The 49,082-nt window shown below is 43.4% G+C and carries 44 protein-coding genes (1 of these 44 cut by a window edge); 40 read left to right on the top strand and 4 right to left on the bottom strand.

All coding sequences use genetic code 11. The features are described 5' to 3' along the window. Positions 1–325: 325 nt before the first annotated feature. From V7L95_RS03865 to abc-f, 7 genes are all read left to right on the top strand, one after another. Entirely contained in the window at positions 326–1,495 is a 1,170-nt protein-coding gene (locus tag V7L95_RS03865) for a macrolide family glycosyltransferase (protein ID WP_017359181.1), read from the top strand. A 289-nt stretch (positions 1,496–1,784) separates the two neighbouring features. Continuing rightward, positions 1,785–3,428: a nickel ABC transporter substrate-binding protein gene (gene nikA, locus V7L95_RS03860; RefSeq protein ID WP_340968067.1), complete on the top strand. Its 1,644-nt coding sequence runs from the start codon at positions 1,785–1,787 to the stop codon at positions 3,426–3,428. Between the two features lie 15 nt (positions 3,429–3,443). After that, a complete protein-coding gene (gene opp1B / locus V7L95_RS03855; RefSeq protein ID WP_017368098.1) occupies positions 3,444–4,373 on the top strand; it encodes a nickel/cobalt ABC transporter permease in 930 nt (309 codons plus the stop codon). Between the two features lie 5 nt (positions 4,374–4,378). Next, positions 4,379–5,266 carry a nickel/cobalt ABC transporter permease gene (opp1C, locus tag V7L95_RS03850; RefSeq protein ID WP_079919156.1) on the top strand — a complete coding sequence of 296 codons (888 nt, stop codon included), beginning with the start codon at positions 4,379–4,381 and terminating at the stop codon, positions 5,264–5,266. Then, positions 5,229–6,047 (top strand): ABC transporter ATP-binding protein, encoded by an 819-nt coding sequence (locus V7L95_RS03845; RefSeq protein ID WP_340968066.1) that lies wholly within the window; start codon positions 5,229–5,231, stop codon positions 6,045–6,047. The genes opp1C and V7L95_RS03845 overlap by 38 nt, the downstream gene beginning before the upstream one ends. Continuing rightward, positions 6,041–6,811, top strand: coding sequence for a dipeptide/oligopeptide/nickel ABC transporter ATP-binding protein (locus tag V7L95_RS03840; RefSeq protein ID WP_046527391.1), 771 nt, complete (start codon positions 6,041–6,043; stop codon positions 6,809–6,811). Before V7L95_RS03845 ends, V7L95_RS03840 begins: the two co-directional genes overlap by 7 nt. A gap of 336 nt (positions 6,812–7,147) precedes the next feature. Continuing rightward, positions 7,148–8,707: an ABC-F type ribosomal protection protein gene (abc-f, locus tag V7L95_RS03835; RefSeq protein ID WP_340968063.1), complete on the top strand. Its 1,560-nt coding sequence runs from the start codon at positions 7,148–7,150 to the stop codon at positions 8,705–8,707. A gap of 16 nt (positions 8,708–8,723) precedes the next feature. On the opposite strand, the gene V7L95_RS03830 is transcribed toward abc-f, so the two are convergent. After that, positions 8,724–10,133 carry a polysaccharide deacetylase family protein gene (locus tag V7L95_RS03830; protein ID WP_017359186.1) on the bottom strand — a complete coding sequence of 470 codons (1,410 nt, stop codon included), beginning with the start codon at positions 10,131–10,133 and terminating at the stop codon, positions 8,724–8,726. 334 nt (positions 10,134–10,467) lie between these two features. Here V7L95_RS03830 and V7L95_RS03825 point away from each other — a divergent pair, with 334 nt between their 5' ends. From V7L95_RS03825 to V7L95_RS03810, 4 genes are all read left to right on the top strand, one after another. After that, a complete protein-coding gene (locus V7L95_RS03825) occupies positions 10,468–11,496 on the top strand; it encodes an iron ABC transporter permease (RefSeq protein WP_025208011.1) in 1,029 nt (342 codons plus the stop codon). Further along, positions 11,493–12,494: an iron ABC transporter permease gene (locus V7L95_RS03820; protein ID WP_025208010.1), complete on the top strand. Its 1,002-nt coding sequence runs from the start codon at positions 11,493–11,495 to the stop codon at positions 12,492–12,494. Before V7L95_RS03825 ends, V7L95_RS03820 begins: the two co-directional genes overlap by 4 nt. Positions 12,495–12,510: 16 nt before the next feature. Beyond that, complete coding sequence (locus V7L95_RS03815; RefSeq protein ID WP_007500130.1) at positions 12,511–13,407, top strand: iron-hydroxamate ABC transporter substrate-binding protein; 897 nt, start codon at positions 12,511–12,513, stop codon at positions 13,405–13,407. A gap of 144 nt (positions 13,408–13,551) precedes the next feature. Next, positions 13,552–13,776, top strand: a complete 225-nt coding sequence (locus V7L95_RS03810; protein ID WP_008347764.1) for a phage holin — start codon at positions 13,552–13,554, stop codon at positions 13,774–13,776. A 292-nt stretch (positions 13,777–14,068) separates the two neighbouring features. Here the strand turns inward: V7L95_RS03810 and V7L95_RS03805 are convergent, their stop codons facing one another. Beyond that, the gene (locus V7L95_RS03805) at positions 14,069–14,539 is read right to left on the bottom strand and encodes a helix-turn-helix domain-containing protein (protein WP_017368091.1); all 471 of its coding nucleotides are present in this window, start codon (positions 14,537–14,539) and stop codon (positions 14,069–14,071) included. Positions 14,540–14,796: 257 nt separating this feature from the next. Here V7L95_RS03805 and V7L95_RS03800 point away from each other — a divergent pair, with 257 nt between their 5' ends. From V7L95_RS03800 to V7L95_RS03710, 19 genes are all read left to right on the top strand, one after another. Continuing rightward, on the top strand, positions 14,797–15,528 hold the full coding sequence (locus V7L95_RS03800; protein ID WP_007500132.1) for a Wzz/FepE/Etk N-terminal domain-containing protein: 732 nt from the start codon (positions 14,797–14,799) through the stop codon (positions 15,526–15,528). Next, entirely contained in the window at positions 15,518–16,201 is a 684-nt protein-coding gene (locus V7L95_RS03795) for a CpsD/CapB family tyrosine-protein kinase (protein ID WP_008347761.1), read from the top strand. Before V7L95_RS03800 ends, V7L95_RS03795 begins: the two co-directional genes overlap by 11 nt. 165 nt (positions 16,202–16,366) lie before the next feature. Continuing rightward, the gene (locus V7L95_RS03790; protein WP_024719856.1) at positions 16,367–18,241 is read left to right on the top strand and encodes a nucleoside-diphosphate sugar epimerase/dehydratase; all 1,875 of its coding nucleotides are present in this window, start codon (positions 16,367–16,369) and stop codon (positions 18,239–18,241) included. Continuing rightward, entirely contained in the window at positions 18,207–19,346 is a 1,140-nt protein-coding gene (locus V7L95_RS03785) for a glycosyltransferase family 4 protein (RefSeq protein WP_017368089.1), read from the top strand. The genes V7L95_RS03790 and V7L95_RS03785 overlap by 35 nt, the downstream gene beginning before the upstream one ends. A 2-nt stretch (positions 19,347–19,348) precedes the next feature. Then, positions 19,349–20,188: a glycosyltransferase gene (locus tag V7L95_RS03780; RefSeq protein WP_017368088.1), complete on the top strand. Its 840-nt coding sequence runs from the start codon at positions 19,349–19,351 to the stop codon at positions 20,186–20,188. Next, entirely contained in the window at positions 20,181–21,311 is a 1,131-nt protein-coding gene (locus V7L95_RS03775; protein ID WP_035389450.1) for a glycosyltransferase family 1 protein, read from the top strand. The genes V7L95_RS03780 and V7L95_RS03775 overlap by 8 nt, the downstream gene beginning before the upstream one ends. A gap of 14 nt (positions 21,312–21,325) precedes the next feature. Next, positions 21,326–22,429, top strand: coding sequence for an EpsG family protein (locus V7L95_RS03770; RefSeq protein WP_311754318.1), 1,104 nt, complete (start codon positions 21,326–21,328; stop codon positions 22,427–22,429). A gap of 27 nt (positions 22,430–22,456) precedes the next feature. Further along, on the top strand, positions 22,457–23,485 hold the full coding sequence (locus tag V7L95_RS03765) for a glycosyltransferase (RefSeq protein ID WP_017359195.1): 1,029 nt from the start codon (positions 22,457–22,459) through the stop codon (positions 23,483–23,485). Further along, complete coding sequence (locus V7L95_RS03760; protein ID WP_017359196.1) at positions 23,485–24,513, top strand: polysaccharide pyruvyl transferase family protein; 1,029 nt, start codon at positions 23,485–23,487, stop codon at positions 24,511–24,513. The genes V7L95_RS03765 and V7L95_RS03760 overlap by 1 nt, the downstream gene beginning before the upstream one ends. Before the next feature lie 28 nt (positions 24,514–24,541). Next, the gene (locus tag V7L95_RS03755) at positions 24,542–26,071 is read left to right on the top strand and encodes an MATE family efflux transporter (protein ID WP_035389448.1); all 1,530 of its coding nucleotides are present in this window, start codon (positions 24,542–24,544) and stop codon (positions 26,069–26,071) included. A 20-nt stretch (positions 26,072–26,091) separates the two neighbouring features. After that, positions 26,092–26,685 (top strand): sugar transferase, encoded by a 594-nt coding sequence (locus V7L95_RS03750; protein ID WP_017359198.1) that lies wholly within the window; start codon positions 26,092–26,094, stop codon positions 26,683–26,685. Beyond that, positions 26,648–27,337, top strand: a complete 690-nt coding sequence (locus tag V7L95_RS03745) for an acetyltransferase (RefSeq protein ID WP_046344511.1) — start codon at positions 26,648–26,650, stop codon at positions 27,335–27,337. The genes V7L95_RS03750 and V7L95_RS03745 overlap by 38 nt, the downstream gene beginning before the upstream one ends. Continuing rightward, positions 27,334–28,497: a DegT/DnrJ/EryC1/StrS family aminotransferase gene (locus tag V7L95_RS03740; RefSeq protein WP_340968047.1), complete on the top strand. Its 1,164-nt coding sequence runs from the start codon at positions 27,334–27,336 to the stop codon at positions 28,495–28,497. The genes V7L95_RS03745 and V7L95_RS03740 overlap by 4 nt, the downstream gene beginning before the upstream one ends. 168 nt (positions 28,498–28,665) lie before the next feature. Next, entirely contained in the window at positions 28,666–30,285 is a 1,620-nt protein-coding gene (nikA, locus tag V7L95_RS03735) for a nickel ABC transporter substrate-binding protein (protein ID WP_048002931.1), read from the top strand. 18 nt (positions 30,286–30,303) lie between these two features. Further along, positions 30,304–31,248 carry a nickel ABC transporter permease subunit NikB gene (gene nikB, locus V7L95_RS03730; RefSeq protein ID WP_035389444.1) on the top strand — a complete coding sequence of 315 codons (945 nt, stop codon included), beginning with the start codon at positions 30,304–30,306 and terminating at the stop codon, positions 31,246–31,248. Further along, positions 31,245–32,078, top strand: coding sequence for a nickel ABC transporter permease subunit NikC (gene nikC / locus V7L95_RS03725; protein WP_340968043.1), 834 nt, complete (start codon positions 31,245–31,247; stop codon positions 32,076–32,078). The genes nikB and nikC overlap by 4 nt, the downstream gene beginning before the upstream one ends. Positions 32,079–32,091: 13 nt before the next feature. Beyond that, positions 32,092–32,898 carry a nickel import ATP-binding protein NikD gene (gene nikD / locus V7L95_RS03720; protein WP_008347731.1) on the top strand — a complete coding sequence of 269 codons (807 nt, stop codon included), beginning with the start codon at positions 32,092–32,094 and terminating at the stop codon, positions 32,896–32,898. 13 nt (positions 32,899–32,911) lie between these two features. Continuing rightward, complete coding sequence (locus V7L95_RS03715; protein WP_008347729.1) at positions 32,912–33,727, top strand: dipeptide/oligopeptide/nickel ABC transporter ATP-binding protein; 816 nt, start codon at positions 32,912–32,914, stop codon at positions 33,725–33,727. Positions 33,728–33,790: 63 nt separating this feature from the next. Next, positions 33,791–35,116, top strand: coding sequence for an MATE family efflux transporter (locus V7L95_RS03710; protein WP_171465782.1), 1,326 nt, complete (start codon positions 33,791–33,793; stop codon positions 35,114–35,116). A 24-nt stretch (positions 35,117–35,140) separates the two neighbouring features. Here V7L95_RS03710 and yvfG read toward each other — a convergent pair whose 3' ends face one another. After that, entirely contained in the window at positions 35,141–35,356 is a 216-nt protein-coding gene (gene yvfG / locus V7L95_RS03705) for a protein YvfG (RefSeq protein ID WP_008347725.1), read from the bottom strand. A 70-nt stretch (positions 35,357–35,426) separates the two neighbouring features. On the opposite strand from yvfG, the gene rpoN reads away from it, so the two are divergent. Next, positions 35,427–36,725 (top strand): RNA polymerase factor sigma-54, encoded by a 1,299-nt coding sequence (gene rpoN, locus V7L95_RS03700; protein WP_048002935.1) that lies wholly within the window; start codon positions 35,427–35,429, stop codon positions 36,723–36,725. A 173-nt stretch (positions 36,726–36,898) separates the two neighbouring features. Further along, positions 36,899–37,636: a FadR/GntR family transcriptional regulator gene (locus V7L95_RS03695; RefSeq protein WP_181891327.1), complete on the top strand. Its 738-nt coding sequence runs from the start codon at positions 36,899–36,901 to the stop codon at positions 37,634–37,636. Positions 37,637–37,863: 227 nt separating this feature from the next. On the opposite strand, the gene V7L95_RS03690 is transcribed toward V7L95_RS03695, so the two are convergent. Further along, complete coding sequence (locus tag V7L95_RS03690) at positions 37,864–39,306, bottom strand: sigma 54-interacting transcriptional regulator (RefSeq protein ID WP_035389431.1); 1,443 nt, start codon at positions 39,304–39,306, stop codon at positions 37,864–37,866. A 209-nt stretch (positions 39,307–39,515) separates the two neighbouring features. Between V7L95_RS03690 and V7L95_RS03685 the strand changes: the two genes are divergently transcribed. From V7L95_RS03685 to eno, 8 genes are all read left to right on the top strand, one after another. Further along, a complete protein-coding gene (locus V7L95_RS03685) occupies positions 39,516–40,709 on the top strand; it encodes an ornithine--oxo-acid transaminase (protein ID WP_138826454.1) in 1,194 nt (397 codons plus the stop codon). A 101-nt stretch (positions 40,710–40,810) separates the two neighbouring features. Then, positions 40,811–42,232 (top strand): amino acid permease, encoded by a 1,422-nt coding sequence (locus tag V7L95_RS03680; protein ID WP_035389427.1) that lies wholly within the window; start codon positions 40,811–40,813, stop codon positions 42,230–42,232. Positions 42,233–42,520: 288 nt separating this feature from the next. Beyond that, complete coding sequence (locus V7L95_RS03675) at positions 42,521–43,558, top strand: sugar-binding transcriptional regulator (protein WP_008347711.1); 1,038 nt, start codon at positions 42,521–42,523, stop codon at positions 43,556–43,558. 31 nt (positions 43,559–43,589) lie between these two features. Continuing rightward, the gene (gene gap / locus V7L95_RS03670; RefSeq protein ID WP_012011304.1) at positions 43,590–44,597 is read left to right on the top strand and encodes a type I glyceraldehyde-3-phosphate dehydrogenase; all 1,008 of its coding nucleotides are present in this window, start codon (positions 43,590–43,592) and stop codon (positions 44,595–44,597) included. Between the two features lie 213 nt (positions 44,598–44,810). Next, positions 44,811–45,995: a phosphoglycerate kinase gene (locus V7L95_RS03665; protein WP_017359212.1), complete on the top strand. Its 1,185-nt coding sequence runs from the start codon at positions 44,811–44,813 to the stop codon at positions 45,993–45,995. 30 nt (positions 45,996–46,025) lie between these two features. Next, positions 46,026–46,787, top strand: coding sequence for a triose-phosphate isomerase (gene tpiA / locus V7L95_RS03660; RefSeq protein WP_035389424.1), 762 nt, complete (start codon positions 46,026–46,028; stop codon positions 46,785–46,787). Next, positions 46,780–48,315: a 2,3-bisphosphoglycerate-independent phosphoglycerate mutase gene (gpmI, locus tag V7L95_RS03655; protein ID WP_017359214.1), complete on the top strand. Its 1,536-nt coding sequence runs from the start codon at positions 46,780–46,782 to the stop codon at positions 48,313–48,315. The genes tpiA and gpmI overlap by 8 nt, the downstream gene beginning before the upstream one ends. A 29-nt stretch (positions 48,316–48,344) precedes the next feature. Next, positions 48,345–49,082, top strand: partial view of a phosphopyruvate hydratase gene (eno, locus tag V7L95_RS03650; RefSeq protein WP_003212752.1) — the 5' portion only. It continues 555 nt past the right edge of the window; only the first 738 of its 1,293 coding nucleotides appear in the window; the start codon lies at positions 48,345–48,347; its stop codon lies off the right edge, out of view.

Genomic DNA, 49,082 nt, shown 5'->3' with positions numbered 1-49,082 from the left:
TAGAGAGGCAGGAAAAAGTAAGGCGAATGCTGTAAAAACAGCTGTAAATAAAGCAGCGAAAAATGCTAGTCCTGAAGCAAAAAGAGCACTACTTGAATTTTTCAATATAGGAAATGTGTATTCAGCCTGCTTTGAATAAATATCAAAATATCAGATCCGATCTAAAAGACAAAGCACTTAAACAGGAGGCTTTGTCTTTTTTTCTGCTATCCTCTTAAAATACTAGCCATAAGACTCATTTCTGCTCTTTTCAGGCGTATTTGTTGAGCCCGATCACTGTATAAGATTAACATGGAAGGGAATTGACAATAAGGAGAGGATTCTTGTGGCGAAGGTTTTAATGATTACGTTCCCAGCTGAAGGACATGTGAACCCAATGTTAGGAATGATAAGAGCATTTGTTGATCGAGGTGATGAAGTGCATGTGGTCACAACTGAACATTATCAAAAGCGGATCAAACGCTTAGGCGCTCACATACATATACATCCAGATTATATTCGCACATTAAGTGTCGAAGAAAGCGATTTAGAGTCCATGCAGCCATTTTTCCATGCCATGCTACAAACGTCATTAGACATTTTAGAAGTGGTGGAAACTCTTTCTCAACAGCATTCATTTGATTTGGTCTATTTTGATATGTTTGGAGCAGGTGAGCTTGTGCGGGATTACTTACAGATTCCAGGCATCGGTTCGAATCCTTCTTTTGTGCTGCAAGAGGCACATTTTGATACACCTCTATACAGAAAAGATGAGAAGGCGGCTCATCTGTTAGAAGAAATACATGAACGTTTTGGCGTTCAGCCAACCCATTTGATGCAATTCATGAAAAACCGCGGAGAACTGAATATGGTGTATACAAGTGAATATTTTCAGCCGTCTGTTGATGCATTGGATGATTCATTTGTCTTCATTGGACCGAGCTTTCTAAAACGTGCTGACCAGCATGATTTCCCGTTAGAAACGCTTGAGCGAGAGAAGGTCGTCTTTATTTCAATGGGAACGGTTCTTGGAGATACTGAAGCATTCTTTAATATGTGTATTGATGCCTTTGCCGACTTTGATGGAAAAGTGATTCTCGCAACTGGTGAAAAAATCGACATGTCTCTCCTAAAAGAAGCGCCATCTCATTTTCTCATCGAGCCTTATGTGCCGCAGCTTGAAGTCCTTGAACTGACAGATGTGTTTGTGACTCACGGCGGGATGAACAGTGTCAATGAAGGTATTCATTATCATGTTCCAATGGTTGTCATCCCGGTTGACAAAGATCAGCCGATGGTGGCAAAAAGACTGACGGATCTCTCTGCTGCTCGTGCACTCGATAAAGACCAGCTGACAGCAAAGCAGCTGAGAGATACTGTAGAGAGTGTACTGGGAAGTGACACGTACCGTGCTGGGATTGAAAAGATTGAAGAAAGTTTCCAAACAGCAGGTGGAACAGAAAAAGCATTACGTGTCATTGATCAATTTATGCAAGCGAAACAGACTCAATCATGAGTCTCTCAGCGTGTAGACAAACCCTGGCATTCGCCCGCAGGTCTGTGCACTGGTGCTCGCCCTTCCTAGACTGCAAAGGTTTTCTTTCACGCTGAAAAGAAGACAAAGAGCTAAAATAAAGATCATTTTAGCTATTTGTCAACAACCTGACAGACTCAATCATGAGTCTGTTTTTTCGGTGAAAAAAGACATTGTATTTCCCAGATCTGTATGCTAATATTCAATTCGTAATCATTTCGATTAATAATCGTAATGATTACGATAAAATGAACATTTGGGGGAAGTACATATGAATCATCAACCTGTTTACATAAAGAAAAAGGACGAGAAAAAGCAGTCCTTTGTGACATATACCTTGATGCTGTTTTCAGTCATGGCTTGTTTTCTATTGGCATCTTGTTCTGAAAATAAGACCTCTTCCAGTTTAAGTGGAAGAGAAGATGATGAACTGGTGTATGCAAGTACAAAAGATATAAGAGACATTAATCCCCATCTATATGGCGGGGAGATGGCCGCTCAAAATATGGTGTTTGAATCGCTTGTTGTGAATACGGAAAAAGGCATTCAACCTGCCCTGGCCCAAAGCTGGGATATTTCTAAAGATGGAAAAACCTACACATTTCATCTTCGAGAAAACGTGACTTTTTCAGATGGTGAGCCATTTAATGCGAAGGCTGTCAAAATGAATATTGATGCAGTTGTCAAAAATATTGAAAAAAATGCTTGGCTCAATCTCGTGTCAGAAATTAAATCCACAAAGGCTGTAGATGAACATACATTTGTTCTCACATTGAAGGAGCCCTATTATCCAACATTAGAAGAACTTGGTTTAACACGTCCATTCCGTTTTATTTCTCCCAAAAGCTTTATTGATGGCACCACATCAAAAGGCGTCAAAGGTTATGCAGGTACAGGTCCTTATGTGTTAAAGGAACATAAGAAAAATCAATATGCCATTTTTGAAGTGAATCATCACTATTGGGGAAAGAAGCCAAAGATTTCAACAGTGAAATGGAAGGTCATGCCGGATCACCAAACGATTTTACTCGCTCTGCAAAAAGGGGAGATCGACCTCTTATTTGGAGCTGATGGTGACATGATCGACGGAGATTCATTTCAGGCTTTAAAAGAAGCTGGTCAATATGGGGTAACCGTGAGTCCTCCTGTTGGATCAAGATCTATTGTGATCAACTCCAATCAACCAATAACACAAGATCCAAAAGTAAGAGAAGCATTTCAATATGCCATTCAAAAAGAGATGATTACAGAAGGGATTTTAAATGGAACTGAACAGGTGGCACATACACTGCTCGCCCCATCAGTCCCTTACGCAGATATTTCGCTTAAAAAGAAAACCTATCAAAAAAAGAAAGCAGAGGCATTATTAGATGAGGCAGGCTGGAAGCTAAAAGAAGACGGCTATCGCTATCAAGAAGACAAGCCGCTCAGCGTGACCATTTATTATAATTCGGATAATGCAGGTGAAAGAACGATTAGTGAATCGATTCAGCAGGACTTCAAGCAGGTTGGAATCAAGCTGGATATTAGAGGTGAAGAAAAACAGGCATTTTTAGATCGTCAAAAAACAGGAAAATTTGATCTTATGTACTCTCTATCTTGGGGACTTCCTTATGACCCTCAAACATACGTCTCTTCATTCCGTGTTGCATCCCATGCTGATTATCAAGCTCAGTTAGGGTTGAAAAAGAAAAAGTGGCTGGATGAGACCATTACGAAAGTATTGGTGGAGCCGGATGAGAAAAAGAGGGCACAAATGTACCGAGATATTTTGACGTATATTCATGATGAAAATGTGTATATCCCTATTTCCTATTCTGTGACAAAGGCCGTTTATAATAAGCGCCTCAAAGGTGTAGATTTTCATGTATCTCAGTATGAAATTCCCTTTGATCGAATGTATTTTTCGTCATAAATGGGAGGCTGAGACATGACACGCTATATCATAAAACGATTATTGCTTCTTTTGCCGCTCATTGTATTCATTACGTTTTTTGCGTTTGTGCTACTTGCGATGCGTGCGAGTGATCCAGCTGAGGTCGCTTTACGTGTGAACCAAGTAACCCCAACGGAAGAGATGGTTGAATCTATGCGTCAAGAGTTAGGCTTAGATCAACCTTTTTTCATACGCTATGTCACATGGCTTAAAGACGGATTAACAGGTGATTTTGGCAGTAGTTATGTCACACATGAGCCTGTACTTGACCTGATGATGGAGGCACTTCCTGCGACTTTACAGCTTGCAGGGATGTCCCTTTTGTTTATTATTGTGCTGAGTTTGTTATTCGGAATGGTGTGTGCATATGCGGCACATACATGGTTGGATCGAATCGTGAGAGCATTTGTGTTTATTGCAGCTTCCATGCCTAGTTTTTGGTTGGGCATTTTATTTATCTGGCTTTTTTCAGTCAAATTTAACTGGGTCAACACGAGTGGAATGGAAGGGTTTAAATCGCTTCTTTTGCCAGCGATGACTCTATCGTTTGGCTACTTATCGACCTATGTGAGACTCATTCGAAATCAAATCCTAAAGTTTCAGCACGAGCCCTTTGTTTTTTATGCAAGAGCTCGTGGTTTAAAGGAACGAACCATTCAATTGAAGGTGATGAGACATGCCCTTCAACTAGCGGTAACAGCACTCGGTATGTCAATACCAAAGCTCATTGCAGGAACCGTCATTATTGAAAATCTCTTTGCTTGGCCAGGGGTTGGCCGTTTGTGTGTAACAGCTATTTTTCATGCCGATTTCCCTATGATTCAAGCCTATTTGTTTGTGATGGGAATTCTATTCGTTGTGTGCAACCTTATCGCGGACGTCATACAAATGATCATGAATCCGCAGTTAAGAAAGGAGGTCTAAAAAATTTGATCGTATGGAATCAATTAAGAAAAGATCGAATGGCTATTCTGTCTATCTGGCTTTTGGTACTTGTCACATTAGCTGGGCTGTTTGCACCGTTTCTAGCGCCGCATGACCCAACTGACACGAACATTCTTCAAAAATATGCTGGTGTGAGTCTAACATATCCCCTCGGAACCGATCAGCTGGGGAGATGCGTATTGTCCCGGCTCTTATATGGTATTCGGACAACGATGCTTGCTGCCGTGCTGACAATGTGTATCACGATGCTCATTGGCACGATACTTGGACTCGTAGCTGGCTTTTTTAGAGGGAAAGTTGATGAAGTGTTGATGAGAATATGTGATGTCATGCTGTCATTTCCAGCAGAGGTGATGATTTTGGCTGTTGTGGGCATTATGGGACCTGGGCTTTTCAATATTATTTTGGCCAATGTCCTTGCAAAATGGGCTTGGTATACAAGGATGATTCGTTCGTCAGTCCTGCAATATACGAATGAACCATCTGTTCAGTTTGCGAAAGTATCTGGAGGTTCACCTTTTTATATCCTTCGAAAACATCTATTTCCTCGCATCTCAGGAGAGATAGCTGTCTTTGCTACACTTGACGCAGGCTGGGTCATTTTAAATATTTCTGCTCTGTCTTTTCTTGGATTAGGTGTGAGTGCACCTACACCGGAATGGGGCATGATGCTCAACGAGGCGAAGAATGTCATGGTGACGCACCCGGCTCATATGCTCCCGCCTGGACTTGCGATCTTATTTGTGGTCATGGCACTGAATTTTTTAGGAGACAGTCTTCAGCAGGTCATGAACCCTGCCATGCATCTTAGCAACAAAAAAAGGGGGAGACGATTTGCCTTTCATCGAGATAAAAAACCTGTCCGTACATGATCCGATTCAACAAAAGGATTTGGCGGCAAATATCACGTTTACATTACATAGACAACGTTGTTTAGGCGTTATTGGAGAAAGTGGAAGCGGAAAATCAACCGTTGCAAAAGCATTAATTGGCCTTATCCCTCCTTCGCTAGAGATGATTGGGACCATTTTGTTTGACGGTGAAAAATTGACAAGTCAGACTGCACAGCAGTGGAGAGGAAAGCGAATTGGCTACATTCCACAAGATGCTATGAATGCGTTCAATCCAATTGAAACAATTGGTCATCAAATACTTGAAACGTTCCAGCGGCATTTGGGTTTACGTGGAAAAGAAGGGACAGCACATGCGATCACTGGGCTAGAACGTGTCCATTTAAACAATCCGCATATGTTAATGAAAAAATATTCTCATGAGCTGTCGGGAGGAATGCTTCAACGTGTCATGATTGCCATTACGATCATGCTTTCTCCTGACGTGATCATTGCCGATGAGCCTACAGCATCATTAGATGCATATAACCGGCGCGAAGTCATCACACAATTACAGAGGCTGAAAGAAGAAACAGGAGCTGCCTTGATCATCATTTCTCATGATTTAGGCGTCGTTCAGGCAATCGCTGATGAATTGTTGGTGATGCACCAAGGGAAGATGCTTGAGCATCGTCATGCAAAAGAGATATTTACATCACCTGAGCATCCTCAAACGAGGCATTTACTAGAAACGAGGCTTCGCTTATCGGCACCCCTTGAAGCACTGAGGCAGCAGAAGAGAGTGAGGGCATTCCCATGCTGATCACAGCAAATCAACTACTTAAACATGGAGAAGATAAAGGGCGCTTTTTTCATAAAGAGGAATCCATAGCACGCATAGCTCAGGTTTCATTTCAGGTTGGAGAAGGTGAATGTGTCGGGTTAGTCGGTGAGAGCGGTAGTGGTAAAAGTACAATAGCACGTACGCTGCTTGGTTTAGAAACATTAGACGGCGGAGAGATAAAGATAGATGGATGGCCAGCTCATACATGGCGTAAGATGAACCGGGGGGAAATGAGTGTTGTTTTTCAGGATTATCTATCTTCTGTCCATCCTTCCTTTACAGTGAAAGAGATCATAGCAGAACCCATGCAAATAATAAAGCGAAACATGAATATGAACCAAAAAGTGTTGTCCCTGCTCAAGCAAGTAAGACTTCCATCGTCTTTGCTAAATCAATATGCTCATCAGCTAAGCGGCGGTCAGCTCCAGCGTGTATGCATAGCAAGAGCCATATCGACGAATCCAGCCATTCTCATCTTAGATGAAGTCCTTAGCTCACTTGACGTTTCTGTCCAAGTTCAAATATTGGAGCTTCTTGAGACATTAAAGCAAGAGTTAGATATGACCATTCTCATGATTACCCATGATCTAGAGGCAGCCGTTTATTTATGTGATCGACTTCTTTTTTTACATGAGGGAAAACTTGTGGAAGAATGTAAAAGTGACCAGCTGTTTGAAGCGACTCATCCATTTACGCTCAAGCTAATAGACTCACTCATGCCTTTTCAGCTTGACAAAAAATAACCAATCTTTTATCGTATACGTAACAAACGACGGAAGGGTGACCCAATGCAATGAAGTACTAATCCTATGACCTGTAAGCAAAATGAAAGAACGAAGGCAGTGAGCAAACGATATGTGTTGCTATGTTTGCTGCGTTTTCATTTTTTAGCTTCGGAATAGGATGGTACAGCTTGGGAATCAAAGATTGAAGTGATGGATACGGGGGATATGTGTGCTTATTTGATGAACCGCATGTCATTCTGTATCGATACGCTCTTATTTTTGTACACCATTTTGCCTCCTATTCTGAGAATGGGAGGCTTTTTCATGTCTCCTGATACGAAAGGAGAGGGTTGGATGTTACTGAGAGCCCACCAATTAAAAGTATTTAGAAAGGATCGCTTGTTATTTGATATAGAGGAGCTGGCCATTCATCAAGGGGACCGAATCGGCCTTGTGGGAACGAATGGCAGTGGGAAAACGACATTGCTCCATGTACTGGCGGGTAGGGAAAAACCAGACAGCGGCACATTTGCACACACTACAACTTGTACGCTGCTTCCTCAACTAAAGACAGGAGATGGCAGACAAAGTGGCGGAGAGATGACTCAAGCTTATATTGAGAGAGCTTTAAGTCGGCCTTCTGCCCTTTTATTAGCCGATGAACCCACGACTCACTTAGATACGGAGCATATTGAGTGGCTAGAAGAAAAGCTTCGTTATCATCAAGGTGCTCTGATTGTCGTCTCGCATGACCGTGCTTTTTTAGATGCGTTATGTACAGACATTTGGGAATTGGAGGATGGGAAACTCAAACCATACAAAGGCAACTACAGCGATTTTGCCCGGGAAAAAGAACTCGAACATCGTCAGCAAGTGGAGGCGTACGAGGCGTATACCCAAAAGAAAAAACAGTTAGAACATGCCATGCAAAAGAAAATGAAAAAGGCCGACAAAGCGACAAAGCCATCTCCAAAGCTGAAATCCTCGGGGCCTAAAATTGCAAAGCCTTACTATGCAAACAAGCAAAAAAAGCTTCAAAAAACAGCCAAATCCATCGAAACAAGAATGGAGAAATTAGAAAAGGTGGAGAAGGTAAAGGAAGCCCAGCCTCTTCAAATGACGCAGCACACCATGAAGGAAGTGGCAAGCCGCACCATTTTTCGTGTCGAACATGTAGATGGCAAGGCAGGAGATAAAGTCCTTTGGAAAAAGGCGAATGTAGAAGTAAGAGGCGGAGACAAAGTCGCGATCATTGGGAAGAATGGGAGCGGTAAAACGACATTTCTCCGAATGCTTGTAAACGGTCATCCCGGGATTTTTCGTTCAGAAGCCGTGAAGATTGGTTATTTCAGCCAAGATCTTTCAGAACTGAATCTAGATGAATCGATCTTACAAAATGCACTGGAACAGGCGATTCAAGATGAGACTGTCGTTCGCACCGTTTTAGCGAGACTTGGGTTTCGGGGAGACGATGTGTATAAGCTGACGAACGTATTAAGCGGCGGGGAACGGGTGAAGACGATGCTTGCCAAGCTGCTCGTCAGTGATGCCAATGTTCTGATGCTTGATGAACCGACGAACTTTTTAGACCTTGCGGCAGTTGAAGCGCTTGAAGGACTTTTAAAAGATTACCCGGGCACAGTTGTGTTTGTCTCCCACGACAGGAGGCTCATTGAGCAGGTGGCTACTCGTATTCTTCATGTGCACGAGGGGACCATTGAACGCTTTGATGGCACCTATGAAGAATATAAACAAAAGGAAGAAAAGCCAGTTGCTACAAAGAAAGAAGAAGAGCTCCTGCTGATTGATATGCAGCTGTCTGAAGTGCTCAGTCGTTTAAGCATCGAGCCTTCTCGTGAGCTTGAAGAGACGTTTCAAGCATTGTTAAAAAGAAAGAAGTTGTTAGAGTCATAAAAAAAAGCCCCTGTGTTTACTGTACAGGGGTCTGTTCGTTTCGTTCTTTTTTCAATTGTTCAAGTTCGCTGACTGTGACAAGCTGGTAGCCTTGTTTGGTGAGTTCATGTATGATCTTCACTGCTGCTCGAGCAGAGCTGTCATAAATATCGTGCATGAGTACGGTTTTGCCATCTGCTGCATGTGAGAGAACATGGTTTGTGATCTGCTGGCTGTTGCGAATTTTCCAGTCTTCAGGATCGACATCCCACAATGAAACGTTCATGCCAACCGCTTGATTGATGTCGGGATTTGTTCCTCCATATGGCGGTCTAAAGTGCGTAGGAGTATAACCGCTGGCCTTTTCAATCAGTTTCTGCGTGTCTTTTACTTGTTTGACCGCTTCTTTTAGAGGGAGTCTCGTTAATAAAGGATGATTATATGAATGGTTTCCGATCTCATTTCCGCCCTTTAAAATGTCGGCAAGCATTCCAGGATAATACTGAACCCTGCTTCCTAATACGAAAAAGGTGGCGTGTCCTTTATTTTCCTTCAGCGCTGCTAAAATGGTTGATGTTGTGGCTGGGTTTGGACCATCATCAAATGTGAGTGCGATGGCTTTTTTATTCGGATCAAGCTTTGGCTTTTGCGGCAGTTTGACGGCTTTTCTTTTTGGATTCGGTTCTTTGATTTCATTCTGATTTTTGGTCTTATTCATATATTCCGGCTTCAAGATATCTTTTAGCAACGTCTTTTTGATCGCCAGCGTTTGCGGACCTAAGTCTTTTGCGGCTACTTGAGAAGCTGGGAAATAGAACTCTATATATTTCTCTTTTAAGGCGAATTGACTGAAGTTTTGATCAGTAGGGGCTGTTCCTTTTTGAAGGAGTGATAGATCCTTAGACAAGGTTTTATCTTTTTTAAGCTCCGTGTATGTAATATAGGATAATTTTTTCAAATAGTCCTTTTTTGGTTGAAATAAATCTTTTGTGTCAAGAAAGTCTTTTTTCTGAAAATCGAAATTGATTGTGACGTGATGAGTGGTCCCATTTTGCTGACCTGTATATGTGTAGGTCGTAAAATAAATGGCCGCAGATTGTTTTGCATAGTGCACCATGTCATAGTCAATATTCAGTTCAAACCGTTTGTTTTCATCAATGTCCTTTGCTTCACTAAATGTCTTTTTGAAATGCTCTAATGCTGAATTCGCATAGCTTTGAATCTTGTCATCTAGCTTTTTTTGATGAAAAAGTGGATAGTTCACCGCATATCTCATAAACTTCCCGTCATTTACAAGAGTGACAATTTCAACATTTTTATAATTCGTATCCTGCTTCACATTTTTCTTCTCTGTACCGCTTGCTTGCTGATTTTGAAAGAATGCAACTGCTCCAATGACGATGGCAAGCGCAAATAGGATGATACTCCATTTTCCCTTTACTGACACAACTTTCAATTCTCCTCTCATGACGGGTCATTCTTTATTCCTTTGACATCTGTTTGTAATATTTTTATAACATTTGACTTACTTTTGTAATTTTAGGGGATTTTCATGCGGAATGTCAACTATTTTCCTATTAAAATACTGTAAAAATTGATAGGTCTTTTAGAACGAGAAAAAGCAGAAGGAAAGAATTCTCATATTTGCCGTCTACCAATACCTTCAATAATTAAAAAAATGAGCCGTACATTGATTTTTCAGAGGCTGACGGCTATAATTTTGATGATTATGATTCTCATTTTCAAACTGACTTTTAATGAAGAAAAGGATGACACCGATTTTGCCGGATAAGCGAACATCTCAACAAAAACGATCATCACCTATTTTGTTCTTTTTATTGTTTTTTCTCGCTGTCATTGGTTTATTGGCGGCTATGTTTTTGGCTGTTTCCTACGGTGCAAAGTCATTGTCTTTGCAAACGGTCTGGACAGCTGTGTTTGACTATCAGTCTCATGTAACAGAGCAGCAGATCATTCATGAATTAAGGCTTCCTCGTGTGCTAGGAGCGGCGCTTGTTGGAGCGGCGTTTGCTGTGGCAGGTGCGCTGATGCAAGGCATTACAAGAAATCCGCTGGCAGATGCGGGGATATTAGGCATTAACGGCGGTGCGATGTTTGTAGTCGCTCTCTGTTTTGCTTTTTTTCCAGGAATGCCTTATTCGGCATTGATGTTATTTTCTTTTTTTGGTGCCGTTCTCAGTACACTGCTGATCTTTGCCATTGGGGCGGCTGGCGGCGTGCTGACCCCACTTCGGCTCACTGTAGCTGGAGCAGTTGTTGCCGCATTGCTACATGCGCTAAGCTCAGGTATCGCCATTTACTTTGATCTCAGTCAGGATCTGGCTTTTTGGTATGCAGGGGGTGTGGCAGGTGTCAAATGGCCGCAGCTGATGATCCTTGCTCCAGTCATTCTCATTGTCATCGTTTGGGCGATGTTATTAGGACGATCCCTCTCGTTATTATCACTTGGTGAAGATGTAGCTGCGAATTTAGGGGTGAAAACCCGGCAAGTGCGAATACTAGGTATGGCAGCTGCGGTTCTGCTGGCAGGCGTTTCTGTATCGGCGGTTGGGTCTATTGGGTTTGTCGGACTTGTCATTCCGCATATTGCACGAAAGCTGGTTGGGGTCAATTATCGTTTCGTCATTCCGATGTCAGCGATTTTAGGCGCAATGCTTCTCGTCTTCGCTGATCTTGCCAGCCGGACAGTAAATCCGCCAAGAGAGCTTGCCATTGGCGTCATGGTGGCACTTGTTGGTGTTCCTTTCTTCTTATATATTGCCAGAAAAGAAGGGAGGAACCTGTCATGAAAGAGAAACGACGTGCTCTTGTCGTGACAGCCGTTTTGCTTTGTCTGAGTGCGGCTGTCGTGCTGTATAGTTTAAATACCGGCACGCTGAAACTCAGTCCTCTCGTTGTCGTCAAAACGTTATTTGGCTTTGGAGATTTCCAAAGTGAGACGGTGCTGTTTGATTATCGTCTGCCTCGAATCGTCGTGACGATACTAGCTGGAATAGGTCTAGGTATCGCAGGTGGCATTTTGCAGAGTTTATCCCGCAATCCACTGGCTGACCCTGGGATTATTGGTCTGAATGCAGGAGCCGCATTCGGCTTAATCATCTTTGTGACGTATTTTCACGTACTAGAAGGAAATCCATCTTTACTCATTCCGCTCTTTACGTTTGGTGGAGGTCTGCTTGCGGCGGCAGTCATCGTTCTTCTTGCGTACGACAGGCATGAAGGGCTTGTGCCTATCCGGCTGATCCTTGTTGGAATTGCCGTAGCTGCGGGGTTTAGTGCATTGACGTTATATTTGTCATTGAAACTGGATGAAGATACATACACCTTCGCTTCAAGGTGGCTTGTGGGAAATGTATGGGGAAGAGACTGGATTCATGTGCTTGCGCTCCTACCTTGGATCGTATGTCTTGTCCCGCTTACGCTCATGCAGTCCAGCACACTCAATGCGTTAACATTAGGTGATGCCGTCGCCTCAAGTGTCGGAGTACGTGTAGAGCGCAAACGACTTTTTCTTCTCACCTTAGCTGTTGGTCTAGCGAGTGCAAGTGTATCGATGACAGGCGGAATTGGTTTTATTGGCCTTGTTGCACCTCATTTGGCAAGGCGTCTTGTCGGCTCACTGCACCAATATTTTTTACCAGTGAGCGCCTTGCTCGGATTGTTGATTTTGGTCAGTGCTGATACACTCGGACGTTCCATATTTGCCCCAAATGCCATCCCAGCGGGTGTGGTTGTGGCTTTTATCGGAGCACCTTATTTTCTCTATTTACTAACAAAAACAAAATAAGAAAGAGGAACTCATCATGAAAAAAGTACTTGTGTTTGGTTTAACGCTCTGTTTCTTGATTCTGGCCGCTTGTGGTCAACAGGAAACAAAGAAGACAACAAATCAAGATGAAAACGGAACACCTAAGATTGCGTCCTTGTCGATTCATTTAACAAATGACTTATTAGCACTCGGGATAAAACCTGCTGGCTCTGTTGTAGGGGGAGACTTAAAAGATTTCCTTCCACATGCGAAAAAGCAGCTTAGCCAAACGAAAAAGCTGGGCATCGCAGCAGATCCTGATATGGAGTCATTGCTTGCTTTAAAACCAGATGTCATTTACGTCGATGAAGAACTAGCTGGACAAGACTTATCAAAATACAAAAAAATTGCCAAAACCGAAGTGTTTAATTTAAATGATGGCACATGGCGTGATCATTTGAAAAAAATCGGCAAGCTCGTCAATAAAGAAAAAGAAGCCGATCAATATATTAAGGACTACAATCAAGAAGCAAAAGAAGTCAAATCACTCATCCAGAAAAAGATTGGAAATGGAAAAGTGATGGCAATTCGTGTAACAGCAAAAGAGCTTCGAGTATTTAGTATGAAACGTCCGATGGGGCCAATTTTATACGATGATTTAGGACTGACACCTGTAGATGGTGTGAAAAAACTGGACAGCAAACGTCCATTTGAAGTCATTTCTCAAGAAGTGCTTCCTGACTTTGATGCAGATGCTATTTTTGTCGTCGTGAACCGTGATGATAAGGCGCAGCAGGCATTCAAACAGTTAGAGCAGACGCCAATTTGGAAAGGCCTAAAAGCCGTGAAGAAAAACCAAGTGTATCCGATTGCCGATCAGCCATGGCTAGATTATTCAGCTCTAGGCAACAAAATGGCAATGGATGAAGCAAAAAAGATGTTCTCTAAATAATCAGCACATAAATCAAGGCATCATTCCGCATATAGGAATGATGTCTCTTTTTTTGATTCATTCTTCTATTCATGCGCTTTTTGCATACATATGAGAGGGAACGAGCAGTATCGCCCGTATGAAAGGATAAGGGGAGGGGTTACATTGAAGGTTCAAAAAATTAGTGCAGGCACTATAGCGAGGCTTGTGCTGCTTTTATTGGCACTTGTGAACAGCGCTCTCACCGCTGCAGGGAAAAGCCCAATTCCAATTGATGAAGAAGGTGTGCAGCAATTCATTACGTTAGCCTTTCTTGGCATCACATCACTATGGGCCTATTGGAAGAACAATGATATTACGAAAAAAGCACGAACCAAAAAAGAAGAATAATAGAAAACAGAGCCTTTTCATGCAAAAAGGCTCTCAGCGTGTAGAGAAACCCTCGCATTCGGTGTCAGTCCTGCGCTTCGGTGCTCACGAATGTCAAATTCGCTCCGCTCCGGTGCTCGTCCTTCCTAGACTGCAAAGGTTTTCTATCACGCTGAAAAGAAGACAAAGGGCTAAAATCAAGTTCATTTTAGCCCTTTGTCCATAAACTGAATAGAGCCTTTTCATATAAAAAGGCTCTATTTCATCGAAGCGACAAGCGCTTCTCCCCGCAAATTGGTTTTATCTCAGTGGCTTACGCCCGGTGTTCTCCCATATTGGTAAGAAACGCTTTCACTTCCTCGATGGTTAAGCCAATGGCCTTTGCTTCACTCATGAGACGTTTCCATTCTGACATATTTGAGTCGGTCAGCTTTCTCTGATTGACATGCAACGTCTTTCCTTCCTGCTCCTTTCTGTAGGTTTGGAGCAGCTGATACAGTTCTTCTTTAGGCATGCCGGATTGGACGGCATGAACGATATGATCCCGCCACTCCTGTTCACCGCCCTCAGCGTAATGAAACATCATCGTTTCTGCATCAAACAGCTCTTGTAAATCAATGTCTAGTGATGAGGATACCTTTTTTAAAAACTGGACAGATGGATTACGATGGACACCACGCTCAATCTTACTCAAATACGATTTAGAGACATGGGCATCTTCAGCCAACTGCTGAATTGAGTATCCTTTCCTCTTTCGGTAAATACGTATCACCTTTCCAATCATTCGATATATGATCTCCCTTCTCCCCGGCGAATCGTTCTGCGACCTTTTCGTTCATTATAAGAAATAAATTGTTCTTTATAAAATTCAAAAACGTAAGAAACAGGAAGTAAACAAAAGAAAACGAACGATTTCGTTCTTTAAAAAGAACTATAAGACCTATTATGACATTTTTCTTTGCGGGTATTATCTTTTATAATCCAATCATTAACAAAAAGAAACCATATATAACCTTTTTATGATGAAATCGGGAGGTATCTATGAATGAGAATATAGGTTTTAAGCAGCTGTTTTCTGTCATAAAAGAGAAAATGGCCCTTCTGATCCTGATTGTCCTGATCGTAACGGGCATTTCAGCCTACTATCAGTTCTATGTCTCGACTCCTGTATATCAGGCAACCACTCAAATTCTTGTTCATAAACGAAGCAGTGATGCACAAGCGAATTTAAACGATATTCAGATGAACCTTCAATATACACGTACCTTTCAAGTCCTATTAAAAAGTCCAATCGTTATTGAAAAAGTAAAAGAAACACTCAATCTTACAGAATCGGCTGAAGGATTAAAACACAAAATTGCCACAAGTACAGAAAATGAGTCAGAGGTCATAAATATTTCTGTACAAGATGAGGACCGAGCGAAGGCAGTAGCCATTGCGAATACAGCCACAGAGGTGCTGCAAGAAGAAATCAAAAAAACCATGAATATGGATCGCATTAATGTTTTGTCTGAAGCCAAGCTGTCCAACACGATACTGATGAACTCACGTAAATTCGTTCACATCGTTCTGGCACTAGGCGCCTCTGTATTAGGGGGAATGACACTCATTTTCTTAATGAATTTACTCGATGATACGGTGAAACGAACACATCAAATAAGAGAAGAGATCGGATTGCCGTCGCTCGGCAGTGTCTATCAGATGCATGCAGACAGGAGGGCAAAAAAAGACAAGCAGTCCGTCATAACGGGAGGACAGAACATTGATTTTTAAGAGGAAAAAAAGAGAAAAAAGAGATTTATCCTGTATTTCTGTATTAAATCCTCACTCTGTCATTGCGGAACAATTCCGAACGATCCGAACGAACATCGAATTCACGTCGATTCAAACGAGGCTGAAGTCGATATTGGTCACATCCTCCTTGCCGAAGGAAGGAAAATCATTTACGGCTGCAAACTTGGCAGCTGTTTTTGCACAGCAGAAAAAACGGGTTTTGCTCATGGATGCTGATTTACGTAAACCAGCCATTCATGAATATTTTGATCTGAGTCCGCACACCGGTTTGACCAATGTGCTATTAAATAATTGCAGTTTGGAGGAAGCCATTTTGCCTACACCGATTGAGCATTTAGAGCTGCTTCCAAGTGGGACCATTCCGCCAAATCCCGCTGAGCTGCTTTCCTCCTCTGTGATGAAGCAGCTATTTTACGAGATTGAACAGCAGTATGACATGGTGATTGTTGATTCCACACCACTTCTGCCTGTAGCCGATGCAAAAATATTAGCGAACCGGACGGATGGAAGCATTCTTGTTGTTTTAAGCGGTAAAACGAAGATTGCCGCTGTGAAGAAATCAAAAGAAGTATTAGAGGGTACGACAGGGAAACTGCTTGGAGCGATGCTAAATGGCAAGAAAGTGAAAAAGGGAAGGCACTATATGTATTAAAGAGATTGATAGGTGATGTCTCCTAATCTTTAACAACGGAGGCACTCGATCCTGCTGTGGGCATGACATATGCCTTAGATGCTCGTCATCGGTAGTGGGATGTGAGGACGGGTTTGATGCCCATTTTATGTAAGAATAGTGATGCTTTAAAAAGGGGGAGGAGCGTTGACTTACGCCCAAAGATTATCAATCATCGTGGCACTAGATTCATATCTCATTTTAGTAGCCGTCTTTTTTGGCTTTCAATTTGTTCAAGAGGCAGCGTTAACCGTATATACATTTGAAATGCTCGTCATTTCTTCGCTCAGTCTACTGATCGGGCACCATTTGTTTTCGTATATTTTTCACGTGTACAAGCAAGTATGGGCCTATACAGGGGTTAGAGAGCTATTTTCTTTAATGAAGACCTTTGCGTGTTCATTTTTATTTTCCATGACGATGCTGTACATTTTTGTGCAGACATGGCCATTTCGCTTTTTATTTATTGTCTGGCTTTTCCATGTGTTATTCATCGGTGCATCTCGTATGGCATCCAGGCTGTTTCATGATGGTGCGAAGCGATTTCAAGTTGAAAAGGAGCGGGCACTAATCATTGGCGCTGGATCAGCCGGAACCATTATCGTTCGTCAGCTTCAGCAGTCGAGTGATGTACATATTGAGCCGGTCGCTTTCATTGATGATGACAAAACAAAGCATAAGCTTGAAATTATGGGGCTGCCTGTTCTTGGGGGAAAAGAACATATTCAAACGGCTGTTGCGATGATGGATATTCAAAAAATCATTATCGCCATTCCATCCAAAAGTAGTCACACATTAAAAGGACTATATAAGGAATGTGTAGCGACTGGAATCAAAACACAGATTATGCCGGAAATGGAACAGATTTTAAAAGGAACCCATGCGCTGAATCAATTGCGGGATGTTCAGCCAGAGGATTTGCTTGGAAGAGAGCCGATTCAATTAGATACAAGCCGTCTATCCGTTCACCTAAAAGGAAAAACGATTATGGTGACAGGAGCTGGCGGGTCCATCGGGTCAGAAATCTGTCGTCAAATTTGTGTATTTTCCCCTCGGGCGATTGTGCTTGTGGGACATGGAGAATTTAGCATTCATTCTATTTTACTAGAGCTGAAAGAATTGTATGGAGACAGCATTAGCCTATATCCACAAATTGCGGATATTCAAGATAAACAAAAAATGAGTGAAATCGTTGGGCATTTTCAGCCGGATATGATTTATCATGCCGCCGCGCATAAACATGTCCCGCTCATGGAAATCAGCCCGAAAGAAGCGGTGAAAAACAATATTATCGGGACAAAAAATGTGGCAGAAGCTGCACATGAGCACGGAGTTGAAACATTTGTCCTCATCTCATCTGACAAAGCGGTCAACCCTGCCAATGTGATGGGAGCGACAAAGCGGTTTGCTGAAATGGTGATTATGCAAATGGGGGCAAGCAGTGAAACGAAATTTGTCGCCGTCCGGTTTGGGAATGTACTCGGAAGCCGGGGCAGTGTCATTCCGATCTTTAAAAAACAAATTGAAAAAGGTGGGCCAGTGACTGTCACGCACCCAGCCATGACAAGATATTTTATGACGATACCAGAAGCATCAAGGCTTGTTATTCAAGCTGGTGCACTAGCAGAAGGAAGGCAGATTTTTGTTTTAGATATGGGGGAGCCAGTCAAAATTGTCGACCTCGCAGAAAACCTCATTCACCTCTCAGGCTACACCACAGACCAGATTCCCATCACATTTACGGGTATTCGTCCCGGAGAGAAAATGTACGAGGAGTTACTCAACCAGCATGAAAAAGCACAGGAGCAAATTTTCCCGAAAATCCATATCGGCCATGCCTTGGATGGTGATCCGTATGTGCTGAACCGCTTTATTCACGAATTTAACATGATGAGTGACGATCAATTAAGACAGGCCTTGTTTGCCGCCATTGAGTCGCATGATGTATTGCCTGAACCGATGCAACGAGAGGAGGAGCCACTTGCTAATGAAGAAAAAAGTCTTGTTTTGCGCAACGGTTGATTATCATTTTAAGGCGTTCCATCTCCCGTATTTCAGGTGGTTTCAGGAACAAGGATGGGAAGTGCATACAGCGGCAAATGGCCAGCTGGAGCTGCCGTATGTGGATCAAGCGCATTCCATTCCGATTCAGCGTTCCCCTTTTCATTTGCACAACCGGCTTGCTTATGTGGAGCTGAAAAAGCTGTTAGAAAAAGAGCATTATCAGTTCATCCATTGTCACACACCGATGGGGAGTGTCATTGGCAGGCTAGCGGCGAAAACAACACGCAAAAAAGGGACGAAAGTTCTTTACACAGCGCATGGCTTTCACTTTTGGAAGGGGGCACCGCTTCAAAATTGGCTGCTTTATTATCCAGTTGAGAGATGGCTCGTTCAATATACAGATGCACTCATCACCATTAATGGAGAAGACTATGAAAGAGCCGATCGTCTGTCAAAAGAGAAGGCAGCTGTGCATTATGTTCCCGGTATGGGTGTCGATATGAAGCGGTTTGCACCAGTTGATGACACAGAAAAAGACCGCCTTCGCAAAGCATATGGTTTTACCACGCAAGATTTTATCGTGCTGTGTGCTGGTGAATTAAATGACAATAAAAATCAAGGAATGCTCATCAAAGCTTGCGCGCAGGTGTATCGGAATATACCACAAGTGAAAATTGTATTTGCTGGAGAAGGGACAAGTCGGTCGTCCTATGAAAAGCTGGTCTGTCAGCTGAATCTTGAGGAACATGTACAGTTTGCGGGATTTTGCAAACACATCGAAGATTGGATGCATATGAGCGATGTATGTGTATCAACCAGCTTGAGAGAAGGACTTGGGATGAATCTTCTTGAAGCGATGTCTGCTGAAAAGCCGGTGATTGCAACAGAAAATAGAGGGCATTGTGAGCTCGTCAAACATGGAGTGAACGGCTTTTTAGTCAAACCGCATGATGTGAATGGTTTAGCCGTTTATTTACAGCAGCTCTATCATAAAAAGGACCAGCTCCATCTGATGGGGAAAGCGGGACGGTCTATGGCTCACGCATTTGCACAGGAGCAAACGGTGAGTGCAATGGAGGAAATTTACACAACGTATATGGATCAAACAGAGAAGGTGATGTGAGCATGCGTCAGCCGAAAGTATCGATTATCATGGGTGTTTACAATTGCCAAGAGACAGTAGAAGAAAGCATTGAATCGATTCTCCGTCAAACCTATGAAAACTGGGAGCTCATCATATGTGATGATGCATCAACAGATGGCACCTATGAAAAAGTGCTGCACTATACCATGCGTGAACCCGATAGAATTCGCCTCATCCGAAATGAACACAATCAAAGACTTGCCGCCAGTTTAAATCGTTGTCTCACTGAAACGAATGGAGAACTGATTGCAAGACAGGATGGCGACGATATATCGGTGTCTACACGATTAGAAAAACAGGTTCGTTTCCTTGATGCACATCCGGAATATGATGTAGTTGGTACGGCGATGACGGTGTTTGATGAGTCAGGGACGAAGGGCGTTCGAGCACTTGTCTCAGAGCCTGATCGAAGGGTGCTAGCAAGAGGAACGCCTTTTTGTCATGGGACGATTATGATGAGAGCGTCTGCCTACAAGGCTTTAAATGGCTATCGTTCTGTCAAAACAACCAGACGGATGGAAGATATCGATCTTTGGATTCGTTTTTTTGCTGCGGGGAGAAAAGGCTTTAATCTGCAAGAGCCCTTATACCTTGTAAGGGAGGATGAAGCGGCCTTTCAGCGCCGGAAATTCCGATACTCAATGGACAATGCCTGGCTTGTGTTAAAAGCATGCAAGCAATTAAAATTGTCGCCGTTTGATTATCTCTTTGCGCTTAAGCCGGTCATCCGTGCCTGTATGTCACCAAAGATCATGAGGTTTTATCATCAGCGGAAACTTGGAGGATCTATGGTGAAAAGGAGGACGATTCGGGATGAGTGAGCCAAAGCGTGTACTTCATGTTGTGGGCGGAATGAACAGAGGCGGTGCAGAAACGATGATCATGAACATCTATCGTGCAATCGACCGAAATGTTCTTCAATTTGATTTCATTACCCACCGAGAGGATGTCTGTGATTACGATGAGGAAATTCGTCAGCTTGGCGGGCGGATTTTTTATGTCCCAAGTATTGGAGCGTCCTCTCCATGGACGTTTGTCAAAACGTTGACGAAGACGATTAAGCAAACGGGACCTTATCAGGCGGTGCATGCACATACAGATTTTCAAACGGGCTTTTCTGCCCTTGCTGCGAAACTGGCAGGTGTGAAGATACGCATTTGCCATTCACATAATACGGCTTGGAAACAGTCTCCTAGCCGGGTGGATCATTTGATGCTCAAAGGATTTCGTCAGCTGATCTTTGCCTTTTCTACGAAGCTTGTTGCATGCGGTGAAGATGCCGGTGTCTTTTTATTTGGACAAAAAAGAATGCACGATGGACGAGTGGACATTTTGCCAAATGGGATTGATTTGAACCTTTTTTTTCAGTTGGAGCCAGAAGCGAAGGTGAAGATGAAAAAAGACCTCCATCTTCACGAGAGAAAACTGATCATTGGACATATTGGCCGATTTCATGAGCAGAAAAACCATGTTTTTTTCATCGAATTAGCGCAGACACTGAAAAAACAAGGGGTCTCCTTTCAGCTAGTTCTCATAGGAGATGGGCCGCTCCGGCCAGTGGTTGAATCGTATGCAGTGAAAGCAGGATTAATGGAAGACATTGTGTTTACGGGCGTTGTCTCAGAGGTTCCGCAGTATATGAAAGCATTTGATGTGTTTGTGATGCCGTCTTTGTTTGAAGGTCTTCCGCTCGTATTAGTGGAAGCGCAGGCATCTGGACTCCCATGTGTGATTTCAGATCATATCACAAAGGAAGTCGATTTAGGTTGTGGGCTTGTGAAACGGAAGTCCTTGCAAGATTCAGCACATGAGTGGATGAAAGCCATACTAGAAGCCTACCATGCAGACCCTCCTCTTCAGGAGACGATTATTTCTCAGCTTGGCATTAGAGGATTTGATGTGAAACAGAACATCACCCGTGTGATGAATGTGTATGGATTATAAGGAAGGATTGGCAGATGGCGGTTTATTTGGTGAACATGATCATGGTCTATTTATGGTCGAGCTTTGCTGCATTTTATGGCAAACGTGATGATACCATACAAAGCGGCTGGCGGCCGAACAAGCTTCTGGTGTTTTTTCCATTTTTATTTCTTTGTATTGTGGCGGGCATACGCTACAAAGTAGGAACTGATTTCGTAACCTATGGACAAATGTATGAGTTCTCCGTCAACTATGACAAGCCTTGGCATATTTTCGGATTCGGTGTAGACAAGGCCGCCACTGATCCGGGCTTTACATTGATCTTGTGGATGCTCAATCAACTGTCACATGAGCCGCAAATCATGTATATCACAGTTGGGATCATCACCTATTTTTTTATTATCAAAACACTTGTGCGATATGGACGGCCATTTGAGCTTAGTATGCTGCTATTTCTCGGCACATTTCATTATTACGCTTCGTTTAATGGCATGCGGCAGTATATGGTGGCGGCGATTCTTTTTTATGCCATCCGATTTGTCATCAAAGGTCAGTGGAAATGGTATTTTCCGCTCGTGCTTGTATGCGCGCTGTTTCATTCCTCGGCACTCATTATGATTCCAGTCTATTTCATCGTCAGAACAAAGGCATGGTCTTGGATGATGCTTGTGTTATGTATGATTTTTCTAGGCTTAACCGCTCTGTATGACCGCTTTGTCTCCGTGTTTGTGGTGATGCTGCAAGGGAGTTCTTATGGTCATTACGAGGAGTGGCTGACAACGAATACGAATGGAATGAATGTGACGAAAATTGGTGTCTTGATTTTGCCGTTATTGCTTGCGTTCTTTTATCGAAAACGACTTCGTGAGCTGACGCCAGAGAGTGATTATATTGTGAATTTTTGCTTGCTTGGATTTTTGTTTGGCATCCTTGCAACGAAGGATGTCATTTATGCAAGATTTCATATTTACTTTGGTCTGTATCAGCTCATTTTACTGCCTTATTTCACACGGATTTTTGATCAGCGAACCAATTTTTTTATGTATATCGGAATTGGGGTTTGCTATATTTTGTACAGCATCATGCTGATGCCGTTTGATTCTTCTGTTTTACCGTACCGAACGATTTTTACAAAGTAGATTTGAAGAAAGGTGGGGCTTGCTGTCATGCCAGCTATCAGTCTATTGGTCGCAGTCTATAACACTAGTCAATATGTGGAGCAGTGTCTTCAATCGATTGCAGACCAAAGCTTTTCAGATATAGAGGTCATCCTCATTAACGATGGATCTACCGATCACAGTGGAGACATCCTTGAAGCGTTTGCTGCGCGTGATGAGCGATTTCGGGTGATTCACCAAACCAATCAAGGGCTGGGAGCGGTGAGGAACAGGGGCATAGAAGAAGCAACAGGAACGTATCTTGCCTTTGTTGATTCAGACGATGTTCTCGCTCCTCAATACTGTGAGGCTTTATATCAAGAAGCCGAAAACACTGGTGCCGATCTTGTTGTTAGTGAATATTGGATTCAGTTTGAACAGTCAAAACGGATCATACCGACGACGCTGTTAGCTCAGCAGAAAGCCGATAAGACAAGTTTAATAGAATCGTTATTACATGGTGAGATCACGGGATTTTCATGGAATAAGCTGTATCGGCGGGCATTTATCGAAAAGCATCATATCCGTTTTCCGTTGAGAGGTGAGCTTGAGAATATTGAAGATCAATATGTCACGCTGCGCTGTTTTTCTTTATCACGTGTCATTGCCTTTGTTCATGAGCCGCTTTATTATTACCGGGTTCATTTGTCATCCATTGTCCAGCGATATCAAAAGCAGTATTTTCAGCATGGACTGGCGTTTTATGACGCGCAGCGTTTGTTTTTAAAAGAGCATGATGAGCTGACACCATATGAGAAGGCTTTTTGTTTTTTTATCGTGAATCATACGCTGCATTGTATGCTCAATGAATGGAAGAGCCAAAATTCCCTGTCCTTTCAAAAAAAGCTTGGTCATATGCGTGAAATGGTGACACATGAAGCTTTTCAGAAGGCTGTGAAACAAGTGGAACCATCGAAGCTGACTGTGCGAAAGCGAATGATCTTATTCCTTGCTAGGCTGCAGTGGGTGTATCCGCTCTCTGCCGCAGCTTCAAGCTATCAAAAATGGATTGAATATCAAACGAGAAAATCGGGGTGATGAGTGTGACATTCCAGCAATTAAAAGCACATGCCGCAGAGTGGCTGCTCTTAAAGGTCAAGTATCCACTTCAATATAGGTTGAGCCGCCAAAGACTGCCAGAGCTGCGTCATCAGAAGAAGATCATTCTCACGCTGCTACCGGCACATGACAACTTAGGTGATCATGCGATTGCCTATGCGAGCTGCTGTTTTTTACAAAAGCATTTTCCAGACTATCAAATCATAGAAGTAGACATGCAGGAGATGTATCGTCTAGCACGTCCGCTGAAGCACGCGCGGCACCCAGAGGACATTGTCTGTATCATCGGCGGGGGCAACATGGGCGATTTATACCGATATGAAGAATGGACAAGACAATTTATCATGAACGCCTTTAAGTCCTATCCCGTCATTCAGCTGCCCGCTACTGCTCATTTTACAGAAACAAAGAGAGGGAAAAGAGAAGAACGCCGCGCCATTCAAGCATATCAGCAACACCCGAGGCTTCTTTTGATGGCAAGAGATCAAACCACCTATCAATGGATGAAGCAGCATTTTCCTAATAAAGAGGTGTGGAAACAGCCTGATATGGTCCTGACATTAGACGAAACATCAAAGAGTCAAACCCGTAAAGGAGTGCTGCTTTGTCTGCGTGAGGATAAGGAGGCATATCTCACGAAAGAGAAACGAGAACAACTGCAGGAGCATATCAAAGAAACGTATGATCAAGTTGGTTTTATCACAACAACCATTGGGAAGCGAGTGAATCGAACGACTCGTTTAGAGGAATTATCCACGTTATGGACGCAGTTAAGACAGGCACAAGTCGTCGTGACAGATCGACTGCATGGCATGATCTTTTGTGCGATCACACATACACCGTGTGTTGTCATCAGGTCGTTTGATCATAAAGTCATGGAAGGATATGAATGGGTAGCGCACTTGCCATTTATGACCCTTTTGAAGGAACCAACGGAGGAAGCGGTGAAAAAGGCCATTCATCAGCATATGAAAACAAGCGGACAAAAGGGAGAGGAAGCTGGATGAAGGCCCTTAAACACTGCGTGAAATCACCATGAACCGTGCGTTTCTTTACAATGTCAGTGCAAATGTGATGACGTTTATCTTGATGATGCTGATGTCTGTTTGTTTAACGCCTTACATTGTTCATACACTTGGAGTGGAAGCGTTTGGTCTGATTCATCTGACGCAAAATATGATCAATTATTTATCGGTCATTACGGCTTCATTAAGTGCTGTGGTGGTGCGTTTTTTTTCTGTTGCCGCTCATAAAGGAGAGATGGAACAAGCGCAGCGCTATCTCGCTTCCTATTTTGTCAGTTCTCTTTTTTTATCCATCTGTCTTTTTTTACTTTGTCTATTCATGTCTCAGCAGCTGGTTGACTGGCTCCATGTGCCTGCTCATCTTGCAAAAGATACACAGATCGCCTTTGTGTTAGGGGGTCTTTTATTTATGCTCAATTTCGTCATGTCTGGTATTGGGGCGGCACCATTTTATGCGAACAAATTATATGTATCGAGTGTTGGACAGGCCATTCAGATGTTTGGCAGGGCGCTTGTGATTGTTCTGTTATTTACCGTGACAACACCAGCCATTTGGCATATTCCGCTTGCAGCCGTTATAGGGAGTCTCGCCGCTTTGGGAATGGGTCTCTATTATTTTAAGAAACTCATTCCTTGGTTTTCGTTTAAGTGGCGGTACGTTTCTTTATCTTCAAGTCTCACGCTGGTTCGATCAGGGGTGTGGCATTCATTTGAACAAATGGGCATTTTGTTGTTTTTACAAATCGATTTATTGATGACCAACTTACTGATTGGGGCAGAAGCGACTGGACAGTATGCCGCCATTTTACAATTTCCATTATTATTGCGCACCCTTGCAGGGACACTTGCGGTTGTGTTTGCGCCAACGATCACAAAATTATATTCAAATCAAGACGAGCAGGGGCTCATTCAATACGCTGCCAAAGCCATGAAATGGAGTGGTTTATTTGTGGCATTCCCCGCGGCTCTGTTAGGAGGTCTTGCCGGTCCGCTCATGCTGTTATGGCTTGGACCAGCCTTTGAGGAGCTGAAATGGCTGCTGATGATTCATGCGGCTTATTTGTGTTTCACGTTGATGTTTTTACCGCTGACCTATGTACCGACTGCCTTTAACCGATTTAAAGTGCCGGCGGTTGTGACACTCATATTAGGCGGTTCCAATGTCCTGTTCGCCTATGGACTGACTCACCTACTTCAGCTCGGGTTATATGGCATTGCATCAGCAGGAGCCGTTGTTTTATTGATGAAAAATATCGTCTTTCTCCCATTGTATACAGCCAAGATCACGAAACAGAAAAGTACCATCTTTTATAAACATACAGTCGTTCCGCTGTTTGGGGCTCTGTTCATATGGGGGATCTGTGCCGGCATTCAGGCTGTGTATGATGTGACGAGATGGTGGGAGCTATTTTGTATTGGCGGAATATGTTTCGTTCTCTACTTAGGCTATTTGTATCAATTTGCAGGAACAAAACAAGAGCGGATACAGCTCATGCGTAAGGTGAAACAAGCTGCTATTGAACGAGCTGTCTCCCGCTAGTGTGGAAAGGAGAAGCAATGATGAAAAGAATAATAGATGTGGTCGTGGCACTGACACTGCTCATCGCAGGGAGTCCTCTTTTCCTTCTCATCTATGGACTCATTCGGTGGAAAATCGGAGCGCCTGTGGTGTTTCGACAAGAACGGCCTGGTCTGTACGGACAGCCGTTTATGCTTTATAAATTTCGGACGATGACCGAGGAACGCGATGAACATGGCGTACTGCTTCCAGACCATCTTCGATTAACAAAAACCGGCGCCTTTATTCGTAAGCTCAGTCTTGATGAATTGCCGCAGCTTGTCAATGTACTCAAAGGGGAAATCAGTCTCGTTGGACCAAGACCGCTTTTAATGGAGTATTTACAAATGTACACAGAGGAGCAAGCGAAGCGTCATCTTGTAAAGCCTGGTATCACTGGATGGGCCCAGGTGAATGGAAGAAATACTCTCTCTTGGGAGGAGAAATTCACCTATGACCTCTGGTATGTAGAGCACCAATCGTTTTGGCTCGATATGAAAATCTTATGGATGACCTTACTGAAAGTCATCAAAACAGAAGGGGTGCAGCAGCCAAATCATGCAACAGCTGAAAAATTCAAAGGAACTGATACGTAAAGAGCAGCCCATTGGCTTAATAGGGGCTGGCGGACACAGTAAGGTCATTCAGGAGTTGATTTTTTTGCATCCTGAGTACTCATTGTGTGCTGTATTAGACGATCGATTTGAGGAAGCTGACCCTCAAACCGGCATTCTGTATGGTCCGATTTCTATGAGTCAAAAGGTAAGAGATGAAATACCTGATATGCAATGGCTTATTGCCATTGGGCAAAACGAAATCAGACAGAGGATCAAAGAACGTCTCGAATTTGAAGAGAGGGCATTTGCCACACTGATTCATCCAGAGGCAGTTGTGAGCTCGTCAACGAAGGTTGGCGGGGGAACGGTTGTGATGGCAAGGGCTGTTGTGCAAGCAGATGCAGTGATCGGTGAGCATGCCATTATCAACACCGGTTCTATCGTGGAGCATGACTGCTTTCTCGAATCCTTTACGCACCTATCCCCGGGAGCTGTGCTCACCGGCTGTGTCTCTGTGCGAGAGGGTGCTCATATTGGAGCTGGGGCTGCTGTCATACCTGGCAGAACCATTGGAAGCTGGGCAGTAATCGGCGCAGGAGCGGCAGTGACCCGAGATATACATGATCAGAAAGTCGCTGTAGGCGTTCCTGCAATTGAGATCAAAGATCGAAGAGAAGGTGGGAAATCATGAGAGACAGGAAACGAATCTACTTATCTCCTCCTCATATGAGTGGAAAAGAACAGATGAAAATAGAGGAGGCATTTAAAAGCAATTGGATTGCACCATTAGGACCGCTTGTAAATGAATTTGAGCAAGTGGTCGCGGATTATGCAGGGGTGAAGAGAGGAGCAGCATTATCTTCAGGAACAGCAGCCATTCACCTTGCCTTAAAACTCCTTGGCGTTCAAAAGGGAGATATGGTCTTTTGTTCCACTCTCACATTTGTTGCCAGTGCAAATCCTATTTTATATGAACAAGCGACGCCTGTTTTTATTGATTCAGAAAAAGAGACTTGGAATATGTGTCCGCTGGCGTTAGAGAAAGCCTTTGCTGAAACAAAACGACTTGGGAAAAGACCCCGAGCGGTCATTGTCGTTCATTTATACGGACAAAGTGCGAAAATGGATGAAATCATAGCAGTGTGTGAGGCATATGATGTGCCAATCATTGAAGATGCGGCTGAATCGTTAGGCAGTATATATAAAGGAAGAAAAAGCGGTTCAATGGGCAGGTTCGGTGTGTACTCTTTTAACGGAAATAAAATCATTACAACATCAGGAGGCGGAATGCTTGTCAGTGATGATGAAGCAGCCATCGACCGCTGCCGATTTCTCGCGTCACAGGCAAGAGAACATGCCCTACACTATGAACATCAAGAGGAGGGATATAACTATCGGATGAGCAACCTGCTCGCAGGTGTAGGAATTGCACAAATGGAAGTGTTAGAGGAGCGTGTTCAGCAAAAACGCCGCATTTTCGAGCGTTATCAAAATGCTTTAGCCGATATTGAGGGTCTTCAATTTATGCCAGAATATCAAGACACCACATCGAACCGCTGGCTGACCACATTCACCATGGATCATCATGCACAGATGTCTCCAGTAGAGATGATAGATGCTTTAGAACAAAAGCAGATTGAAGCAAGGCGTGTATGGAAGCCACTGCACCAGCAGCCGCTCTTTCATGGTTATCCTTTTTATACAACAGCCGATGAAGTCCCTGCATCTGAGTTGTTATTTGAGACAGGTCTTTGCCTGCCATCTGGTACAAGCATGACAGACGCGGAACAGGAGCTTGTCATTGATACACTGTACAACGCCCTGCAAAAGAAAGCATTACCCTCCTCATAGGCTGCTCGTTCATCAGCAGCCTGCCTCTCTTTTTAACAAATCTCTTAATTTGTGGAATAATAAGGAATATATATTGTCATTTCATTTCAAATATGATATTGACAACAGAGTCCTTCCTCCTTAAAATGAAAATGATTATCAGCATCAATTAGGAGGAGCAACCAACTTATGTCGATTTGGAGTAATTTTCCGAAAATTAAAATAAATACAATATTACCTATCCTACTGATCTTCTTACTAGTAGGCTGTTCTCAAGCAAATAATGGAGCAGGTGGAGACAAGGATCATCCTGATATGATCACCATGGCATGGCCAAGAGATATTGGCGAAATGAATCCACACATATACAATCCATCACAATTGTTTGCCCAATCCATGATTTACGAACCATTGGTGAGCTATCAAAAAAATGGAAAGCTTAAACCTGAATTAGCAAAATCATGGGATGTTTCCAAGGATGGCAAGGTGTATACGTTCCATCTTAGAGACAATGTCACGTTCTCAGATGGATCTAAATTTAATGCGAACATTGTGAAAAAGAATTTTGATACGATTTTAAAAAACAAAGAAGTACATAGCTGGTTAGGTGTCATAAAGAAAATTAAAAAGACAGAAGCAGTGGACAAGCAAACGTTTAAACTCACATTAACTGAGCCTTATTATCCAACTGTTCAAGAGTTAGCTGTTGTGCGCCCCGTTCGTTTCCTAGGCGAAGCAGGTTTTCCGAAAAACGGAGATACATCAAAAGGAATCGAAAAACCAGTGGGAACAGGTCCTTGGGTATTAAAGACGTACAAAAAAGATGATTACGCGATTTTTGAACGAAATGACCACTACTGGGGAGAGAAACCAAAGGTCAAAGAAATCAAAGTGAAGGTCATTCCAGATGCCGAAACAAGAGTGATGGCATTTGAAAAAGGCGATGTAGATCTACTTTACGGAGAAGGAACGATTAGCCTTGATGCTTTTAAACAACTAGAGGCGAGCGGCAAGTATGAAACGAAGATGTCAGAGCCTGTAGCCACAAGACAGCTTGTCATGAACACAAAAGTCGATCAGCTGTCAGATGAGAAAGTGCGTCACGCCCTTCAGTATGCGATCAATAAAACATCATTGGTGGAAGGTGTGACCTCTGGCTTAGAGGATGTAGCAGATCACATCTTGCCGACAAACATGCCATATACGTCAGGCATCCGGGTGAAATCTTTCCAATATGATGTGGACAAAGCGAAGGCTTTACTGGATGAAGCAGGCTGGACGCTTCCAAAAGGAAAAACCATACGCGAAAAAGACGGAAAAACGCTTGAGTTTAGTATGATGTATGACTCAGCAGAATCGATTCAAAAAACAATGGCTGAAACACTGCAGGCAGAATGGGCAGCCATTGGGGTTGGCGTCAAACTTGAAGGTGTCGAGCTGGCGACGCAGGTTCAGCGGTTTAAAGCGAACAAATTTGATATGAACTTCTTTAGCAATTACGGAGCGCCGTATGATCCGCATACATTTATGAACGTTGTCTCATCAGATGGTTTTGGATTCAAAGAGGCGATCTCAGCGTATCCGAATAAAGATAAGCTGATCAAAGAAATGACGGAGATTCCATCGACAACTAATGAAAACAAACGCAAAGCACTTTATTCGTCCGTCTTATCATCCTTGCAAGATCAAGGGGCGATTGTGCCAATCTCTTATTTTAAAAAGACAGCTGTTTATCAAAAAGATGTGAAGGACTTTGATTTCCCTGCGAATCGAGATGAACACCCTTTCACAGGCATCAAGCTGAAGTAACAGAAGGAAGGTAAGCAAATGAGCCGCTATATCATCAAACGAATGTTATCTATCATTCCTGTATTTCTACTAGCCACACTGTTCACAACTGGCATGATTCATCTGTCACCAGTTGATCCAGCGGAGGCATATTTAGCAGCGGCTCATATTCAGCCTACTGATGAGGTATTAGCCCAAAAACGAAGTGAATTTGGTTTAGATGAACCTTTTTACATGCAGTACCTTCATACGATTGAAAAAGTCGTCCGTCTTGATTTTGGGCGGTCGTATATGACCAATCAGCCTGTGCTTGATGAGGTGATCTATCGAATACCTGCGACGATTCAATTGGCGTTCACTAGTCTGCTGATCGCAATTTGTGTCAGTATTCCACTGGGCTTTTTCAGCGGGTTGAGAAAAAATGGCGTTGTAGATCATGTGAGCCGGATGATTTCTTTCCTAGGAGCATCTATCCCGACCTTTGTTTTGGGGTATTTGCTCATCTTCTTTTTTTCAGTGAAACTCGATCTTTTACCTGTTGAAGGTGTTGGTACATGGGAACATCTTGTACTGCCGTCCATTACACTGGCTGTGCCGTTAATTGCGATGTATACGAGATTATTGCGAGCGAGTGTGAGTGAGACGCTTCACGAGCCTTTTGTTCAATATGCGAGAATGAGAGGGTTAAAGGAACAATCGATTATGTTCAAACATGTCTTCAGAATGGCGATATCACCGATGCTGACAGGACTTGGCGTGAATCTTGGCAAGCTGCTCACAGGGACTATTATTGTAGAGGCTGTTTTTTCATGGCCTGGATTTGGACGATTTTTTATTGAAGCGATCTTTAACCGGGATCTGCCGGTCATTCAATTTTATGTGTTGATGGCGGCGTGTATCTTTATCTTAAGCAGCTTGATAGTTGATCTCCTTCAGCTGCTCATTGACCCCCGTATTTCTAGAAAGGAAGGCCGCCAGCCATGATGACAAAAGTAAAACATCTTTTCTATCATCAAAAGATGATCTCGATCTGTGTGCTGCTGCTCGGTCTCCTGCTCATTGTGACGATATGTGCACCATGGATCGCTCCGCATGACCCAGCGGCTGTCAATCTTGCAATGAAGCTAAAGGGTTCTTCATGGGGGTATCCTCTAGGCACCGACCAATTGGGAAGATGCAATTTATCTCGTATTCTATATGGTGCTCGTATTTCACTAGGATGTGCGTTGTTAATCTTTGTTTCCTCTCTATCTATCGGTTTAATCGTAGGGCTGATTTCTGGATATAAAGGCGGCTGGATCGATCACGTATTGATGAGATTGTGCGACGGGGTCATGGCATTTCCAAATTTGGTGCTGATCCTCGGATTAGTCGGTATTTTTGGACCAGGGCTTTCTCAAGTGGTGCTGGCTTTGATGCTTGTGCAGTGGGTGTATTACGCCCGCGTCTTTCGAGGGATGGTGCTTAGTTTAAAGGAACAAAACTTTATTGCAGCTGCGAAGATTAGTGGTACTTCCCATTGGAATATCATGAGAAAGCATATGATTCCGAATGTACTGCCGCCACTCGCAGTTGTGGGCACACTTGAAATGGGCTGGGCGATTATGGACATTTCCGCCATGTCTTTTCTAGGCTTAGGGGTTCAGCCCCCTACGCCTGAATGGGGAGCGATGATCCATGAAGGAAAATCTTATATTCAAACAAATCCTCAGCTGATGCTTTATCCGGGTCTTGTGATTATGGCTGTGGTCATTCTATTCAACTTACTGGGAGAAGCCCTTTCAGAGAAATATGGCATCAAACGTCGTGTGTAAAGGAATGAGTCAGATGGAAGAGTCTATTTTAAACATAGAGAACCTGCATGTGCATACGAAAACGCCGCAAGGAACCATTTCTCTCGTTCAGGAAATAGCATTTGAGGTAAAGCACGGTCAAATTGTTGGATTAATTGGTGAGAGCGGATGCGGAAAAACGGTGACAAGTATGTCGATCTTAAACATGCTTGATCGAAAAACAACGGAAGTGACTGGCAGTATCACTCTACAAGGTCGAGAATTGATCGGTTTGAGTGAACAGCATATGCGATCTATTCGTGGCAAAGATCTCTCATATATCATGCAAAATCCAATGAATAGCTTTACGCCTGTATGGACGATTGGACATCAATTGATTGAAACAATCCGCCGGCATACAGCTGTCAGTAAAAGGCAGGCACGGGTCCAGGCAATTAAAGCCTTAGAGAAAATGAACCTGCCGCATCCAGATCAATTACTGAGTAAGTACCCTTTTGAATTAAGCGGGGGGATGCTCCAGCGTGTCATGATTGCTATGGCTGCCTGTATGCATCCGCCTCTGATCATCGCAGATGAACCGACAACCGCATTAGATGTACACAATCAGAAGCTGGTGCTTGAGCACTTGAATCAAATTCGTCATGAATACGGAACGGCGATTTTGCTCATTACCCACGATCTTAGTGTGATTGCGGAAATGGCAGACGAGGTTGTGGTGATGAAACAAGGAAAAATCGTTGAAAAGGCTGAAGTTCTTGAGCTTTTTGAACACCCGAAGCATGATTATACAAAGAAACTTTTAGCAGCTCGTCCATCCATGCCAGCTGTTTGCACGATTTGAGGTGAGAAGACCGTTGCATTTAATAGAAGTGAAAGCAGTGAGTCATTCATATGGCAACCGATCGTTTCTGATGAGGACAAAAGGGAGAGCCCCTGTCCTGAAAAACGTCCATTTGACCATTGAAGAAGGCACTTGTCTTGGGCTATTAGGTCAAAGTGGTGCAGGGAAAAGTACACTCGGCCGCATCATCCTTGGACTAGAGAAGCCGAGTAGCGGACAAGTTCTGTTTGAAGGTCAGGATATCATTCGTGCAGATCAGCGGACACATCAGCATTTCCGCCGACATGTACAAGCGGTATTTCAAGATTCATATTCAGCGGTGAATCCAAGGTGGACAGTGGAACAAATTCTATCTGAGCCGCTTGAAAACTATGAACCAATGAACCGTAAAAAACGTCAGCATATACTCATTCACTGGTTAGAAAGAGTAGGGCTCAGTGAGCAGGATTTGTCCAAGTACCCATACCAATTTAGCGGCGGCCAGCTACAGCGGATCAACATCGCCAGAGCACTGGTGCTTCAGCCAAAGCTCATTGTGCTGGATGAATCAGTCAGTAGCTTAGATATGGTTACGCAGGCAGTCATTTTAGATTTGTTAGTCGAATTAAAGAAAGAGCTGAAGCTTGCATACTTATTTATCACACATGATTTGACAGCGGCCTATCATTTAAGTGATCAATTAGCGATTCTTGATCAGGGTGAACTTGTGGCTCAGTTTCAATCGAAGGATGATTTCTTTATATCAGAGCACGAAGCTGTGCTGAAAATGAAGGAGGCAACGCTCGCCAGCCACCCTTTGTCTCGAACGATTGGCAGGCCGGTTCGTTAACTTTTTCATTCCCTCAATGCCTCTTTTAAGAGAGGCTATTTTTCATGAAAGGCAGGTGGCATCGTGAACCATCGAGCATATTTAGCTTTGGCGATCCCTTTAACCATTTCAACGATGACCACGCCATTACTTGGAGCTGTCGATACAGCAGTTGTTGGCCAGCTTGCCAACCCCGCTTATATAGGAGGCGTCGCAGTCGGCAGTCTCATTTTTAGTACATTGTACTGGCTGTTTGGCTTTTTACGGGTAAGTACATCTGCTTTTGCCGCCCAAGCAAACGGAGCGCAGAACGAGGAGCAGGGTGTTCTTGCTTTTCTAAGGCCTTTTTTGCTGGCTATTATCGTCGGGCTTTGTTTTATTGCTCTTCAATGGCCCATTATTCAATCCGCATTATGGATCATCTCTCCTGCTGCTGATGTGCGCGAATATGCAGCGGACTATTTTCATATTCGGATCTGGGGAGCGCCATTTACCTTGATGAATTACGTCATACTCGGCTGGCTGATGGGGATGGCAAAAATGAAAGAAGCCCTTTCTTTACAAATTTTGATCAATGTCATGAATATGATCTTGGCATTGATCTTAGTACATGCGTTTTCTTTTGCCGTCAAAGGTGTGGCAGCGGCGACATTGATCTCTGAACTCACTGCTTTTGTGTTAGGTGCCTGGATCATCTTGAAGCATACGTCAAACGGTTTTCGGATGCCGTCTCTTCAGCAGGTGATGGACACACGTGCGGTAAAGAAAATGTTTCATGTGAATAAAGACTTGTTTATCCGAACGATCTGTCTGCTTGTTGTGATCAACATGTTTACAGCGAAGGGAGCGTCTTTCGGAACGGAGCAATTGGCGGCGAATGCCATTTTATTTCAAATTCACTACATCATGGCCTATTTGTTCGATGGATTTGCCAATGCATCCAGCATCCTTGTCGGTAGATCAGTAGGTGCGAACGACCGAGCGCTTTATGATAAAACATTAACCCTTTCGAGACAATGGGCAGTTGTGATGGCATGTGTCATTGCGGCAGGTTACTTTTTCTTTAAAGTACCGATTTTGAGCCTGTTTACAAATTTGCCTCAGCTTCTTGATGTGACACTGCAATATGCCGATTGGCTCGTTCTTTATCCGTTCGCTGCTTGTTTTGGCTTGGTGATTTACGGTGTATTCACAGGTGCGACAGAAATTGCTCCTGTCAGGAATTCAATGCTGTTTGCGATGATTTTGTTTGTGGCTGTTCAAGCGGCAGTCATTCCGATATGGCACAATCACGGACTATGGTTTGCCTTTATCATTTATACTGTAGGTCGGTCCGGCTTTTTGATGATGTACAAATCGAAGCTGGATCAAAAGCTTTTCCTGCATGAAAAACACCCTTTGCAATCATGAGAAAGGGTGTTGTTTGTCGTCCATTTATTCGCCTTCTTTTTTCACCTTTTGGTACGCTTCATCGAGATGCTGAATTCGCTTCAAGACAACAGCATTTTTCGTCAATTGGTCCTGCACAAGTGTAGAAACCACCGAACGATAATAAGCGTTCATGGCATGAATCTTGTCTTCATGTTGATTCATGGCAATGTGCTGTTTTAAGTTGTCGATAAAGTATGGAACGGAAAAAAGTTCAGACATGGAAATCACTCCTATTTCGTATATACGGTCCGTCAATCTTCATGTAAAATGATGAGAGGGAGGGGAGACAATGAGCCTTAAACTGCAACAAGAACTAGTATTAAAGCAGGTACTCACGCAAGAACTCAGGCAGGCGATTACGCTGCTGCAATTGAATTGTGCAGAGCTGGGTGAGTATCTTGATCAGTTAGCGCTTGAGAACCCTCTGATTGAGCGGAAAGACACGGACAGCTATCAACCAGTTTATCATAAAAGAACGCAAGATCGAATGACAGAGCCGTATCGTACGCATCAAAAAGAAAGCCTGCAAATGTATTTAAAGAGACAGGCTATTGATTTGAATTTAAGTGAAAAGAATCAAAGGATTTTTCAATTCATGATTGAGTCCATTGATTCCAATGGCTATTTAAATGAACCGGTTGACCAAATGGCCGCTGTGTTACAGGCTTCGGCAGAAGAAGTAGAGGCCGTTCTTCATCAGCTTCAATCATTAGAGCCTGCCGGGATTGGCGCTAGATCATTGCAAGAATGCATCCTGCTCCAGCTTAGACGAAAAAAGGATCGCTGGTATGAAGCAGAGCTGATCATCGAAGGGCATTTCTTTCTGTTCGCAAGGAAGGCTTGGAAGGAAATCGCAGCTAAAACAGGTATGCCGTTGAAAACCCTGCAAGCCATACAAGATGAGGTGTCGCTTCTCGAACCAAGACCAGGCCTTCATTTCTCTTATGAAGAAGAGGATGTGTATATAGAGCCAGATGTGTTGATTACAGCTGCGGGAGGTCACATCACATTCGAGCTGAACCAGCGTGCTTTTCCGGACATTGAAATGAATGAAGGGTATTTCGCCATGATTCAAGATCAAAAGCGGCATGAAGCATACACGTATTTAAAGGAAAAGCAGCAGCAGTACAATTGGCTTGTTCAAGCGCTGAAGCAGAGAAAACAAACGATGACAAATGTCGTTCGTGAGATTATCTTACAACAGACTGATTTTTTCCTGACCGGGAAGCATAAAATGAAACCGCTTACGATGAAGCGGGTTGCAGATAAATTACAAGTACATGAGTCGACAGTGAGTCGAACAGTCAAAGGAAAAATGGTGCAGACCCCTTATGGGTTAATGGAAATGAAACAGTTTTTTCAAGCGAAACTAGAAGGGCATTCGCTTGAAGAAGCATCCAGCTACACAGTGAAGACCCACATTGCAGAGCTGATTCAATCAGAAAATAAGAAAAAACCGTATTCGGATCAGCAAATCATGACGCAGCTTCAGCAAACCTTTGGTATCCGCGTCTCTCGCAGAACCATTGCCAAATATCGTGAACAAATGAACCTTCCGTCTTCCACGCTGCGGAAGCGATATGATTAAAAAGAAGCACATGCCAGAAACAATGGCATGTGCTTCTTTTTTGATGAGTGGAAGAGTGATAGAAGATTTCTTGAGAATTGAAAAAAGGGAAGACGTGTGATCTGAATTTTGGGGTAAAGTATAAGATAGGGCATGAGCCGATGGGGTAGACAACAGTGATGAGGTGAGACCAATTGAAATATAAACAAATCAAAACGAAAAAAATATATGAAGAAATTGCGGATGCATTAATCGAATCCATTCGGACGGGGGAGCTTCTTCCGGGCGAAAAATTAGACTCGGTTCAAGCACTTTCTGAAAACTTTCAAGTCAGCCGTTCCGCTGTGAGAGAGGCGCTGTCCGCTCTGAAAGCGATCGGATTAATAGAGATGAAGCAAGGAGAAGGCACATATGTGAAGCAGTTCGATCCTGAGCAGCTCACATTTTGTTTATCTCCTGCTTTTTTGATGAAGCAGCAGGATATCGCGCAGCTTCTTGAAGTGAGATCAATCATTGAATCAGGTGCTGTCAAAAAGGCAGCATTGCTGCGGACAGACGATGACCTCCATCGACTGCGTGATGCACTTGAACAAATGAAGCGTGCAGAAGCGTATAAAGAAATTGGTGAGGAGGCAGACCTCACATTTCATCTTGCCATCGCCAAAGCCTCAAAGAATCATTTACTAGAGGCTTTAATGAATCAGGTCTCAACCTTGTTAATGGAAACGATGCGAGAAACAAGAAAAGTCGTGTTATTCTCAAGAAAAGCGTCCATACATCAGCTTTACAAGGACCATGAACGAATTTATCAAGCTATCATGGACAAACAGCCAGAAGAAGCAGAGCGGGCGATGCTCACACATTTGGAAAAAGTAGAACAACTTCTTGGTGATGTGCTGCAAGAACAGGAAGGAAAGCCAGATATACAATAAGCTGTGCCGAAAAGCGGCACAGCTCAGCGTGTAGACAAACCCTCGCATTCTTTGTCAGTCCTGCGCTTCGGTGCTCACGAATGTTAAATTCGCTCCGCGCCGATGCTCGTCCTTCCTAGACTGCAAAGGTTTTCTATCACGCTGAAAAGAAGACAAAGGGCTAAAATAAAGGTCATTTTAGCCCTTTGTCAACAATCTAAGCTGTGCCGCATAAGGGCACAGCTCTATTATTGAAGAGAAATATGCAGCTTTTTCATTCGATATTGCAGACTTTGCCTGCTCATGCCCAATATCTTTGCAGTCTGTGAAATATTGTCGTCCATTTTATTTAAGTAATGGACGATGTATTGTTTTTCAAATCGTTCCATTTGGGTTTGGAAGTCAGTTGTATGATCTGAGCTCGTGTAGACAAACGTATCAGCTGCAGCTGCTAGATTAAGCGGACTCATCTGCATGTGTTCACTAGGACGTCCTTCTCCTTGCTTGAATCGGAAATGGTAAGGAAGGTGATGCATGCTTAAGTATGTTTCGTCCATCATCATATTCATCCCAGCTTCAATCACATGCTCCAGTTCTCTTACATTGCCCGGCCAATGATACGTTTGGAACAGGGCAAGTACCTCTTCATCAGCCGCCTTCACATTCATTTGAAACAGTTCATTATATTTTTGAATAAAATGCATGACAAATGTGGGGATGTCTTCTTTTCGCTCAGAGAGTGGCGGGATAAACAAGGTGACAATGCCAAGCCGGTAAAATAAATCCTTTCGCATCCGTCCACCTGCGATCGCATCTACAGGGTCCTCATTCATATTAGCAATCACTCTCACATCAATGGCGATTTCCTTTGTACTGCCTAACCTTCTTACACGTTTCTCTTGCAAGACGCGCAATAGTTTTGCTTGAAGAGCTGGGTGTAATGAGTTGATCTCATCTAAAAGCAGTGTACCTCCTTGTGCTTGTTCGAATAGACCGGGCTGATCTGTTGCCCCTGTAAAAGCCCCTTTTTGTGTTCCAAAAAGCAGACTTTCAATCAGGTTATCAGGCAGTGCTGCACAATTCTGCGTAATAAATGGTCCAGATGAACGGCTGCTGCCATTATGAATGCTTTGTGCAAATAGCTCTTTCCCCGTCCCTGTCTCACCAACAATCAGCACATAAGAAGAGGTACGTGTGGCTCGTTTCGCATGTTCAATCACTTCTAAAAAGGCAGGACTTTCCCCAATGATTGAATCAAATGTAAAGCGTGTGTTTCCTTTTTTCTTCATATTGTGATGAATGAGCCGTTCCAGTTTCGTGACATCATTCGAAATTTCAACTGCCCCTTGAATCAAACCGTCTCGTACGAGCGGGTATGTATGGTTAATCGTTGTGATTTCTTTACCATTGTAGTTGTGATACGTCTGCTTTGCATGAACCGTCTGTTTCCCGGTTCGCAGCGCTTGGACAAGTGTACTGTGCATCTCATCCTGAAACACAAAGAGGTCTAATACATTTTTATAAAGGACATCAGAACGTTTTAAAGATTCGATCTCCATCATTTTTTTGTTATAAACAATGGTATTGCCATTTTCGTCAATGGCGTGAACCCCAACATCAATTAAATCGAGCATTTGTTTATATAGATCAATCTCATTTTCGAGCTTTGCGGTATGCTGATCTTTTTTCACTTGCGCCACCTCCAGACATTACCTCTATTTTACATGAAAAATTTTGCGGTTTCCTCTAAAAAAATTTGCATATGCAAAATATTTTTGCGCTAAAGATGAGCACAATCCTAGGCACAGAGCGATCACTAAGTTGGCATGATCCTTGCATAACATAAGAGTGAAGATGAACCCAATCAAAAGAGGCAAGCTTACAGAAGGAGGAATACACGATGACACAGACAAAAGCATTGATTCATCAAACAGAACAATACGGTGCGGCGAATTATCATCCGTTGCCAATTGTGATTTCAGAGGCTGAGGGAGTGTGGGTGACTGATCCTGAGGGCAACCGCTACATGGATATGCTCAGTGCATATTCTGCAGTCAACCAAGGTCATCGCCATCCGCGCATTATTGAAGCGCTTAAAACACAAGCTGACCGCGTGACACTTACATCAAGGGCCTTCCATAATGATCAGCTTGGTCCATGGTATGAGAAGATCTGCAAATTAACAAATAAAGAGATGGCATTGCCGATGAATACGGGTGCCGAGGCTGTGGAAACGGCGATAAAGGCAGCGAGACGATGGGGCTATGATGTCAAGGGAATCGAAGAGAATCGAGCAGAAATCATTGCATGTACCGGGAATTTTCATGGTCGTACAATGACGGCTGTGTCACTTTCTTCGGAAGCAGAATATCAAAGAGGTTTCGGTCCGATGCTCCCAGGCATAAAGCTCATCCCTTATGGAGATATTGAGGCGTTACGCGAAGCAATCACTCCGCAAACAGCAGCTTTTCTCTTTGAACCGATTCAAGGAGAAGCGGGCATTGTCATGCCGCCTGAGGGCTTTATAAAAGAGGCAAAAGCGATCTGTGAGAAGGAACATGTGTTATTGATCGCAGATGAAATTCAAGTGGGATTAGCGCGGACCGGCAAGATGTTTGCATGCGACTGGGAAGACATTGAGCCGGATATGCTGATTCTTGGTAAAGCACTTGGCGGTGGGGTATTCCCGATCTCGTGTGTTGTCGCAAACCGTGATATTTTAGGTGTGTTTAATCCAGGGTCTCATGGCTCTACCTTCGGCGGGAATCCTCTTGCATGCGCAGTATCACTTGCTGCATTAGATGTTTTAATCGACGAGAGGCTTGCCGAGCGCTCATTGGAGCTTGGGCAATATTTCAAAGACAAACTATCACGCATTCAAAGTCCTGTGATTAAGGAAGTACGCGGGCGTGGACTATTTATTGGGATGGAACTGACTGAGGCAGCTAGACCTTATTGTGAGAAGCTCAAGCAAGCCGGGCTGTTATGCAAAGAAACCCATGAGACAGTGATTCGATTTGCACCGCCGCTTACCATTTCAAAAGAAGACTTGGATTGGGCAATTGCTCATATCCAAGCGTTATTTCAAGCATAAATGATCAAGGGAGAAGCCTTCAAATTCTCCCTTTCTCTTTCAATGAAGGGCGAATTTTGTCAAAGGTTGATGAATAGAAGAGTGAAAGTGGGGAAACGGATTTGAAGCCAGAACAGCATAATGAACTAGAGCGTTCCATGAAAAGCAGACATCTCTTTATGATTGCCTTAGGTGGGGTCATCGGAACAGGCCTTTTCCTTGGATCAGGACTCATTATTCATCAGGCAGGCCCAGGGGGAGCCATTCTTTCGTTTATCATTGGCGGGTTGCTCATGTATTTGGTCATGCTCTGTCTTGGTGAACTAGCAGTGGCGATGCCGACAGCTGGTTCCTTTCAGGAGTATGCAACCAAATATATAGGTCCGTCCACAGGCTTTATGATCGGCTGGCTTTATTGGTTTAGCTGGGCATGTACAATTGGACTGGAGTTTACGTCAGCAGGGATTCTACTCCAAAGGTGGTTCCCAGATATCCCTGTTTGGCTTTGGTGTCTTGCCTTTAGCGTCATCTTATTTTCCATCAATGCCATCTCGGCACGCAGCTTCGCTGAAACAGAGTTTTGGTTTTCAGCCATCAAGGTGGCTGCGATCTTATTGTTTATTATCATTGGAATTGGCGCAATTTTCGGAATGATTCACTTGAAAGGTGGGGAACCAGCCCCTCTATTTCGTCATTTGACGGATCATGGTGGACTTTTTCCTAATGGTGTTTTTGCGATTTTATTAACCATGGTCACAGTCAATTTCTCCTTTCAAGGAACAGAGCTTGTAGGGATTGCAGCAGGGGAGAGTGAAAGTCCAGAAAAAACACTCCCGCGCTCTATTCGGAATATTATTTGGCGGACGATGGTCTTTTTTGTTTTATCGATTGCGGTTCTTGCAGCACTTCTTCCATGGCAGACCGCCGGCGCAGTGGATAGTCCGTTTGTTGTGGTGTTGGACAAGGTCGGCATACCATACGCTGCAGATATCATGAATTTTATTATCATTACAGCCGTTTTATCTGTAGCGAACTCTGGATTATATGCATCATCACGTATGCTTTGGGCGCTTTCAAAAGACGGGAAAGGACCTGTTTTCACGAAAAAATTATCCAAGCGTAAAATCCCGATCAATGCCTTATTGGTGACAATGGGTGTATCCGCTCTATCACTGCTCACGAGTGTTGTAGCACCAAAAACGGTATATGTCTGGCTCATATCCATTTCGGGTATGGTGCTTGTCGTGGTTTGGATGTCGATTTGTTTATCCCAATACTTCTTTAGGAGGCAATTCATAAAAGAGGGCGGAGATGTAAAGAATCTTGTCTTCCGAACGCCTTTTTATCCATTTGTGCCATTAGCAGGCTTTATCGCATTTGGCATTGTTCTTATCAGTTTATTCTTTATTGAGGATCAGCGGATTGGTCTTTATTGCGGAGTTCCATTTATGGCCGCCTGCTACATCATTTACTACCTCAAGATTAAACCGAAGGAAGATGCGAAACGATTTAATGAAGAGAAAGAAACGATACCGAAAACATAAGCAGGCGGCTTTTGACCGCCTGCACCTTTTCAAAGACAAATGCATTCAATATAGAAGAAAATAAATAGTTTTAAAAAAATAAAATGGCGGAAAGCTAGATGACAAGCAGGTTATCGGTCAAAATGTGTCTATTTTTTGTCTAAATGTGTTTGTAAGAGTTGAAAATGCAAGATTATCCTGTTAAAATAATTAAAGAAAGCAGGGATTGATTTTTTTTGGCTGTGGCGGGACGTTTTTTGTCACAGTGGGACGTTTTTAGTCCAACGTGAAAAGAAAGGGTCGTTAGCCATGAATCGTTTATTGGAAGCTCAAAAAAAATTATTACCAGATCTTCTCACAGTTATGCAAAAGCGCTACGACATTTTGCAGTACATCAGATTAGCTGAACCAATTGGTCGCAGAAGTCTTGCGACAAGTCTTGGTCTGAGTGAACGTATCTTAAGAGCTGAGGTTCAGTTCTTAAAGGAACAAAATCTGCTGGATGTCAAAACGAGCGGTATGATGCTGACGACTGAAGGTCATGCTTTGCTTGAAATGCTTGAAGGAATGATGAAGGACGTTTTAGGTTTAACCTTTTTGGAAAATACATTAAAGAGGAAATTAGGCCTGGAAGAAGTCATCATTGTTTCTGGTGACAGCGATGAATCCCCGTGGGTGAAGCAAGAAATGGGAAGAGCTGCTGTTCAATGTATGAAAAAAAGGTTTACTGGAAATAATATCGTCGCCGTCACTGGCGGAACGACGATGGAAGCTGTTGCCGAAATGATGACCCCTGATGCCAAAAACAGAGACATGATGTTTGTCCCTGCGAGAGGCGGTCTTGGGGAGAATGTAAAAAATCAGGCAAACACCATTTGTGCCCACATGGCTGAAAAAGCTTCCGGTACTTACAAACTGCTGTTTGTTCCAGGACAGCTGTCAGAAGGTGCTTACTCTTCCATTATTGAAGAGCCGTCCGTCAAAGAAGTGCTTCAAACAATTAAATCATCCACGATGCTCATTCATGGAATCGGTGAAGCAAAAACAATGGCGATGAGACGAAACACACCCGCTGAAGATTTAAAAAAGATTGATGAGCATGACGCAGTGACAGAGGCTTTTGGCTATTACTTTAATCGTGATGGCGAGGTCGTCCACAAAGTGCACTCCGTCGGCATGCAGCTAGATGATTTAGAAAGCATTCCACACATCATTGCTGTTGCAGGTGGATCATCAAAGGCTGGGGCCATTGAAGCTTATTTCAAAAAACCCCGCCGAACGGTTCTCGTCACAGACGAAGGAGCCGCAAAAGAGTTATTAAGGGAGTCAATCGATCCCTCAATATAAAACATTGTGACCTATAAAAGGAGGAAACATCATGGCAGTAAAAGTCGGTATTAACGGATTTGGACGTATTGGACGTAACGTATTTCGTGCAGCATTAAACAATCCTGAAGTTGAGGTAGTAGCGGTTAACGATCTAACAGACGCTAACATGCTTGCACACCTTTTACAATATGACTCTGTTCACGGAAAACTAGATGCAGAGGTTTCTGTAGACGGTACGAACTTAGTAGTGAACGGTAAAACAATCGAAGTATCAGCTGAGCGTGACCCTGCGAAATTAAGCTGGGGTAAACAAGGCGTAGAAATCGTTGTTGAATCTACTGGATTCTTCACAAAACGTGCAGACGCTGCTAAACACTTAGAAGCTGGCGCTAAAAAAGTCATCATCTCTGCTCCTGCTAACGAAGAAGATATCACAATCGTTATGGGTGTAAACGAAGACAAATACGATGCAGCTAGCCACGATGTCATCTCTAATGCATCTTGTACAACAAACTGCTTAGCTCCATTTGCAAAAGTACTTAACGATAAATTTGGTATCAAACGCGGTATGATGACAACTGTTCACTCATACACAAATGACCAACAAATTCTTGATCTTCCGCACAAAGACTACCGTCGTGCTCGTGCAGCTGCGGAAAACATCATCCCAACTTCTACAGGTGCTGCGAAAGCTGTTTCACTTGTATTGCCTGAACTTAAAGGTAAATTAAACGGTGGCGCTATGCGTGTTCCAACACCTAACGTTTCTTTAGTTGATCTTGTTGCTGAATTAAATCAAGATGTAACGGCTGAAGATGTAAATGCAGCACTTAAAGAAGCAGCTGAAGGAGAACTTAATGGAATCCTTGGCTACAGCGAAGAGCCATTAGTATCTGGTGACTACAATGGTAATGCAAACTCTTCAACAATCGATGCTCTTTCTACAATGGTAATGGAAGGCAGCATGGTGAAAGTCATTTCTTGGTACGATAACGAGAGTGGATATTCTCACCGCGTTGTTGACCTTGCAGCTTACATTGCAAAACAGGGTCTTTAATTTCTCACACTGAAGGAACTCACTTGGTTCTTTCCTAGAGACACGATATAATGAAGACGGACAAGGGAAGGGGAAGCATCCCTTTCCCTTTTTCTCTGTATTTATCCGTTCTGCACGATTTCTCGTTTTGATGAGGGCAAAATGGGAAAAGGATAAAGAGAGACTTGTCCAATGCGTAAGGAAACCAGAATAAAGGAGGATCTCCTGACGAGCATGAATAAGAAATCAGTAAAAGACATTGACGTAAAAGGTAAAGTTGTGTTCTGCCGCGTAGATTTTAACGTTCCAATGAAGGACGGAAAAGTGACGGATGATACTCGTATTCGCGCAGCATTACCAACGATTGAGTATTTAACAGGACAAGGCGCAAAGGTACTACTAGCTAGTCATTTGGGTCGTCCGAAAGGTCAAGTTACTGAAGAACTGCGTCTGACACCTGTAGCAAAACGTCTGCAAGAGCTTCTTGGACAAGAAGTGAAAAAAGCAGATGAAGCTTACGGCGACAACGTGAAAAAGCAAATCTCTGACTTAAAAGAAGGAGATGTGCTAGTGCTTGAAAACGTTCGTTTCTATCCTGGTGAAGAAAAGAACGATCCTGAATTATCAAAAGCGTTTGCTGATTTAGCCGATGTGTATGTCAATGATGCGTTCGGTGCTGCACACCGTGCACATGCATCCACAGCTGGTATTGCAGCGTATCTTCCGGCTGTTTCAGGCTTCCTCATGCAAAAAGAGCTTGAGGTTCTAGGGAAAGCCATTTCAAACCCTGATCGCCCATTTACAGCGATTATCGGTGGCGCAAAAGTAAAGGATAAAATCGGTGTAATTGAAAGTCTTCTTGATAAAGTGGACAACCTGATCATCGGCGGCGGACTTGCTTATACATTTGTCAAAGCACTTGGCCACGAAGTAGGAAAATCTCTATTAGAAGAAGACAAAGTAGATTTAGCGAAATCCTTTATGGACCGTGCAAAAGAAAAAGGCGTGAACTTCCTGATTCCAACAGATGTTCTGGTAGCCGACGACTTTTCAAATGATGCGAATACAAGCATTGTGCCAATCTCTGAAATTCCAAGTGATCTAGAAGCACTTGATATTGGAACAGAGACAAGAGAGAAGTATGCTGATGTCATTAAAAACAGCAAACTTGTTGTCTGGAACGGACCAATGGGTGTATTTGAAATCGATGCATTCGCTAAAGGAACAAAAGCAATCGCAGAAGCACTGGCAGAAGCAAAAGATACATATTCTGTCATTGGTGGTGGAGATTCAGCAGCAGCTGTTGAGAAATTTGGTCTTGCCGATCAGATGAGCCATATTTCTACAGGTGGCGGCGCTTCACTTGAATTTATGGAAGGCAAAGAACTTCCAGGTGTGACTGCATTAAACGATAAATAAGACCAAAACTGCTATAAGGAAGTGTCAATCATGAGAAAACCAATTATAGCTGGGAACTGGAAGATGAACAAAACACTTGGTGAAGCTGTAAGCTTCGTTGAAGAAGTCAAGTCATCTATTCCATCTCCTGACAAAGTGGAATCTATTGTCTGTGCACCAGCCCTTTTCCTTGAAAAGCTGAACAGCCTTTCTAACGGAACAGACCTTAAAATTGGTGCGCAAAACATGCACTTTGAAGAAAATGGTGCATTCACTGGTGAAATCAGCCCTGCTGCGCTTAAAGATCTTGGCATCGGCTACTCAGTGATCGGTCATTCAGAGCGCCGCGAATTCTTCGCTGAAACAGATGAAACAGTGAACAAAAAAGCACATGCTGCATTCAAGTATGGCATCGTTCCAATCATCTGTGTAGGTGAAACGCTTGAAGAGCGTGAAGCAGGCAAAACAAACGAACTTGTCGCTGATCAAGTGAAGAAAGCACTAGCTGGTTTAACGAAGCAGCAAGTCGCTGAATCTGTGATTGCCTATGAGCCAATCTGGGCGATCGGTACAGGTAAATCTTCTACAGCGAAAGATGCAAACGATGTTTGTACGCACATTCGCCAAACGGTTGCAAGTGAATTTGGTCAAGAAGCGGCAGACAGCCTTCGCATTCAATATGGCGGAAGCGTGAAACCTGCGAATATTAAAGAATATATGGCAGAATCCGATATTGACGGTGCTTTGGTAGGCGGCGCAAGCTTAGAACCTCAGTCTTTCGTTCAATTATTGGAGGAAGGTCAATATGAGTAAGAAACCAGCTGCATTAATCATCTTAGATGGATTCGGTTTAAGAGGCGAAACAGTCGGTAACGCTGTTGCCCAAGCAAAGAAACCGAACTTCGACCGCTACTGGAACGAATTCCCGCATCAAACCTTAACGGCTTCAGGTGAGGCAGTGGGCCTCCCAGAAGGTCAAATGGGGAACTCTGAAGTTGGGCATTTGAACATCGGTGCAGGACGCATCGTGTACCAAAGCTTAACAAGAGTGAATGTTGCCATTCGTGATGGGGAATTTGAGAAAAACGAAACGTTCCTAGATGCAATGACTTATGCAAAAGAAAATGACAAGGCGCTTCATTTATTCGGTCTCTTGTCAGACGGCGGTGTGCATAGCCACATCCAGCATCTTTTTGCCTTGCTGAAACTAGCGAAAAAAGAAGGCTTAACAAAAGTATACATTCACGGCTTCTTAGACGGACGCGATGTTGGTCAGAAGACAGCGAAAGTGTACTTAAAACAGCTTGAAGAACAAATCAAAGAAATCGGTGTCGGAGAAGTCGCAACACTTTCTGGACGCTATTACTCAATGGACCGTGACAAGCGCTGGGATCGTGTGGAGAAAGCATATCGCGCGATGGCGTATGGTGAAGGCCCAAGTTATCAAAACATCTATGATGTCGTTGATGACTCCTATGAAAATGGAATCTACGATGAGTTCGTTATTCCATCTGTCATTACGAGAGAAAATGGTGAGCCGGTTGCAAAAGTAAACGACGGCGACTCTGTGATTTTCTATAACTTCCGTCCAGACCGTGCGATTCAAATTTCAAACACATTCACAAATGAAGATTTCCGCTCGTTTGACCGCGGGGAAGCACATCCGAAGGATTTACACTTCGTCTGCTTCACACACTTCAGTGAAACGGTAGATGGCTATGTGGCTTTCAAACCAGTGAATTTGGATAACACAGTAGGAGAAGTACTTTCTCAAAATGGATTGAAGCAGCTGCGGATTGCTGAAACAGAGAAATATCCTCACGTGACGTTCTTTATGAGCGGTGGACGTGAAGAAGAATTTCCTGGAGAAGACCGCATCTTAATCAATTCACCAGATGTCGCAACCTATGACCTCAAGCCAGAAATGAGCGCTTATGAGGTAAAGGATGCACTTGTTGCAGACATCAATGCTGATAAGCATGATGCGATCATTCTGAACTTTGCTAACCCAGATATGGTGGGGCATTCAGGTATGCTTGAGCCAACAATCAAAGCCATTGAAGCAGTAGATGAGTGCTTAGGAGCTGTAGTCGACGCAATCCTTGCAAAAGGCGGACACGCCATCATCACGGCAGACCACGGTAACGCAGACGTGCTCATTACCGAAGAAGGAAAGCCGCATACTGCACATACAACGAATCCTGTGCCAGTCATCGTAACGAAAAAAGGTGCGACGCTTAGAGAAGGCGGCATTTTAGCTGATCTATCTCCAACGCTTTTAGACTTACTTGGACTTGAAAAACCAAAAGAGATGACAGGAACATCATTGATTCAGAAATAACAAATTGATTCAAAAGGAGAGAAATAACGATGCCATACATTGTTGACGTATATGCACGCGAAGTATTAGACTCTCGCGGTAACCCAACAGTTGAAGTAGAAGTTTACACAGAATCTGGCGGCTTTGGCCGTGCACTAGTACCAAGTGGTGCTTCTACTGGTGAATATGAAGCAGTAGAACTACGTGACGGAGACAAAGACCGTTACCTTGGAAAAGGTGTTCTGACAGCTGTAAACAACGTAAATGAAATCATTGCACCAGAGCTTTTAGGCTTTGATGTCACTGAACAAGTAGCAATTGACAAAATGTTAATCGAACTTGACGGAACTGAAAACAAAGGGAAATTAGGCGCAAACGCAATCCTTGGCGTATCTATCGCTGTAGCACGTGCGGCTGCTGATTTCTTACAAATTCCACTTTATCAATACCTTGGTGGATTCAACTCCAAAACGCTTCCAGTACCGATGATGAACATCGTCAACGGTGGAGAGCATGCGGATAACAACGTAGACATTCAAGAATTCATGATTATGCCTGTAGGTGCTCCAAACTTCCGTGAAGCACTTCGCATGGGCGCTCAAATCTTCCATAGCCTGAAATCTGTATTAAGCGCAAAAGGCTTAAACACAGCTGTAGGTGACGAAGGTGGATTCGCTCCAAACCTTGGTTCTAACGAAGAAGCACTTCAAACAATCGTAGAAGCGATTGAAAAAGCTGGTTTCAAACCAGGTGAAGAAGTGAAACTTGCGATGGATGCTGCATCTTCT

It is taken from the genome of Bacillus sp. PPSBB_11 (assembly GCF_038023285.1).
Taxonomy (GTDB): Bacteria; Bacillota; Bacilli; order Bacillales; family Bacillaceae; genus Bacillus; species Bacillus altitudinis.
Note: the sequence above shows the minus strand (reverse complement) of the source record. Positions and strands in the feature narration are given on the sequence as shown.

Bases quoted from the DNA above. Each gene is read 5' to 3' on its own strand.
- nikA (WP_340968067.1), top strand. From the start codon at position 1,785: ATGAATCATCAACCTGTTTACATAAAGAAAAAGGACGAGAAAAAGCAG.
- opp1B (WP_017368098.1), top strand. From the start codon at position 3,444: ATGACACGCTATATCATAAAACGATTATTGCTTCTTTTGCCGCTCATT.
- V7L95_RS03840 (WP_046527391.1), top strand. From the start codon at position 6,041: ATGCTGATCACAGCAAATCAACTACTTAAACATGGAGAAGATAAAGGG.
- abc-f (WP_340968063.1), top strand. From the start codon at position 7,148: ATGTTACTGAGAGCCCACCAATTAAAAGTATTTAGAAAGGATCGCTTG.
- V7L95_RS03820 (WP_025208010.1), top strand. From the start codon at position 11,493: ATGAAAGAGAAACGACGTGCTCTTGTCGTGACAGCCGTTTTGCTTTGT.
- V7L95_RS03815 (WP_007500130.1), top strand. From the start codon at position 12,511: ATGAAAAAAGTACTTGTGTTTGGTTTAACGCTCTGTTTCTTGATTCTG.
- V7L95_RS03805 (WP_017368091.1), bottom strand. From the start codon at position 14,539: ATGATTGGAAAGGTGATACGTATTTACCGAAAGAGGAAAGGATACTCA.
- V7L95_RS03800 (WP_007500132.1), top strand. From the start codon at position 14,797: ATGAATGAGAATATAGGTTTTAAGCAGCTGTTTTCTGTCATAAAAGAG.
- V7L95_RS03785 (WP_017368089.1), top strand. From the start codon at position 18,207: ATGAAGAAAAAAGTCTTGTTTTGCGCAACGGTTGATTATCATTTTAAG.
- V7L95_RS03780 (WP_017368088.1), top strand. From the start codon at position 19,349: ATGCGTCAGCCGAAAGTATCGATTATCATGGGTGTTTACAATTGCCAA.
- V7L95_RS03775 (WP_035389450.1), top strand. From the start codon at position 20,181: ATGAGTGAGCCAAAGCGTGTACTTCATGTTGTGGGCGGAATGAACAGA.
- V7L95_RS03770 (WP_311754318.1), top strand. From the start codon at position 21,326: ATGGCGGTTTATTTGGTGAACATGATCATGGTCTATTTATGGTCGAGC.
- V7L95_RS03765 (WP_017359195.1), top strand. From the start codon at position 22,457: ATGCCAGCTATCAGTCTATTGGTCGCAGTCTATAACACTAGTCAATAT.
- V7L95_RS03760 (WP_017359196.1), top strand. From the start codon at position 23,485: ATGAGTGTGACATTCCAGCAATTAAAAGCACATGCCGCAGAGTGGCTG.
- V7L95_RS03755 (WP_035389448.1), top strand. From the start codon at position 24,542: ATGAACCGTGCGTTTCTTTACAATGTCAGTGCAAATGTGATGACGTTT.
- V7L95_RS03750 (WP_017359198.1), top strand. From the start codon at position 26,092: ATGAAAAGAATAATAGATGTGGTCGTGGCACTGACACTGCTCATCGCA.
- V7L95_RS03745 (WP_046344511.1), top strand. From the start codon at position 26,648: ATGCAACAGCTGAAAAATTCAAAGGAACTGATACGTAAAGAGCAGCCC.
- V7L95_RS03740 (WP_340968047.1), top strand. From the start codon at position 27,334: ATGAGAGACAGGAAACGAATCTACTTATCTCCTCCTCATATGAGTGGA.
- nikA (WP_048002931.1), top strand. From the start codon at position 28,666: ATGTCGATTTGGAGTAATTTTCCGAAAATTAAAATAAATACAATATTA.
- nikB (WP_035389444.1), top strand. From the start codon at position 30,304: ATGAGCCGCTATATCATCAAACGAATGTTATCTATCATTCCTGTATTT.
- nikC (WP_340968043.1), top strand. From the start codon at position 31,245: ATGATGACAAAAGTAAAACATCTTTTCTATCATCAAAAGATGATCTCG.
- nikD (WP_008347731.1), top strand. From the start codon at position 32,092: ATGGAAGAGTCTATTTTAAACATAGAGAACCTGCATGTGCATACGAAA.
- yvfG (WP_008347725.1), bottom strand. From the start codon at position 35,356: ATGTCTGAACTTTTTTCCGTTCCATACTTTATCGACAACTTAAAACAG.
- rpoN (WP_048002935.1), top strand. From the start codon at position 35,427: ATGAGCCTTAAACTGCAACAAGAACTAGTATTAAAGCAGGTACTCACG.
- V7L95_RS03685 (WP_138826454.1), top strand. From the start codon at position 39,516: ATGACACAGACAAAAGCATTGATTCATCAAACAGAACAATACGGTGCG.
- V7L95_RS03675 (WP_008347711.1), top strand. From the start codon at position 42,521: ATGAATCGTTTATTGGAAGCTCAAAAAAAATTATTACCAGATCTTCTC.
- gap (WP_012011304.1), top strand. From the start codon at position 43,590: ATGGCAGTAAAAGTCGGTATTAACGGATTTGGACGTATTGGACGTAAC.
- V7L95_RS03665 (WP_017359212.1), top strand. From the start codon at position 44,811: ATGAATAAGAAATCAGTAAAAGACATTGACGTAAAAGGTAAAGTTGTG.
- tpiA (WP_035389424.1), top strand. From the start codon at position 46,026: ATGAGAAAACCAATTATAGCTGGGAACTGGAAGATGAACAAAACACTT.
- gpmI (WP_017359214.1), top strand. From the start codon at position 46,780: ATGAGTAAGAAACCAGCTGCATTAATCATCTTAGATGGATTCGGTTTA.